Origin of the sequence: Kitasatospora sp. MAP12-44 (assembly GCF_029892095.1) — a bacterium.
Classification (GTDB): domain Bacteria; phylum Actinomycetota; class Actinomycetes; order Streptomycetales; family Streptomycetaceae; genus Kitasatospora.
In genome coordinates this window covers 7708128-7763453 of sequence record NZ_JARZAE010000004.1, presented here as the reverse complement: position 1 = coordinate 7763453, position 55326 = coordinate 7708128, and the positions used below count along the sequence as shown (strand labels likewise).

General features: G+C 72.2%; 55 protein-coding genes and 2 riboswitches (2 of these 57 running past the window's edge). Of the genes, 27 read left to right on the top strand and 28 right to left on the bottom strand.

Features of this window, described 5'->3' with window-relative positions; genetic code table 11:
• Nucleotides 1–76: riboswitch (M-box (ykoK) riboswitch) on the bottom strand; it reaches 101 nt to the left of the window's first position.
• Nucleotides 77–179: 103 nt separating this feature from the next.
• Both P3T34_RS35390 and P3T34_RS35385 read right to left on the bottom strand, forming a co-directional pair.
• Nucleotides 180–710: a GNAT family N-acetyltransferase gene (locus tag P3T34_RS35390; protein ID WP_280670256.1), complete on the bottom strand. Its 531-nt coding sequence runs from the start codon at nt 708–710 to the stop codon at nt 180–182.
• 76 nt (nt 711–786) lie between these two features.
• The gene (locus tag P3T34_RS35385) at nt 787–1989 is read right to left on the bottom strand and encodes an ATP-grasp domain-containing protein (RefSeq protein ID WP_280670254.1); all 1203 of its coding nucleotides are present in this window, start codon (nt 1987–1989) and stop codon (nt 787–789) included.
• A gap of 206 nt (nt 1990–2195) precedes the next feature.
• On the opposite strand from P3T34_RS35385, the gene P3T34_RS35380 reads away from it, so the two are divergent.
• Together P3T34_RS35380 and P3T34_RS35375 are read left to right on the top strand one after the other, a co-directional pair.
• Nucleotides 2196–3470 carry an MFS transporter gene (locus P3T34_RS35380; protein WP_280670252.1) on the top strand — a complete coding sequence of 425 codons (1275 nt, stop codon included), beginning with the start codon at nt 2196–2198 and terminating at the stop codon, nt 3468–3470.
• A gap of 89 nt (nt 3471–3559) precedes the next feature.
• Nucleotides 3560–4351 carry a maleylpyruvate isomerase family mycothiol-dependent enzyme gene (locus P3T34_RS35375; RefSeq protein ID WP_280670250.1) on the top strand — a complete coding sequence of 264 codons (792 nt, stop codon included), beginning with the start codon at nt 3560–3562 and terminating at the stop codon, nt 4349–4351.
• A 26-nt stretch (nt 4352–4377) separates the two neighbouring features.
• Here P3T34_RS35375 and P3T34_RS35370 read toward each other — a convergent pair whose 3' ends face one another.
• Nucleotides 4378–5214, bottom strand: coding sequence for an SDR family NAD(P)-dependent oxidoreductase (locus tag P3T34_RS35370; protein WP_280670248.1), 837 nt, complete (start codon nt 5212–5214; stop codon nt 4378–4380).
• A gap of 118 nt (nt 5215–5332) precedes the next feature.
• Between P3T34_RS35370 and P3T34_RS35365 the strand changes: the two genes are divergently transcribed.
• Nucleotides 5333–5782 (top strand): MarR family transcriptional regulator, encoded by a 450-nt coding sequence (locus tag P3T34_RS35365; RefSeq protein ID WP_280670246.1) that lies wholly within the window; start codon nt 5333–5335, stop codon nt 5780–5782.
• A 13-nt stretch (nt 5783–5795) separates the two neighbouring features.
• Here P3T34_RS35365 and lepB read toward each other — a convergent pair whose 3' ends face one another.
• Nucleotides 5796–6668 carry a signal peptidase I gene (gene lepB / locus P3T34_RS35360; RefSeq protein WP_280670244.1) on the bottom strand — a complete coding sequence of 291 codons (873 nt, stop codon included), beginning with the start codon at nt 6666–6668 and terminating at the stop codon, nt 5796–5798.
• Nucleotides 6669–7138: 470 nt separating this feature from the next.
• On the opposite strand from lepB, the gene P3T34_RS35355 reads away from it, so the two are divergent.
• From P3T34_RS35355 to P3T34_RS35345, 3 genes are all read left to right on the top strand, one after another.
• Nucleotides 7139–7282, top strand: a complete 144-nt coding sequence (locus tag P3T34_RS35355) for a hypothetical protein (protein WP_280670242.1) — start codon at nt 7139–7141, stop codon at nt 7280–7282.
• A 77-nt stretch (nt 7283–7359) separates the two neighbouring features.
• Nucleotides 7360–10470 (top strand): lantibiotic dehydratase, encoded by a 3111-nt coding sequence (locus tag P3T34_RS35350; RefSeq protein WP_280670240.1) that lies wholly within the window; start codon nt 7360–7362, stop codon nt 10468–10470.
• Nucleotides 10464–11807 carry a lanthionine synthetase C family protein gene (locus P3T34_RS35345; protein WP_280670238.1) on the top strand — a complete coding sequence of 448 codons (1344 nt, stop codon included), beginning with the start codon at nt 10464–10466 and terminating at the stop codon, nt 11805–11807. Before P3T34_RS35350 ends, P3T34_RS35345 begins: the two co-directional genes overlap by 7 nt.
• Nucleotides 11808–11853: 46 nt before the next feature.
• Here the strand turns inward: P3T34_RS35345 and P3T34_RS35340 are convergent, their stop codons facing one another.
• Both P3T34_RS35340 and P3T34_RS35335 read right to left on the bottom strand, forming a co-directional pair.
• Nucleotides 11854–12282 carry a DUF6299 family protein gene (locus P3T34_RS35340; protein ID WP_280670236.1) on the bottom strand — a complete coding sequence of 143 codons (429 nt, stop codon included), beginning with the start codon at nt 12280–12282 and terminating at the stop codon, nt 11854–11856.
• A 93-nt stretch (nt 12283–12375) separates the two neighbouring features.
• Complete coding sequence (locus P3T34_RS35335; RefSeq protein ID WP_280672584.1) at nt 12376–12864, bottom strand: GNAT family N-acetyltransferase; 489 nt, start codon at nt 12862–12864, stop codon at nt 12376–12378.
• A 123-nt stretch (nt 12865–12987) separates the two neighbouring features.
• On the opposite strand from P3T34_RS35335, the gene P3T34_RS35330 reads away from it, so the two are divergent.
• Nucleotides 12988–13173, top strand: a complete 186-nt coding sequence (locus P3T34_RS35330) for a hypothetical protein (protein ID WP_280670234.1) — start codon at nt 12988–12990, stop codon at nt 13171–13173.
• Between the two features lie 153 nt (nt 13174–13326).
• On the top strand, nt 13327–13542 hold the full coding sequence (locus P3T34_RS35325) for a hypothetical protein (protein WP_280670232.1): 216 nt from the start codon (nt 13327–13329) through the stop codon (nt 13540–13542).
• Nucleotides 13543–13558: 16 nt separating this feature from the next.
• Here P3T34_RS35325 and P3T34_RS35320 read toward each other — a convergent pair whose 3' ends face one another.
• The 3 genes from P3T34_RS35320 to P3T34_RS35310 all read right to left on the bottom strand — a co-directional run bounded on the left by P3T34_RS35320 (nt 13559) and on the right by P3T34_RS35310 (nt 17748).
• Nucleotides 13559–16432: a BTAD domain-containing putative transcriptional regulator gene (locus P3T34_RS35320; protein ID WP_280670231.1), complete on the bottom strand. Its 2874-nt coding sequence runs from the start codon at nt 16430–16432 to the stop codon at nt 13559–13561.
• 143 nt (nt 16433–16575) lie between these two features.
• On the bottom strand, nt 16576–17253 hold the full coding sequence (locus P3T34_RS35315) for a DUF4232 domain-containing protein (protein WP_280670230.1): 678 nt from the start codon (nt 17251–17253) through the stop codon (nt 16576–16578).
• A 267-nt stretch (nt 17254–17520) separates the two neighbouring features.
• Complete coding sequence (locus P3T34_RS35310) at nt 17521–17748, bottom strand: hypothetical protein (RefSeq protein ID WP_280670229.1); 228 nt, start codon at nt 17746–17748, stop codon at nt 17521–17523.
• 395 nt (nt 17749–18143) lie between these two features.
• Between P3T34_RS35310 and P3T34_RS35305 the strand changes: the two genes are divergently transcribed.
• The 6 genes from P3T34_RS35305 to P3T34_RS35280 all read left to right on the top strand — a co-directional run bounded on the left by P3T34_RS35305 (nt 18144) and on the right by P3T34_RS35280 (nt 23609).
• Nucleotides 18144–18347 (top strand): cold-shock protein, encoded by a 204-nt coding sequence (locus tag P3T34_RS35305; RefSeq protein WP_035802959.1) that lies wholly within the window; start codon nt 18144–18146, stop codon nt 18345–18347.
• A gap of 198 nt (nt 18348–18545) precedes the next feature.
• Nucleotides 18546–19925 (top strand): serine hydrolase domain-containing protein, encoded by a 1380-nt coding sequence (locus P3T34_RS35300; protein ID WP_280670228.1) that lies wholly within the window; start codon nt 18546–18548, stop codon nt 19923–19925.
• A gap of 187 nt (nt 19926–20112) precedes the next feature.
• On the top strand, nt 20113–21108 hold the full coding sequence (locus P3T34_RS35295; RefSeq protein WP_280670226.1) for a heavy metal-binding domain-containing protein: 996 nt from the start codon (nt 20113–20115) through the stop codon (nt 21106–21108).
• Nucleotides 21109–21122: 14 nt separating this feature from the next.
• The gene (locus tag P3T34_RS35290; RefSeq protein WP_280670224.1) at nt 21123–21953 is read left to right on the top strand and encodes a heavy metal-binding domain-containing protein; all 831 of its coding nucleotides are present in this window, start codon (nt 21123–21125) and stop codon (nt 21951–21953) included.
• 61 nt (nt 21954–22014) lie between these two features.
• Nucleotides 22015–22449, top strand: coding sequence for a hypothetical protein (locus P3T34_RS35285; RefSeq protein WP_280670222.1), 435 nt, complete (start codon nt 22015–22017; stop codon nt 22447–22449).
• A gap of 137 nt (nt 22450–22586) precedes the next feature.
• Nucleotides 22587–22786: riboswitch (cyclic di-AMP (ydaO/yuaA leader) on the top strand.
• A 7-nt stretch (nt 22787–22793) separates the two neighbouring features.
• Nucleotides 22794–23609, top strand: coding sequence for a LysM peptidoglycan-binding domain-containing protein (locus P3T34_RS35280; RefSeq protein ID WP_280670220.1), 816 nt, complete (start codon nt 22794–22796; stop codon nt 23607–23609).
• Between the two features lie 181 nt (nt 23610–23790).
• Here the strand turns inward: P3T34_RS35280 and P3T34_RS35275 are convergent, their stop codons facing one another.
• Both P3T34_RS35275 and P3T34_RS35270 read right to left on the bottom strand, forming a co-directional pair.
• Entirely contained in the window at nt 23791–24306 is a 516-nt protein-coding gene (locus P3T34_RS35275; RefSeq protein ID WP_280670218.1) for a methylated-DNA--[protein]-cysteine S-methyltransferase, read from the bottom strand.
• A gap of 85 nt (nt 24307–24391) precedes the next feature.
• A complete protein-coding gene (locus P3T34_RS35270; protein ID WP_280670217.1) occupies nt 24392–25375 on the bottom strand; it encodes an adenosine deaminase in 984 nt (327 codons plus the stop codon).
• A 65-nt stretch (nt 25376–25440) separates the two neighbouring features.
• On the opposite strand from P3T34_RS35270, the gene P3T34_RS35265 reads away from it, so the two are divergent.
• Complete coding sequence (locus P3T34_RS35265) at nt 25441–25767, top strand: hypothetical protein (protein WP_280670215.1); 327 nt, start codon at nt 25441–25443, stop codon at nt 25765–25767.
• A gap of 13 nt (nt 25768–25780) precedes the next feature.
• Here the strand turns inward: P3T34_RS35265 and P3T34_RS35260 are convergent, their stop codons facing one another.
• The 3 genes from P3T34_RS35260 to P3T34_RS35250 all read right to left on the bottom strand — a co-directional run bounded on the left by P3T34_RS35260 (nt 25781) and on the right by P3T34_RS35250 (nt 28300).
• Nucleotides 25781–26830, bottom strand: a complete 1050-nt coding sequence (locus P3T34_RS35260) for an aldo/keto reductase (RefSeq protein ID WP_280670213.1) — start codon at nt 26828–26830, stop codon at nt 25781–25783.
• A gap of 67 nt (nt 26831–26897) precedes the next feature.
• A complete protein-coding gene (locus tag P3T34_RS35255) occupies nt 26898–27350 on the bottom strand; it encodes a TIGR03618 family F420-dependent PPOX class oxidoreductase (RefSeq protein WP_280670211.1) in 453 nt (150 codons plus the stop codon).
• A 65-nt stretch (nt 27351–27415) separates the two neighbouring features.
• Nucleotides 27416–28300 carry an amidohydrolase family protein gene (locus tag P3T34_RS35250; protein ID WP_280670209.1) on the bottom strand — a complete coding sequence of 295 codons (885 nt, stop codon included), beginning with the start codon at nt 28298–28300 and terminating at the stop codon, nt 27416–27418.
• Nucleotides 28301–28402: 102 nt separating this feature from the next.
• On the opposite strand from P3T34_RS35250, the gene P3T34_RS35245 reads away from it, so the two are divergent.
• Entirely contained in the window at nt 28403–29422 is a 1020-nt protein-coding gene (locus tag P3T34_RS35245) for a hypothetical protein (protein WP_280670207.1), read from the top strand.
• Nucleotides 29423–29529: 107 nt separating this feature from the next.
• The gene (locus P3T34_RS35240) at nt 29530–29670 is read left to right on the top strand and encodes a hypothetical protein (RefSeq protein WP_280670205.1); all 141 of its coding nucleotides are present in this window, start codon (nt 29530–29532) and stop codon (nt 29668–29670) included.
• 82 nt (nt 29671–29752) lie between these two features.
• On the opposite strand, the gene P3T34_RS35235 is transcribed toward P3T34_RS35240, so the two are convergent.
• Nucleotides 29753–30268: a GNAT family protein gene (locus P3T34_RS35235; RefSeq protein ID WP_280672582.1), complete on the bottom strand. Its 516-nt coding sequence runs from the start codon at nt 30266–30268 to the stop codon at nt 29753–29755.
• 264 nt (nt 30269–30532) lie between these two features.
• On the opposite strand from P3T34_RS35235, the gene P3T34_RS35230 reads away from it, so the two are divergent.
• From P3T34_RS35230 to P3T34_RS35220, 3 genes are all read left to right on the top strand, one after another.
• Entirely contained in the window at nt 30533–31600 is a 1068-nt protein-coding gene (locus P3T34_RS35230; protein ID WP_280670203.1) for a hypothetical protein, read from the top strand.
• 53 nt (nt 31601–31653) lie between these two features.
• Entirely contained in the window at nt 31654–32115 is a 462-nt protein-coding gene (locus tag P3T34_RS35225) for a MarR family transcriptional regulator (RefSeq protein ID WP_280670201.1), read from the top strand.
• A gap of 92 nt (nt 32116–32207) precedes the next feature.
• On the top strand, nt 32208–33173 hold the full coding sequence (locus P3T34_RS35220) for a DUF4331 family protein (RefSeq protein ID WP_280670199.1): 966 nt from the start codon (nt 32208–32210) through the stop codon (nt 33171–33173).
• Here the strand turns inward: P3T34_RS35220 and P3T34_RS35215 are convergent, their stop codons facing one another.
• A complete protein-coding gene (locus P3T34_RS35215) occupies nt 33174–34292 on the bottom strand; it encodes a cation diffusion facilitator family transporter (protein WP_280670197.1) in 1119 nt (372 codons plus the stop codon). It lies immediately after the preceding gene.
• Between the two features lie 80 nt (nt 34293–34372).
• Between P3T34_RS35215 and P3T34_RS35210 the strand changes: the two genes are divergently transcribed.
• Entirely contained in the window at nt 34373–34729 is a 357-nt protein-coding gene (locus P3T34_RS35210; RefSeq protein ID WP_280670195.1) for a metalloregulator ArsR/SmtB family transcription factor, read from the top strand.
• 109 nt (nt 34730–34838) lie between these two features.
• Here the strand turns inward: P3T34_RS35210 and P3T34_RS35205 are convergent, their stop codons facing one another.
• From P3T34_RS35205 to P3T34_RS35195, 3 genes are all read right to left on the bottom strand, one after another.
• The gene (locus P3T34_RS35205; RefSeq protein WP_280670193.1) at nt 34839–35459 is read right to left on the bottom strand and encodes a class F sortase; all 621 of its coding nucleotides are present in this window, start codon (nt 35457–35459) and stop codon (nt 34839–34841) included.
• Between the two features lie 215 nt (nt 35460–35674).
• Nucleotides 35675–36268 carry a hypothetical protein gene (locus P3T34_RS35200; protein WP_280670191.1) on the bottom strand — a complete coding sequence of 198 codons (594 nt, stop codon included), beginning with the start codon at nt 36266–36268 and terminating at the stop codon, nt 35675–35677.
• 251 nt (nt 36269–36519) lie between these two features.
• A complete protein-coding gene (locus P3T34_RS35195) occupies nt 36520–37740 on the bottom strand; it encodes an MFS transporter (protein WP_280672580.1) in 1221 nt (406 codons plus the stop codon).
• A 346-nt stretch (nt 37741–38086) separates the two neighbouring features.
• On the opposite strand from P3T34_RS35195, the gene P3T34_RS35190 reads away from it, so the two are divergent.
• From P3T34_RS35190 to P3T34_RS35180, 3 genes are all read left to right on the top strand, one after another.
• Entirely contained in the window at nt 38087–39193 is a 1107-nt protein-coding gene (locus tag P3T34_RS35190; protein ID WP_280670189.1) for a hypothetical protein, read from the top strand.
• 71 nt (nt 39194–39264) lie between these two features.
• Nucleotides 39265–40392: a hypothetical protein gene (locus P3T34_RS35185; protein WP_280670187.1), complete on the top strand. Its 1128-nt coding sequence runs from the start codon at nt 39265–39267 to the stop codon at nt 40390–40392.
• Between the two features lie 334 nt (nt 40393–40726).
• The gene (locus P3T34_RS35180; protein ID WP_280670185.1) at nt 40727–41986 is read left to right on the top strand and encodes an ammonium transporter; all 1260 of its coding nucleotides are present in this window, start codon (nt 40727–40729) and stop codon (nt 41984–41986) included.
• Between the two features lie 94 nt (nt 41987–42080).
• On the opposite strand, the gene P3T34_RS35175 is transcribed toward P3T34_RS35180, so the two are convergent.
• On the bottom strand, nt 42081–43439 hold the full coding sequence (locus tag P3T34_RS35175) for a GH1 family beta-glucosidase (protein WP_280670183.1): 1359 nt from the start codon (nt 43437–43439) through the stop codon (nt 42081–42083).
• 430 nt (nt 43440–43869) lie between these two features.
• On the opposite strand from P3T34_RS35175, the gene P3T34_RS35170 reads away from it, so the two are divergent.
• Nucleotides 43870–45045: a cytochrome P450 gene (locus P3T34_RS35170; RefSeq protein WP_280672578.1), complete on the top strand. Its 1176-nt coding sequence runs from the start codon at nt 43870–43872 to the stop codon at nt 45043–45045.
• Nucleotides 45046–45476: 431 nt separating this feature from the next.
• Nucleotides 45477–46646 (top strand): N(5)-(carboxyethyl)ornithine synthase, encoded by a 1170-nt coding sequence (locus tag P3T34_RS35165; protein WP_280670181.1) that lies wholly within the window; start codon nt 45477–45479, stop codon nt 46644–46646.
• 21 nt (nt 46647–46667) lie between these two features.
• Here P3T34_RS35165 and P3T34_RS35160 read toward each other — a convergent pair whose 3' ends face one another.
• The 8 genes from P3T34_RS35160 to map form a co-directional block, all read right to left on the bottom strand.
• Nucleotides 46668–48992 (bottom strand): penicillin acylase family protein, encoded by a 2325-nt coding sequence (locus P3T34_RS35160; protein ID WP_280670179.1) that lies wholly within the window; start codon nt 48990–48992, stop codon nt 46668–46670.
• Nucleotides 48941–49711: a response regulator transcription factor gene (locus P3T34_RS35155; RefSeq protein WP_280672576.1), complete on the bottom strand. Its 771-nt coding sequence runs from the start codon at nt 49709–49711 to the stop codon at nt 48941–48943. Before P3T34_RS35155 ends, P3T34_RS35160 begins: the two co-directional genes overlap by 52 nt.
• A gap of 8 nt (nt 49712–49719) precedes the next feature.
• Nucleotides 49720–50907 carry a sensor histidine kinase gene (locus P3T34_RS35150; RefSeq protein WP_280670177.1) on the bottom strand — a complete coding sequence of 396 codons (1188 nt, stop codon included), beginning with the start codon at nt 50905–50907 and terminating at the stop codon, nt 49720–49722.
• Nucleotides 50908–50932: 25 nt separating this feature from the next.
• The gene (locus P3T34_RS35145) at nt 50933–51733 is read right to left on the bottom strand and encodes an ABC transporter permease (protein WP_280670175.1); all 801 of its coding nucleotides are present in this window, start codon (nt 51731–51733) and stop codon (nt 50933–50935) included.
• Nucleotides 51733–52551 (bottom strand): ABC transporter permease, encoded by an 819-nt coding sequence (locus tag P3T34_RS35140; RefSeq protein ID WP_280670173.1) that lies wholly within the window; start codon nt 52549–52551, stop codon nt 51733–51735. The genes P3T34_RS35145 and P3T34_RS35140 overlap by 1 nt, the downstream gene beginning before the upstream one ends.
• Entirely contained in the window at nt 52548–53459 is a 912-nt protein-coding gene (locus tag P3T34_RS35135; RefSeq protein WP_280670171.1) for an ATP-binding cassette domain-containing protein, read from the bottom strand. The genes P3T34_RS35140 and P3T34_RS35135 overlap by 4 nt, the downstream gene beginning before the upstream one ends.
• Nucleotides 53460–53595: 136 nt before the next feature.
• The gene (locus P3T34_RS35130; protein WP_280670169.1) at nt 53596–53871 is read right to left on the bottom strand and encodes a helix-turn-helix transcriptional regulator; all 276 of its coding nucleotides are present in this window, start codon (nt 53869–53871) and stop codon (nt 53596–53598) included.
• Between the two features lie 80 nt (nt 53872–53951).
• A complete protein-coding gene (gene map, locus P3T34_RS35125; protein ID WP_280670167.1) occupies nt 53952–54734 on the bottom strand; it encodes a type I methionyl aminopeptidase in 783 nt (260 codons plus the stop codon).
• A 191-nt stretch (nt 54735–54925) separates the two neighbouring features.
• Between map and P3T34_RS35120 the strand changes: the two genes are divergently transcribed.
• Nucleotides 54926–55326 carry the 5' portion of a TetR family transcriptional regulator gene (locus P3T34_RS35120; protein ID WP_280670165.1) on the top strand. 247 nt of this gene lie beyond the right edge of the window, so only the first 401 of its 648 coding nucleotides appear in the window; its start codon is at nt 54926–54928; the stop codon falls past the right edge of the window.

Below are 55326 nucleotides of genomic sequence, written 5' to 3'. Positions count from 1 at the left end.
CTGATCCGGAGCGTCTCTCGACGGGTGGGATCAGTGGCCTGTGTCCGTGAAGACGCCTCACCGAACGAGGTGCCTTGCAAAACCTCGACCAGCTTAAACCCTCCCCGCCCATACACTTGCCATATTTACCTATCCTTGACCTTTCTCTTGGGTGGCGCCGACGCCGCCCCCCGAGCCGCCTACGCCTCCCGATGACGCTCGAACAGCAGCTCACGGCCGTCCAGTTCGTCCCACTGCTCGCCGGCATCGACAAAGCCGAAGCCCGCGATCGTGGCCAGCGAGGCGGTGTTGTCGGGACTGATCGAGGCCCGCACCGTGCGCACCCCCGACTCGGCGGCCGCCCAGCGCAGCAGCTCGGCGAGGATCGCGCGGGCATAGCCCCGGCGGCGGTGGTCGGGCGCCACCGAGTAGCCGACCTCCACCATGCCCGCCGGGTCCGGCGGTCCGTGGAACCCGGCGTAGCCCACCACGACGCCGTCCGGCTCGGCCACCGCCGCCCGGGCGACCCAGCGGGCACTGCCCGGGTCACCGGCGATCTGGTCGAGCCTCAGCTGCCAGAGCCAGCGGGCGTCCTCGGTCAGGAAGAAGTCGGTGAGCGTCAGGCCGGCCCGGGCGCTCGCCTGCGCGAGATCGCCGTCCAGCAGCGCGGTCAGGACAGTGGGCGCGAGCTGGACGAGGCGCACGCACTTGGAGTCGCTCTGTTCTGTCACAGGCGGATGGTGCATCCAGCCACGCGGAGCTGTCCACCGGATTTCCGGGGCCACTCAGGCGAGACTCGGACGACGCTCAGACCAGGTCGACCCTGATCAGCCGCACCGCGGCCGCGGCCCGCTCGGCAGCCTCCTCCGCGCTGGCGCCCACCGCCAGGACGTAGCCCTGCCGGTCGTGCGACATCCGCAGCGGCGGGACGTCCTTGCCCACCGCGAGGCCGCTCTCCACCCGCAGCACGCCGGGGCTGCGCTCGGCCTGCGCCAGGCCGTGCACCGCACCGACCGTCCCGGCGCCGACGTCGAAGTACCGGATGGCGGCGCCGCCCTGGGCACCGCGCGGCGGCGGGCCGGCGAGCACGTGGTCGGGGAAGGCCCCGGCGAAGCCGGCCAGCACGGCGGCGAACATGTCCACCCCGGTGACCAGTTCGACCAGTTCGAAGATCCGGTCCCCGCCCGTCCTGGTGTGCGACTCGACGATGACCGGGCCGTCCGCGGTGACGATCACCTCGGTGTGCGAGGGGCCGTAGCGGTGCCCGATCGAGTCCAGGAAGTCGACGGTGGCCTGCTCGGCCGCCGCGATCCGCTCCCCCGGCAACCGGGACGGCATGGTGTGCCCGGTCTCGACATAGTGCGGCGCGCCGGTGGTGAGCTTGTCCGTGACGGCCAGCACCCGGTGGCGTCCCTCCCAGCTGACCGCCTCGACGCTCACCTCCGGGCCCACCGCGAACGCCTCGACGATCACCGGCAGCCCGGGATTGACCGCCAGGTTGTCCGCGAGAGCCGCCGTCACCTCCCCCGGCCCGCCCAGCCGGTGCACCTGCCGGCTCGCCGAACCGCCGATCGGCTTGAGGATCACCGGCCAGCCGACCTTCTCCCCGAAGGCGCGGACCTCGTCCGCCGAGGTGGTGGTCAGATGCTCGACGGTGGCCAGTCCGCGCTCCCGCAGGTGCTCGCGCATCCGGCCCTTGTCCCGGGTCAGCTCGACCGGTCGCAGCGGGTTGCCGGGCACCCCCAGGCGCTGCTGGATCAGCGCGGCGTTCAGCACACCGTGCTCCTGGAAGGAGACCACCGCCGCGAACGGCTCGGCGCGGTGCAGGGTTTCGGCGAGGTCGACCACGATCGGGGCGTTGATCGGGGAGGTGATCAGCCGGTCCAGCAGCGCGATGTCCTCCGGCGTCAGGTCGGTCCTGTTCTGCACCACGGTCAGCTCGAACCCGCAGGCCACCGCCGCGCGGTAGGCCTCGGCGAACCCCCCGACCATCATCAGCCTGGGCCGCACGGCGATCTCCTCCTTCTGGGGCCGGTCCGGGAGGCCAGCATGGCAGCCGCCGCCGAGGCGGACCAGCCCGTTCCGCTCACCATCGACCGGAGCAGACGATCCGTCAGATCACTTTCTTCGAAGCCGAGTCGAACCCGAGTCGGGCCGATCGGCCGTACAGTCGAAACAGTCGCGCCGCCCGCCACCCCGTCCCCCGGAGGCGCCGTATGGACTCCCCGCTGGCCCTTCGGACCAGGCTGGCCCGCTTACCCGGCCCGGCCTGGATCATCTTCGCCGGCATGTTCGCCAATAAGTTCGGCAACTTCCTCAGCGTCTTCCTGGTGCTCTACCTGACGGGCCAGCGCTACTCCGCGTTCCAGGCGGGCATGGCGGTCGGCGTCGCGGGCCTGGGCGGCTTCGTCGGCAACGCCGTCGGCGGGGCGGTCGCGGACGGCTACGGGCGGCGGGCGGCCATCGTGGTGTCGATGGCCGGCAGCGGTCTGGCCACCCTGGCCGTGCCGCTGGTGCACGGGATCTGGGCGACCACCGCGCTGGTCGCCGTGGTCGGGGTGTTCGCCCAGCTCTACCGGCCGGCCGCGGGCGCCCTGCTGGTGGACGTGGTGCCCGAGCAGCAGCGCGTCACCGCGTTCGCCGTCCTGCGGCTGGCGATCAACCTCGGCATGGCGGTCGGCCCGCTGGTGGGCGGCCTGCTCAGCGCGCGCTCCTACCCGCTGCTCTTCGTCGGGGACGCGCTCACCTCCTTCGCCTTCGGGGCGCTGGCGCTGCTGCTGCCCGCCGGCACCCGGCCGGCCAAGCCGGCGCCGTCGACGGTGCCCCGCGCCACCGGCGGCTACCGCGACGTCTTCCGGGACGGCCGCTACTGCCTGCTGCTGGCGACCATGGTCGCGGGGACGGTCGTCTACGGGCAGTCCACCGTGACGCTGCCGCTGCACGTGGCCCGGCACGGCTTCGGCAACGGCTTCTACGGGCTGCTGCTGGGCCTGAACGCAGCCGTCTGCGTGCTGGTCGAGCTGCCGCTGACCCGCTGGACCGAGCGCCGCGGACCCCGCCGGGTGATCGCGGTCGGCATGCTGCTGATGGGCGCCGGGATGGCCGGCACCGGGCTGGCGGACAGCCGGGCCCTGCTGATCCTGACCGTGCTGCTGTGGACCTTCGGGGAGATCGTCTACTCCCCCATCTGCTCCGCCTACCCGGCCGCCTTCTCGCCGCCCCACCTGCGCGGCCGCTACCAGGCCGCCGACGGGCTGGCGCACACCCTCGGCCAAGCGGTCGGGCCGGTGCTCGGCGGCTTCCTCTACGCCCGCTCGGCGCCGCTGCTGTGGGCGGTGACGGCGGCGATCGCACTCCTCGGGGCGCTGACCGTGCTGCCGGCCGTCCCGCGCGCCGGGCGGGACCAGGCGGCGCGGGGCCAGGCGGCGCGGGAGGCGGACGGACGGGCCGTCGACGTAGGTGGCGGCGTGGGTGGCGGCGTAGGTGGCTGACGCCCGGCCGCGGCCGTGTGGCAGGCTGCCAACCGGTGCCGCGACCCGGCACCGACGCCAGGCCGGACACCCTCAGGAGGCACCCCACCGTGAACGCATCGCCGCAGGCAGAGCCCACCGCCGACCCGATCGACCACCGCGCGGCCGTCGCGGCGCAGGCCGAGCACTTCGTGGCCCTGCTCAAGGACGCCGACCTCACGACGACCGTCCCCAGCTGCCCCGGCTGGACGCTGACCGACCTGGTCCGCCACACCGGCAGCGTGCACCGCTGGTTCTCCACCCTGCTGAGCAAGCTGCCGCAGCAGCCGCCGACCAGCCGCGAGGTGGACCTGCAGCTGCCCGCCGAGGACGCCGGCTACCCCGACTGGCTGGCTGCGAGCGCCGCGCTGGCCGCCGAGACCTTCGCGGCCACCGACCTGGCGGCGCCGATGTGGGCCTGGGGCGTGGACCAGCACGCGCGCTTCTGGGTGCGCCGGATGCTGTTCGAGACCCTGGTGCACCGCGTCGACGCGGAGACCGCGCTGGGCTTGACCCCGGCGATCGACCGCGCGCTCGCGGTCGATGGCGTGGACGAGTTCCTGGTCAACCTGCCGAACGCGGGGCTGTTCGCGCCGAAGGTGGCGCAGCTGCGCGGCACGGACCAGACCATCCGGTTCCGCTGCACCGACGGGGACGGCGACTGGCTGGTCCGGCTGCGTCCGGACGGCTTCGGCCTGGTCGCGGACCCGGCCGAGGTGGCGGTGGCCGACGCCACCGTCCAGGGCACGGCGGCGGACCTGCTGCTGCTCGCGTACGGCCGGCTGGAGCGCACCGCGGGCTCGCTGACGGCCGACGGGGACCAGCAGCTGCTCGACCTCTGGTTCGCCAACTCGGAGTTCTGAGCGCGACCGATCGGTCTCAGCTCAACTCAAGCGATCCAGCCGCTGGTGAGGGCCTGGACGGCCGAACCGTCCAGGTCGGCGAGCTTGGCGCCGACGAAGCCGCGCGCGGCGTCCGAGGTCTGCAGCCGGAAGGCCGGCCGGTCGGCCGTCAGGACCTCCAGGATGGTCTCCGCGGCCCCGGCCGGCGGCTGGGCGAAGGACGCGAACTGCGCCTGGGTCCGGGCCAGGTAGGCCTCCATCGCGGGCGCGTACGGACCGGCCGCGACGAGAGCCGCCGGGAGGTCGACGCCGACGTTGCTGACGAACTCGCTGGCCACCGCGCCCGGTTCGACCACACTGACCGTCACGCCGACCGAGGCCGCCACCGGGGCGAGACTCTCCATGAAGCCCTCGACGGCGAACTTGGCCGCGCAGTAGGCCTCGTTGAAGGGCTGCCCGATCACGCCGCCGACGCTGCTGACGGTGATCAGGCGGCCCCCGGTGGCCCGCAGGTGTGGCAGGGCGGCCTTGGAGACCTGGACCACGCCGAAGAAGTTGACCTCCATCACCGCGCGGACGTCGTCCAGGCTCTCGCCCTCCAGCGTCCCGAGGTGCCCGGCACCGGCGTTGTTCACCACGGCGTCGAGCCGGCCGTGGTCGGCGACAACCCCGGCGACGCAGTCGGCGACCGAGGCGGCGTCGGTGACGTCCAGCGGGCGGATGTCCAGCTCGACCCCGGCCTCCTCGGCGGCCTTGCGCAGCGCGTCGGCGCGCTGCGGGTTGCGCAGGGTGGCGACGGTGGTGAAGCCGGCCCGGGCGGCGGCCACCGCGGCGGCGAGGCCGATGCCGGACGACGTGCCGGTGATCAGGACGACCTTGGACATGGTGGTGGCCTTTCGCGAGATGATTATCGAACCCGGTAGTTATTGTTCATAACTACTTGGCTCGATAACTATGCGCTGGAATCTTTGCCAGTGTCAAGCATCTCGGTAGAGTGTCCTCATGCCCACGACTCCCGACAGACCGGCCGGCCCGGACGACGTCTCGGCCCGTGTGCTCGGCCTGTTCGTGGCGATCACCCGCCGCTACAACGCCGAGTCCGAGGCCGCCGCCGCCCACCACGAGCTGACCCCGCTCCAGGCCAAGGCCCTGCTGGCGGCGGCGCAGCCGGTGCCGATGCGCGCCGTCGCCGACAAGCTGCACGCCGAGCCGTCCAATGTCACCGCGGTGGTCGACCGCCTGGAGGAGCGCGGCCTGGTCGAGCGCCGGCCGGCCCCCGGCGACCGGCGGGTCAAGCTGGTCGCGGCCACCGACGCCGGGCACGCGGCGATCGCCGGGCTGCGCGCGGCGATGCCGTTCGCCGCCGACCCGTTGGGCGCCCTGGACCACCACCAGCGCGAGGTGCTCGCAGACCTGCTCGCGCTGGTGGTCGGCCAGGAGCCCGCCCCCTAGCCGCTGGCAGGGCTCAGCGGCGACGCCTGCGGTACCAGAGCGTCAGCGGGAGCGCCCCGGCCACCGCGCCCAGGGCGCTCGGCGCGGCCGCGAGCGCCGGGCCCGCGGCCAGCCCGTGCTGGCTGAAGGTGGCCGGCTCCGGCAGCGTCGACCAGCGGTCCAGTGGCCAGGCCACCACGAACGCCCGGCCGATCACGTTGCCCACCGGCACGAAGCCGCCCTCGTTGCCCACGATCCGCTGGTGGCGGGAGTCCCAGGAGTCGTCGCGGTGGTCGCCCATCACCCAGAGCTTGCCCTTCGGCACGGTCACCGTGCCGACCGGGTCGTTGTCGCAGGGCGTCGCGCCCGGGTAGATGTAGGGCTCGTTGAGCGCTACGCCGTTCACCTTGACCGGCTCACCCGCGGTGCACTGCACGGTGTCGCCGCCGACCGCGATGACCCGCTTGATCAGGTCCTTCTCATTGGCGGACGGCATCAGCCCGACCGTGCTCAGCGCCGACTGCAGGTCGCGGACCACCCCGTTGCTGCTCTGCGGGGGCATGTCCGAGGAGTTCAGCCAGCCGCCCGGGTCGTGGAAGACCACCACGTCGCCGCGCGCGGGGGTGCTGCCGAACCAGGGGGTCAGCTTGTCCACGAGGACCCGGTCGCCCTGCTGCAGGGTGTTCTGCATCGAGTCCGAGGGGATCGAGAAGGCCTGCACCAGGAAGGTCTTGATCAGCAGCGCCAGCACCAGGGCGATCACCACCAGGATCGGCAGCTCCTTCCAGAGCGGCCGCCGCGGCCTCTCGGCGGGTGCCGGCTGAGCCGCCTCCGCGAGCTCTTCGGGCTCTTCGGGCTCTTGGGGCCCTGACTGCTCCAGGGCAGCACCCTCTGCCGGGCTCTCCATCACTGTCTCCTTCTCCACGCCGACCAACCAGCACGCCCAACGAACCACCACGCCCAACGAACGGGAGTTCCCGAGCGCTTCCCGAGCGCTTTCCGGGCTGACGACCGAGCAGACAGTGGTGGGCGAGGGCGGGCCGTCCCGGCTTCTGCACGGGAGCTGGGCGAACGGGCCATACGGCACAAAAGGAAACGCATGGTGCGGCTGAGATGAACGAGTTCCCCGCCCCATTCATCTCAGCCGCCACCCAGCGTGGCTGACCACCTGACAGCCTGTCAACCATGCGTCCCTCCACAGTCACTCCCCGCCCCCACCGAGAGACCGGCTGTCAGCTGCGAAATGCCCCCGCCAGACCGTGTAAACACCCCGTTGACCTGCCCGTTGATTCCGCGTTGATCACTCTCTCCCTACCTTGGCACTCGTCGGCCTCACCCGAGCCGACAAGAACCATCTCGCCCCCACAAGGAGCTCCCATGGATGACATGTTCAACCTCGATGTCGAAGAGCTGTCCGCCCCCACCTTCGAGGAGACCGGCGCTGCGGACGCCGTCAACGGAGTGACCTTCCACTCCTTCACCGGCCGCGTCTGCAACCCCGACACCGGCTGCATCTGCTGAGAGCTGCCCTGAGCGCGGGTGGGGCGATCACGCCCCACCCGCGTTGTCGTTTTCTCCAGGCCTTGAAGGAAGACGTGATGGTACGACAGGGACAGCCCGGCCCCCGGCGCTACGGCTGCGCCGATCCGCTGCTGCTGCGGGCTGCCGTGCGGCCCGTCGACTCCTCGGGCATGACGCCCGGGCTCGACGACCTCGCACGGGTGCGGGAGGCGGCGGCCGACCCGCTGTTCGCCGAGGCGATAGCCCTGGCCAGCCCCTCCCTGTCGCACACGCTGGACAGCGTCGCCGCCGAACGGTCGCTGCCGGCCAAGGACCTGCGCCGCGCCGCCCGCGCGGTGGCCCGCTACCGGCTGCGGATGAGCGGGCGGGCCACGCCCTTCGGGCTGATGGCCGGCGTGGCGGCCGCCGGATTCGCCGCCGACCCCGAGCTCCGCTGGGGCACCGAGCACGCCAAAGCCGTACGGGTGGACATGGGTTGGCTCTCCGGGGTGGTCGGTCGCCTGGAGCTGGACCCGGCCGTCCTGGCCGTGCTGCGGGTCACCGCCAACGACCTGTGCACCGTGCGCGGCGACCGACTCGTCCTGCCGTTCGTCCCGGCGCAGGGCGAGCAGACGCAGTCGGGCCTCCAGGAGGTCTCGCTGCGCCACACCGAGGCCGTGCGTCTCGCCCTGCGCCTCGCCGCCACCCCGCTCGGCTGGGTCGATCTGCTCAAGCAGCTGGGCGCGGCCTACCCCGGCGCCGAGACCGCCGCGATCGAGCGGATGCTGGCCGAACTGGTCCGCCGCGACGTGCTGCTGACCGAACTGCGGCCCCCGATGGACGACCGCGATCCGCTCGCCCATGTGCTGGCCCTGCTCGCCGGGTACGCCGCCGAGCTGCCCCCGGAGAGCGGCCACCTCGTCACCGAACTCATCGCGATCCAAGGCGAGTTGGCCGACTACCAGGCCACCGCTCCGGGCCGCGGCAGGGCAGCGCTCAGCGCGGTCACCACCCGGATGCGCGCCCTCTACCCGGCCGAGCAGCTGATCCAGCTGGACCTGGGGCTTGACGTGGCGGCCCGGCTGCCCGAATCGGTCCGCGAGGAGGTGGAACGGACCGCCGAGGTGCTCGCGACACTCACCGAGCACCGCCCGGGACCGCGTCATCTGCGGGACTACCACGCGGAGTTCCTGGAGCGGTACGGCGAGGGCCGGGCCGTACCGCTACTGGAGCTGCTCAATCCCGAGCAGGGCCTGGGCGCCCCGGCGGGCTACCGGACGCCACTGTCGGCGCGCCGCGCCGCGAGCGAGGCCATGGACGACCGGGACCGGCTGCTGCTGGCCCTGGCCCAGCAGGCCGCCGTCGCCGGGGAGCGCGAACTGGTGCTGGACGCCGAGCTGGTGGCGGCCCTGGGTGCCGCCGGCCAGACGCCTGCGGAGGAGGCCGGGCCGCCGCCCTCCTTCGATCTGCTGGCCGAGGTGCTGGCCGACTCCGTCGAGGCCATGGCGGGCGGCGAGTTCCGGTTGGTGCTCGCGGGCAGCTCGGGGGTGGCCGGCGCCACCGCCGGCCGGTTCGGGCACCTGCTGGGCGCGGCCGCCGAGCGCTTCGGCGCCGTGCTGCGCAGCGTCCCGACCCGCAACCCGCAGGCCGTGCGAGCACAGTTGAGCTTCCAGGCAGTGCGGGGCAAGGTCGCCAACGTGGCCAAGGTCCCCCGCTGGCTCGATCACACCATCACCGTGTCCGCCTTCACCGACCGGGCCGGCGAGCACGCGCTGGGCCTGGCCGACCTCGCTGTGGTGGCCGATCCGCAGCGGCTCGCGCTGATCTCGACCGCGCTGGGCGGCGAGGTCGTCCCGACCATGCCGAGCATGCTCCTCACCCAGCGAACCGCCCCCAACCTGGCGCGCTTCCTGGACGAGATCCACCGCAGCGGCGAACCGCAGTGGCCGGGTTGGGACTGGGGCGCGGCGTCCGAGCTGCCCTTCCTGCCCCGGGTGCGGCACGGCCGGTCGGTGCTGGCCGCCGCCCGCTGGCGTCCGACGGACCCGGCGCTGCGCGACCCAGCGACCCAACCGGCCGACTGGCAGCGGCGGTTCACCGCATGGCGGGATCGGATGGGGGTGCCCGAGCAGGTCGCCTCGGTGCACAGCGACCATCGCATCACGCTGGATCTGCGCGATCCCGAGCACCTCGACCTGCTGCGCCACGAGTGGCGCAACCGTCCCGACGCCGTCCTCCAGGAGCTGCCGTCCGGCGGGGAGTTGGGCTACGGCTGGTCCGGCGGGCAGCCCACCGAAGTCGCCTTCGCCCTGGTCCGCAAGGCGCCGGGCACCGCTGCCCTGCGACCGGTCGCCCCGGCCCGCGCGCGCACCGTCCACGCCCCCGGCTCCTCCTGGCTGCACGCCAAGCTGTACTGCTCCACAGACCGGCACAACGAGCTGCTCAGCAGGCAACTGCCCTTCCTGCTCGGCGAGTTGCCACAGGACGTCACCCGCTGGTTCTTTCTGCGCTACGCGGACCCGGACCCGCACCTGCGGTTGCGTTTCCACGGCCCGGCGGCGGTCCTCGGTGGCGAGCTGCTGCCCCGGCTGGCCGCCTGGGCGCAGCGGCTCGGCGCGCAGGGGCACTGCGGCCGCCTGGTACTGGACAGCTACGAGCCGGAGTTGGAGCGCTACGGCGGCCCGGCGGTGATGGCGCAGGCCGAAGCCGCGTTCCAGGCCGACAGCCAGGCCTGCCTGGAGCAGCTGGCGCTGATCCGCGACGGCGGCCTGCCGATGGACCGGCGCCTGCTGGTCGCGGCGAACTACGCCGACCTGCTGCACCGCCTCTACGGCGACCCCGGTGGGGCGGGTCTGCTACTGGCGGAGGAGAGCCGGGAGTCGCACCGGGCCGCCCCCGTCGCCCTGCGGCGCGAGGCGCGACAGCTGATCGACCCGCTCGGCGGCTGGCACCGACTCGCCGAACAACCGGGCGGAGAAGCCCTGTTGACGATCTGGGAGCGACGCGCGGCGGCCGTCTCGGCCTACGGCGACGAACTGCGCCTGCTCGGGGCCACCGCCTGGAACGGCGAGCGCGACATCGCCCACTCGCTCCTCCATCTGCACCACAACCGGCTGGTGGGAACCGACCGCAAGGCCGAGCGGGAGTCGCTGGCACTGCTGTCCCTGGCCGTCCGAGCCCACGCCGACCGGGAGCGCGCGCAGTGCTGAGCCTTCGAGACCGAGCGGCCGCACTGGCCACTGACATCGCCGAGCGGCTGGCCGACCCGCAGGCTCTGCCGACCCCGCAAACCCCTTGGCACCGGGTGACCTTGAGCGAGGGCATGCCAGGCGTCGCACTGCTGCACCTGGAGCGCGGGGGCGAGGACGCGCTGCGCACCGCGCAGCGGTGGCTGAGCGCGAGCGTGGCGGCGGCCAAGGAGGTGCCGACCGACCCGGCGGCGCACGCCCCGGGCCTCTACCGGGGGATCCCGGCGCTCTCCTTCACCGTCTGCCGGACCGCGGCCGCCACCGGCAGCACCGGCGGGCCGGGTCGGGCCGCCGCCCATCTCGGCGCCCAGGTCCAGGTGTTCGCCCAGGCACTGGCCGCCTGGGAGGCGCGGCGGGACCCGCGGCGCGGCGAGTGCACGACGGTGGGGACGTATGACGTCATCTCCGGACTGGCCGGCCTGGGCGCCCAGTTGCTCGACGGCCTGCAGTACGGCGTGGCGGGCAGCCGCGAGGCACTGACCGAGGTGCTCGGCGCCCTGGTCGGCGTGACCCGGCCGCTGAACCTCGGCGGTCGCGAGCTGCCGGGCTGGTGGACCGCGCAGAGCACCTACGACTACGCACCGGCGACGCCCGAGACCGGCCACGCCAACGCCGGTCTGGCGCACGGCGTTCCCGGCCCGCTGGCGCTGCTCGCGCTGGCCTGGCAGCACGGCGTCACCGTCCCCGGGCAGCAGCAGGCCATCCACGTCTTCGCCGAGTGGCTGCTGGAGATCGGCCAGGAGGGCGAACACGGGCCCTGGTGGCCGCGCACGCTCTATCTGGCCGAGGACGGGACCCTCGCACCCAGCCTGGGCGTGGCGGGGCGGGAGTCCTGGTGCTACGGCAGCATCGGTATCGCCCGGGCGCTGGAGCTGGCCGGGCAGGCGCTGGACGTCCCGCTCTGGCGGGACACCGCGCTGCGCGCCTGGCGAGGAGCCCTGGCGCGCGAGCGGCGCGCGTACGAGGGGCGTGCCCAGGCCGGGTCCGAGCCCATGGGCCTCGCGGACGCCGGACTGTGCCACGGCTGGAGCGGGCTGCTGCAGGCCACCTGGCGGATGGCGGACGACTGCGCGGACCCGCAACTGCGGGCGGAACTGCCCTGGTTGGCCGAGCGCGTGCTCGAACTGGCAGCACCGGACGAACCGTTCGGCCTGCTGCCGCCCGCCCCCTTCGGCGGTCTGCTGAGCGACCCGGCGGGCTTCCTCACCGGCGCCGCGGGCGCCGCTCTGGCGCTGCACACCTTCGCCACCGACGCCGCCCCGGTGACGCGTTGGGACCGCGCCCTGCTCCTGGCGTAAGACGAGCCGGGCGGTGCGATGGCCCGCACCGCCCGGCGGCAGGGCCTCAGGAGCTCGCCGGCACCGGGGAGAGCATGACGTCCTGCGAGGGGAACGTCAGGTAGTCGACCTCCGGCACGAGCGAGCCGTTCCACGTCAACTGCACCAGCGACGCCCGCACCTGCGCCGTCCCGGCCGCCACCGGCATGTACGGCTTCCCGGACGTGGTCCAGCTGTGCACAGCGCCGTCGCAGGTGGCCAGCACGCTGTTACCGATGTTGCTGCTGTCGCCCCCCGAGGTGAGCGAGGTGGTGACATACGTCCGCGGCGTCGAGCAGTGGTAGGTACCCGAGAGCGTGACCGTCCCGTCCTGGGCGACCGTGCCCGTAGCAGCGACGGCAACCGCGTCCCCGGCACTGGGCGCACCTACCGCCGGCCCGGCAACTGAAAGGGCCAGAGCACCAACGGCTCCGACCACAGCAAGACGACCTCGCATGACAACCTCCAGCTCGACGGTGTACGCGGATACAACTACCGCGCGCCGAACGGCGGACCCGACATCCTCACCCGCATGGCGGCGAGTCGCCGCTCACAGGGCGCGATACATGATGTGCAGGCCGACGTAACCCTCGGTCGGGTGGTGGAAACCCTCGGGGAGGGTGCCCAGGATCTCGAAACCCAGGGACTGGTAGAGCTTTACCGCGTGCACATTGGTCTCCACGACGGCGTTGAACTGCATGGCCCGGAAGCCGGCCGCCCTCGCCCACGCGATGCTGTACTCGCACAGCGCCCGGCCGACGCCCCGGTGGGAGTGGGCGGGGTCGACCAGGTAGCTGGCGCTGGCGATGTGGGAGCCGTTGCCCGGCTGGTTGGCGTTCATCTTCGCCGTGCCCAGGACCGTGCCGGACTCGTCGAGGGCGACGACCGTGCGGTTCGGGGCGGGCAGCAGCCACAGGTCGCGGCCCTGCCGCTCGGTCAGGTCGACCGGGTAGGTGAAGGTTTCACCGGCGGCGATGACCGTGTGGAAGAAGGGCCAGATGGCGGGCCAGTCGTTCGCGTCGGCTTCCCTGATCGTGATCGGCATATCCCCAGGATGCCGGTGCCACTGCTCCCCCGCCAACTCCTTTCCGCAGCTCCGCAGTGATCGTAAGCTGCCGCTGTGCGGGCATCGCACAACTGCACGGATCAAGGAGCAGCACCCATGAAGAAGCGCACTGAGCAGCGGATCACCCGGACACGCGCCGTCGTTGTGGCCGTCGGGGTGGCAGCGGCGCTGATAGGAGGCGTCGGCGCGGCCGCCGCCGTCGGCACGCCCACCGCGATCGCGTTGGGCAGCGGACCCGACCACACCAAGAGCACGGTCGGCTGGAACACCACCGGCGCCTGAGACCGGTCGCTCTGAGCGCCGGCCGACGGCGGCCGGCCCCGCGGGTCAGTCGCCGTCGGCCGATAAACCGGGCGTTGATTCATCGTTGATCGGCCGCTGCGACAGTGGCGTCGGCGCCGTAGCGCTGTCGATACCAGGACCCGAGGAGCACCCATGACGCACCGCAACGCCGGCCAGCTTCCCCGCCTGCGAGCGGCCGGCGCGGCCCTCGCGATGACCGCCGCGCTGGTCGGAACGCTCGGCGTGGCCGGCGCGAGCGCGACCCCGGTGCGGCACGCCAGCACCGCCAAGACGCCGCCGACGCGCCAGGACAGCTGGAACACCACGGGGGCGTGCAAGGCCCCGTGCGGCCGGATCCCCCACCCCTGAGCCTCGGAGTGCGTGCTCAGCCGCCGGTCGCCATTCCCAGCTCGGCGAAGAGCTCCCTGGCCTCACCTCGGCAGAGCTCGGCCCGCCCCGAGTCGCCGAGCAGCGCCAGCGCCTCCCCCAGCACCCGGGTCGCGATCGCCAGGCTGAGGCTGTTCCCGGTCTCCCGGCAGCGCAGCTGCGCCTCCTCGGCGTACGCGGCGGCGGCACCGGCGTCGCCGCCGCCGAGCTGGTCCTCGGCGAGCCGGGCGAGCGCGGCGCCCTCCCAGCGCACATCGCCCCGGACCCTGGCCAGCTCCCGGGCGACCAGGTGGTCGGCCAACGCCTCGCGGTAGCGGCCCAGTTGGTTGAGGGCGATGCCCCTGGCATAGGTCGCCCACATCTCCCAGCGCGGGGTGCCAAGACGCACGGCGAGGTCCCGCGCGCGGGTCGCGGACTCCAGTGCCTGCGCCGAGTGCCCCTGCTGCAGGCACCCGCGGGCGACGCCGACCAGCAGCGCCGCCTCCAGCACCGGATCCCGCAGGAGGTCCTGGTTGATCCGCAGCCCGACCTGGTAGCAGTCGGCGGCCCCCGCGTGGTCGCCCGCCCAGCTCAGCCGCATGCCCAGCACGGTGCGCGAGATGACGGCGGTGTAGTGGTCGCCGTGCGCCAGGCTCGACTCGGCCGCGCTGCGCAGGCTCTGCTCCGCCTCCTCGAACTGGAAGCGGTCCAGCAGGACATGGCCGAGCGCGCAGCGCACCCGCGCGCGCGACCAGTCGTCGCCATCCCGTTCGACGGCCGCCGCCAGGGCCCGTCCGACCGTCTCCGGCAGCGCCGGATGCTGGACGTCGGCGTCGGGGCTGTACCGCACGGCGAGGAAGTACAGGTCCACGACCGGGCGCAGCGGCACACCGGGCAGCGCGGCCAGTGTCCGCAGCACGCTCAGCACCCCCACCCGCTCGACCGCCACCCAGACCCGCGCGGCCTCGGCGTCCGGCCAACTCAGGCCCTGCGCCTGGGTCAGGGCGAGGGTCAGCAGCAGTCCGGACTCCGGGTCGGTCAGCCGATGCGCGTTCTTCAGCGACGCCAGGGTGAAGTCGACCAGCCGGCAGAGCGCCGCGACCCGCTCGCGCGGCTGGTCCTCCCGGCCGGCGCAGCCGCGGGCGAACAGCCGCCACAGGTCGTGGTAGCGGTAGCGGCCCGGCGCCCGGGTGTCCAGCAGGCTCAGGTCGACCAGGCCCTCCAGCAGGCCCCCGGCGGTGGCTTCGTCCATATCCAGCAGCGCGGCGGCCGCGGCGAGTGAGATGTCCGGCATGTCGTGCAGCGCGAGCAGCCGAAAGGCCCGGGCCCGCTGGGCGTCCAACTGCCGGTAGCTGAGCTCGAAGACGGCCGCCACCGCCGGATCGGCCGCCGCCAGTTCGGCCAACCGCCGCTCCTCGTCCAGCAGTCGGGCCGCCACATGCTCGATCGTCCAGCCGGGCCGGACCGCCAGGCGCGCTCCGGCCGCTCGAACGGCCAGCGGCAGCAGCCCGCAGGCGTGCACGAGTTGGGCGGCCGCCAGCGGTTCCGCGGCGACCCGGTGGGCACCGACCACGCCTGCCAGCAGCTCGATCGCCTCAGCAGGATCGAGTTCCTCCACCGGCACGCACTCGCCCTGCGGCAGATGGAGCGCGCCGCGGGCGGTCACCAGCACGGCGCAGCCCGGGCCGCCTGGCAGCAGTGGCTCCACCTGCGCGGCGTCCCGCGCGTTGTCGAGGACGACGAGCAGTCGGCGTCGCGCCACCGTCGAGCGGAAGAGGGCGGCGCGCTCGGCGGTGTCCTGCGGGATCGAGGCGTCGGGCAGCCCGAGTCCACGCAGGAATCCGGCCAGTACCGCAGCCGGGTCGGCGGGTTGCTCACCCGCGCCGTTCAGGTCGGTGTACAGCTGGCCGTCCGGGAAGAGTTCGCTGAGCAGCTGCCCGAGGTGGACCGCCAGCGTGGTCTTGCCGACGCCGCCGCGCCCGGTGATCAGCGAGACGGTGAGCGTGCGGTTCGCCGCGCCGCGCACCACGCGGTCGAGGAGTCGGCGCAGCAGGTCGCCGCGCCCTGCGAAGTTGGCCACGTCGGGCGGCAGTTGAGCGGGGACGTGCTGCTGGGCAGCGGCGGCCGGCACCGGGTCGGCGCGGGTCTCGCCACTCAGCAGGACCTGGTGCAACTCGCGCATCCGGCCGCTGGGGTCGAGACCGAGCTCGGCCGCCAGCCGCTCGGTGAACTGCCGGTAGACCTCCAGCGCGTCACCGCGGCGCCCGCTGTGGTGCAGGGCGCGGGCCAGGTTGTCGACAAAGAGGTCGTGCAGCGGATCCCGGACGACCTGGGCCCGCAGTTCGGCGAGCGCCTCGGCCTGCCGCCCCAACTGCTGCACCAGGCCCAGCCAGCGCTCCAGCGCGCGCAGCCGCTCGGCCTCCAGCTCCGTCCCCGCGAGCAGGACCTCGTTGCCGACGTCCGGCAGCAGCGGACCGCGCCACAGGGCGAGCGCCGACCGCAGCAGCCCCGCCGCTTTCTCCAGGTCGTCGCGCTCGGCCGCTCGGCAGCCCTGTTCGACCCTGGCGGTGAAGGCCAGCGCGTCGACCAGCTGTTCGTCGGCCACCAGCCGGTAGCCGGGCCCGGCGGTGAGGATCCGGGGCACCGGCCGGGCGGCCGGCGCGGGCCCGGCGATCAGCTTGCGGCTCAGCGAGGCCGCCGCGCGGCGCACCTGGTGGGTGGCCGTCTCGGGCGGCCGGCCGTCCCACAGCGCCTCGACCAGCCGGGGCAGCGGCACCACCCGGTTGGCGTTCAGCGCCAGCGAGGCGAGCAGCCGCTCCTCGTGCGGGCCGGCGAGCCGCACGCGCCGCTCCTGGTGCCAGACCTCCAGCGGTCCCAGGATTCTGATCTCCACAAGCCTCGCCTCCGCTGTCCACGACGCTCTCCACGACGCTGCTTACGACGCTGTTTGCGACCGAGCGCCGACCGTCCGGGGCCGAGCGTAGCCGGAGAACCGCGACGCGGCGCCAGTGATCAGGGCCCGTCCGATCAGGCCCGTCAGGGGAGCAGGACGCCCTCGTTGGAGGGCTGCAGCGAGCCCACCGTGAAACCGGCGGAGGAGACCAGCAGCTGCGGCACCGGCTTGCCGTCCAGACCGAGCACCTGGGCGGTGAGCTGGGTGGTCTCGTCCGGCGGGGTCACCACGACGCCGGCCAGTACCTTGCAGCTCGTGTCCGACTTGTCACAGAGCGACCACTTCAGACCGGAGAAGGCCGTAGTGCCGGGCTTGAGGGTGACCCGGACCGGCGGGCCGGGGTACGGGGTGCGGGCGGTCGACACGGCGAGCCGGCTGTTGTCGGCCAGCAGTCCGCCGTAGCCGAGATAGCCGTCGACCGTGCAGGTCCGCGCGCCCTTGTTCACCAGCATGACCATCGCCGTCCCCGCACCGGAGGGCTGGAGTTGGACGTCGGCCCGCAGATCGGCAGTGTGGCAGCGGTCGGAAGCCTTGGCGGCAGCGCCGGAAGCGGTCGAACCAGCGCCGCCCTTCGCGCCGCCGGCGGCCGTCGAGGCCGCACCGGCGGTCGCCGAACTGCCTGAACCGCCCGCTGCTGCGGACGTGGCGGGGCTGCTGGTCGAGGAGTTGTCGTCGTTGCAGGCGACAGCGCCGAGAGTGAGCGCCACGCCGGTGATCGCCACGGCGACGCCTCGGGTCAGCCTGGCCGATCGCGGGGTCATGAGTCCTCCTGGGGGTGCCCGGCAGCGGTCCCAGAGGGATCCGCATGCCGTACGTGATCTTCGAGCGCTATCACGCACCCGCCAGGGCGGTCAGTTCTTGGAAAAACGCATCAGAGACGTAACAAGCGTCACGAAACAGTCACCGGGCGGCGGCCGAGGACCGCCCACACCGCTATCACCCGAGACCACCGCAGCCCGAACTCGTGTCGGCTGGGCTGGAGTTGACGGCAGTCTCAGGAGTGAGAAACCTGCTGGCCGATGGCCAGGTCAGAGCTTGAAGAGCTTGGCGAACGGCTTGGTGATCCGCACCTGCCGCGAACCGAAGTCAACGAGCACCGCGATGTCACCGTCACCCTCGACGGCGATGGCACGGCCGAGGCCGTACTGGTCGTGCGAAACCCGGTCACCCACGGCGAAAACCTTGATGGGTGGCGGGACTGGAGCAGCGAAGGGGCTGGTGGGCAGTGGACGCCGGACCGCGGCTGATTTCGTCATCTCCACCAGTATGCGCCCCACAGGGGTCGATCGGACCATCCCGGCAGGCATCGAAATGGTGTAGCTACTCGTCCACCCCTGCCTGCGCCATCCATGCGACCCCGATCGGGCAACCCGCCGACCCGATCCGCACCGCGCGCGTCGACCACCACGCTGGCTCCGTCCGAGCGACCCGTCCGGACCGTGACACCGGCAATTCCCCCGTTTCGCTCCGCACCCTGCTACAGTCGAAGAAGTTGCAGTTGTGGTTCCCATGAACTTTTGTGTGCGCCTGCTGATTGTGATGATCAACAGGCGCATTTTTGTTTCCCGGATTTTTTCGGGCGGGCCTCATCGCGGCGACGCGGAACTCGTGAATCGCGAGTTCCGGACAGCCCCCTTAAGGAGATATCTCTATGGCTACTGGCACCGTGAAGTGGTTCAACGCGGAAAAGGGCTTCGGCTTCATCGAGCAGGACGGTGGCGGCGCTGACGTGTTCGCCCACTACTCGAACATCCAGGCCAACGGCTTCCGCGAGCTGCTCGAGGGCCAGAAGGTCGAGTTCGACGTCACGCAGGGCCAGAAGGGCCCGCAGGCCGAGAACATTCGCCCGCTCTGATTGAGTCATAAGCTCGGCGTTTTCTGCCCAGCTGCGCCAGGGGCCGGTTCCGTGCGAAAGCACGGGACCGGCCCCTGGTCGTTTCTCCGCCGGTGCCGGCACCCGGCAACGGGCACCGAACGGGCGGGCGGGAATCCGGATGACCCGACTGACCTGCACGGGTAGGGTCGGTCCGGCCCGTTTGGAACGTCCAGCGAAATGAGAGCTCAGTTGGCTGTCCAGCCCGAGGAGTTGCTGCCCACCACCCGTCGCGCCCTGCTGCACCGCTTGGCCGTCGGCCAGGTCGAGGGGCGGCTGCCCTCCGTGGTCGGCGCCGTGGTGCGGGGCGGGCAGACGGTGTGGACCGGCGCCCGCAGCATGATCGAGGGGCACGCCCCCGACGAGAACGTGCAGTACCGGATCGGATCGATCACCAAGACCTTCGCGGCCGTCCTGGTGCTGCGACTGCGCGACGAGGGACTGCTGGACCTGGCCGATCCGGTCGTCCGGCACCTCCCGGGAGTCGTCAAACCCGAGTTGACGATCCGTCAACTGCTGACGCACACCTCGGGGTTGGCCGCCGAGACGCCCGGTCCCTGGTGGGAGCGGACCGAGGGGACGCTGCGCCCGGAGCTGGCCGACGTGCTCGGCGAGCAGCCGGCCAAGCACCCGGCGGGCGAGTGCTTCCACTACTCCAACCCCGGTTACGCGCTGCTCGGCGCCCTGGTGGAGCGGCTGCGCAAGGAGCCGTGGGGCGACGTGCTGCGGCGCGAGGTGCTGGCGCCGCTGGGGATGACCAGGACCGCCCTGCTGCCCGAGATGCCGCACGCCGGGGGCTTCGCCGTGCACCCGTGGGCGGACGTTCTGCTGCGCGAGCCGCTCACCGACACCGGCCTGATGGCCCCGGCCGGCCAACTCTGGTCCACCGCCGCCGACCTGGGCCGCTGGGCGGCCTTCCTGGCCGACGGAAACGCCAAGGTGCTCAGCGCGGACACCGTCGCCGAGATGCGCCGGCCGGTGGCCGACCGGGCCGACGAGGGCGGCGCGCACGGTCTTGGCCTGCAAGTCCTCCGGCGCGGCGGGCGGGTGCTGTACGGGCACGGGGGTTCGATGCCCGGCTTCGTGGCCGGCCTCTGGACGAGCGAGGCGGACGACGTCACGGTGATCCTGCTGGCCAACGCGACCTCGGCCCCCACCGCGGTGCTGGCCGACGACCTGATCCGGATCGTCGCCGAGCAGGAGCCGCGGATGCCCGCGCCGTGGCGCCCGTCCTCGTCGGCCGATCCGGAGCTGCTGGCGCTGACCGGCCCCTGGTACTGGGGTGCGGCCCCGCAGGCGCTGCGGCTGCGGGCGGACCGCGACCTGGAGCTGACCCCGCTCGGCAACCCGACCCGCGGATCGCGGTTCCGCCCGGAGCCGGACGGCAGTTGGACCGGCCTGGACGGCTACTACGCGGGCGAGACGCTGCGGGTGGTCCGGACGCAGGCGGGCGCGGTGAGCCACCTGGACGTCGGCAGCTTCGTGCTGACCCGCGAGCCCTACGGGCCGCAGGCGGCGATCCCCGGCGGCGTCCACCCGCAGGGCTGGCAGGCCGGCTGAGCACCCGTCCCCCGGTCGGCGGCCACCCCGCCGACCACCCACCCGCCGGGGTGCCGGACCGGATGGCGCGTTACGGTTCCGTGCTGGTTCGGCCCGTACCGTCAGGTCGGCTGGGCAAGGCTGGATCTTCGGCTTAGGGTGCCTTGTCGGACCTCGTCGGGGGCCCCGGACAGGAATGGGTGGACGCATGACGGAGTCGTGGAGCGGCGCCGGGCTGCCGCCCGCCGCTGCGGCGCGAGTCGCCGAGGTGCGGGCGAGCGGGACGTGGTCCTCGGCGCTGACGACCGGTGAGTTCGCCGCGATCAGATCGGTCGGCTTCGAACCGGTCGGCCAGGTGATGGGCTCGGCGGTCTACCACGTCGGGCGCAGCGGCCGGTACTGGGGCTACCACGCGTGCCTCTACCCGGGCGCGGGCCTGGGGATCGGGTTCGGCGGCGCCTTCGGTGGCGGCTACGGCCCCGCCGGGATCGCCCTGTCGGGCGACGGCGCGCCGTCGGCCGCACTGGTCGACGTGCTGGACTCGGCCCGGCGCACCGCGCTGGGCCGGATGACCGCCGAGTGCGCGGCGCTCGGCGGCGACGGCGTGGTGGCGGCGCAGCTGACGATGGCTCCCTTCCCGGCGGCCCCGGGCTGCCTGGAGTTCAAGGTGATCGGGACGGCGGTGCGGGCGGCCGGTACGGTCCGCCCCCGCCGCCCGTTCACCTCGCACCTGGACGGCCAGGGCTTCGCGAAGCTGATCACGGCCGGCTGGGTGCCGGTGGACCTGCTGGTGGGGATGTCCGTCGGGGTCCGGCACGACGACTACACGACCCGGCGGCAGAACTTCTCCTGGAACAACCAGGAGGTGGAGGGCTGGTCGGCGCTGGTCCACCACGTCCGCTCCGACGCCCGCAGGCAGCTGCGCAAGCAGGGCGCCCGGCAGGGCGGCGACGGCATCGTGCTGGACAGCGGAAGCCTGCGGATCTGGGAGGAGCCCTGCATTCAGGCGGGCAACTCCGAGCAGCGCGACCATGTCGCGGAGTCGACCCTGGTCGGCACCGCGATCGCCCGCTTCGCCGCCAAGCCCACCGCCCCCACGACGCTGACGGTGGTGCCGCTGAACAACAGCGGTGACCGGCTGCGTCGCCGGCTCGCCCAGGCGAGCCGCACCGGCCGCCAGTCCTTCCGCACCACACAGTCATAGGGGAGAGCGACACCATGACCACCTTCGATCCGAACGCCCAGGGCGTCCCCGCCGACGCGATGCGACGACTGGCCGAGCTGGAGCCGGGCAAGCCCGGCTCGATCTTCACCAGCGACCTGTCGGTGAACGAGTTCCTACTGGTCCGGGAGGCCGGGTTCAAGCCGATCGGCCTGGTGCTGGGCAGCTCGATCTACCACGTCGGGATCCAGCTGGGCCGCTGGGGCAAGAACCAGGAGCTCGAGACGCTCAGCCAGGCCATGTACCACGCACGCGAGTTGGCGATGACCCGGATGGAGGCGGAGGCCGCCCAGCTGGGCGCCGACGGCATCGTGGGCGTGCGACTCACCGTCGAGGCACGGGAGTTCGGCTCGGACATCGCCGAGTTCATCGCGATCGGCACCGCCGTCAAGGCGGACCACCCGGCTCCCGGTGGCACCAGCTGGCGCAACAACAAGGGCCAGCCGTTCACCTCCGACCTGTCCGGGCAGGACTTCTGGACACTGATCCGGGCCGGCTACGCCCCGCTGGGCATGACCATGGGGACCTGCGTCTACCACATCGCGCACCAGAAGATGGGCTCGGTCTTCAGCAACATCGGCAAGAACGTCGAGATCGAGCAGTACACCCAGGCGCTGTACGACGCACGGGAGTTGGCGATGGCCCGGATGCAGCACGAGGCCGAGGAGCTGGACGCGGAGGGCATCGTGGGCGTCCAGCTGAACGCCCACAACCACCGCTGGGGCGGCCACACCACCGAGTTCTTCGCGATCGGTACGGCGGTGCGCCCGCTGCGCGAGGAGCACGAGATCGAGCGGCCGACCATGGTGCTCAGCCTGGACCAGTAGGACAGCTTTCCGTACCACCGACCCACCGACCGGTCGCCAACCGACCGCAGCTAGGAGCGACATGACCGACCATGGCCAGATCGAGCCGGCCCCGGAGGACCCCGCCGACTCGATCGACCTGATCGCGGCCGCCCTCAGGCGCGACGCCGGCGACCTGGAGGTGTACGCGCAGGTGCTGACCGGCTCGCTGGCGGAGGCGCTGCCGGCGGACGCGGTCGCGGTCGAGCGCCGGCGCAGCATGAGCGACCGGCTGGCCGGGCGGCCCGGACGGATCGAGAAGCTCGAAGTCGACATGAGCGAACGGCGGTTGGTGCTGAGCCTGGCTCAGGGCCGACCGGCCTGCGAGATCTGCACGGTGGTCCGCGGCGTGGTGCTCTCACGCAAGCCGGTCCCGCTCGACGAGTGGACCCGCGAGCTGGCGGCGGCCGTGACCGCCCGCGCGCAGTCGGACGCCAGGGCGCGGGCGGCACTGGAGCGGCTGGTGCTCGGCGACTGAGGCCTTCGGGGCGGCTGCGGGGCGCTGCGGGGCCTGCGGGGGGCTTGCAGCCGAAACATGAGACACCTCACATCGGCTTGTGATTGCGCCGATGACCTGCGTACGGTGCATCTCGTTCGTCTCCATACGAACCCCGCTCTCCGGAACGCCGAATCCTGCCACCGGTCCGAGTGGGCACGTGCATCGAACCGCACCACGGCAGGAGCGGGGGACCCACAGGTAAGTCGCCCCACCCGGATCTGGTCCGGGCGGGGCTTGGGGTGAAGCCGCGCTCAGCGCGGCCGGGCAACTCCAGCCCGAACCCGACAGCTCACCTCGTAGGCGTAGGAGAGGAACCCCACTTCATGAAGTCTGTGAACCGCACCTTCAGCCTGCCCAGCCGCATCACCATCCAGCGCGCCATCGCCGCCACCGTGGTGGCCGGCGTCGGTGCGGGCCTGACCATCGCCGCCGCCGGTGGCGCCAGCGCGCAGCCGCTGCACCACCACTACTACCCGCACTACGCGGGCAAGCCGGCCGCGATCTCCATCGCCGCCGCCCCGGCCGCCGCGCCCGTCGCCCCGGCTGCTCCGGCCGCCGCGCACAGCGCGCCGCAGGCCCAGCCGGCCGGCTACACCGTGGTCAGCGGCGACTCGCTCTCCCTGATCGCCGACACGCACAGCGTGCAGGGCGGCTGGCAGGAGCTGTACAGCATCAACAAGTCCGTGCTGACGCACGGCCCGGACGCGATCTTCCCCGGTCAGCACCTGTCGCTGGGTGACGGCGCCGCCGCTGCCCCGGCCGCCGGCACCTCGGCCCCGGCTGCCCCCGCCGCCCCGGCGCCGGCCCGGACCGCTGCCCCGGCCGTCGCCGCCGCGCCCGTGTCCAACACCCCCGCCGGGCTGCAGGCGCTGGCCGCCTCGATCGTTCCGGCCGACCAGCTGGCCTCGTTCGACCAGATCATCACCCACGAGAGCGGCTGGAACGTCACCGCGACCAACCCGTCCTCCGGCGCCTACGGCCTGCCGCAGGCCCTGCCCGGCAACAAGATGGCCTCGGCCGGTTCCGACTGGCAGACCAACCCCGCCACCCAGCTCAAGTGGGCGCTCTCCTACATGGATGCCACCTACGGCAGCCCGAACCAGGCCTGGGCCTTCTGGCAGACCCACAGCGCCTACTGATCGGCGCTGGACAGCGGCCTGCGGGCCACTGCCGCTGATCCGGGTCGTGTGATGGCGACCCGCTGATCAACGCCGATCCACCGTGCAGGGCCCGGTTCGCCTCTCGCGAACCGGGCCCTGCGGCATGCCCTCTGACGGGTCGTCAACTGCCACTCTGCCAGGGCGCCGAGGACGCGAGAAGTCAGCCGAGCAGCGTGGCCGGGCGGGCGCCCTCAAGGGAGAGCAGATACTCCTTGCGCTCCAGGCCGCCCGCGTAGCCGGTCAGCGAGCCGTTGGCGCCGATCACCCTGTGACATGGGCGCAGGATCAGCAGCGGGTTGGCACCGATCGCGGAGCCGACCGCGCGAACCGCCGCACGGGGGGCGCCGATCTGCTCGGCGAGCTGGCCGTAGCTGGTCGTGGTGCCGTACGCGATGGTGTCGATCGCGTGCCAGACCCGTTCCTGGAAGTCGGAGCCGTGCGTGCTGAGCCGCACATCGAAGTCCTTCAGCTCACCGGCGAAGTACGCGCGCAGCTGGTCGGCGACCGCCTCGAACGCCGCCGGGTCGCGGCGCCAGCCGTCCCGGAGCTGGACGGCGCCCTTCTGGCCGGTCATCGAGAGCGAGGTCAGCGCGAGCGGACCGCCGGCGGTCGGCGGCTCCTCGCCGACCAGGAGCAGCTCGCCCAGCGGACTGTCGATCGTGGTGTGGACGGTCATCGGTGGTCCCTCTCCTTCACGCTTCTGTACACCGTCCACTCTGCCCCCTGCGGCCGTGGCGGACTGGCGGATTTCGGACGTGGAACTACGCGAAGTAGGCGTCGACCTCGGCCAGGTAGCGGGCGCGGGTGGGCTCGTCGAGGAAGGCGGCCTCGAAGGAGTTGCGGGCCAGCGTGCGCAAGTGACGGTCCGTCAGATCGAGTGCCCGGGCGACGCCGACCAGGTTGTCGTGCACGTGGCCGCCGAAGTACGCCGGGTCGTCGGAGTTGACGGTGGCCACCAGGCCCGCGTCCAGCATCCGGCGCAGCGGGTGCTCGGCCAGCGTGTCGACGCAGCGCAGCCGGACATTGGAGAACGGGCAGACCGTGAGCGGGATGCGCTCGGCGACCAGGCGGGCGACCAGGGCCGGATCCTCCAGCGAGCGGATGCCATGGTCGATCCGCTCGACCCGCAGCAGGTCCAGCGCCTCCCAGACGTAGGAGGCGGGCCCCTCCTCGCCGGCATGCGCCACCGCGCGCAGGCCCAGTTCGCGGGCGCGCTCGAAGACGGCGGTGAACTTGGCGGGCGGGTGGCCGACTTCGGCGGAGTCCAGGCCGACGGCGGTGATCCGGTCCAGGTAGGGCCCGGCCGCTTCGAGGGTGGCCAGCGCGGACATCGCCGGCTCGTCGCGCAGGAAGCAGAGGATCAGCCGGGTGGTGATGCCGAACCGCTCCTCGGCGCGGGCCAGCGAGGCGCTGAGGCCCTCGATGACCGAGCCGATCGGCACCCCGCGCGCGGTGTGCGCCTGCGGGTCGAAGAAGATCTCGGCGTGCCGCACGCCCTGTTCGCTCGCCCGCGCCAGGTAGGCGTCGGCCAGGTCCGTGAAGTCCCGCTCGGTGCGCAGTACGTCCATCAGCCGGTAGTACAGGGTGAGGAAGGACTGCAGATCCTCGAAGCGGTAGGCGGCTCGCAACTCCTCCACGGTGGCGAAGGGCAGCTCGACGGCGTTGCGGGCGGCGAGCTCGAATGCGAGCTCGGGCTCAAGCGTGCCTTCGATATGCAGGTGCAGCTCAGCCTTGGGGATGGACATCATGCAATCGTACCGGCCTGCACGACTGAACAGCGGGTGTCAGTGGCGGGTCGTACGGTGCCTCTGTGTCCACCACTCTCGCCCTGGCGCTCCCAGACGACCTGATCGCGCTGCAGCGCGCCGTGCTCACCGCCGACCGGGCGCTGGGCGACCACGCGCTCGCCGTGCGCGATCGCCGCCAGGCGGCGTTCCCGCACCCGGAGCAGGCCGTCGAGCGCTGCACCTGGGCGGCGGGCGAGCAGGCCGAGTTCGACCGCCGCTGGGAGGCCTACGTACGGGCGGGCGAGGCCGTGCGCAACCACCCGGTGCTGGTGCGCGCCCGGATCCTGCGCGTCGAGCCAGCCGTCCTGCACGCCCTGCGCGAGACGGCCGCCCGCCCGTACTGGCCCTGACAGACAGCAGCCCCTACCCGGCGGCGCGCTCGGTCAGCGGGCGGCGACGGCGGGTGCTGTCGGTGAGTACCGCCGGGCGCCAGACGCCGTCCGCCTGGTAGCAGTCGATGCCGGGCGGCACGATCTCGTCGATCCGGTCGAGGGTGGCGTCGTCGAGGGTGAGCGAGGCGCCCTTCAGCAGGTCCTCCAACTGCTCCATGGTGCGCGGCCCGGTGATCACCGAGGTCACGCCGGGGTGCGCCGCGACGAAGGCCACCGCGAGCTCGGGCAGGGAGCAGCCGATCTCCGCCGCGAGCGCGATGAGCTGCTCGGCGATCTCCAGCTTGGCCGCGTTCACCGGGAGCGCGGGGTCGAAGCGGAAGGGCACCAGTGCCGGGCGGCCCGTGGTGAGGTCGATGGGCCGGCCCTTGCGGTACTTGCCGGTCAGGAAACCCGAGGCCAGCGGGCTCCAGGTCAGCATGCCCATCCCGTAGCGCTGGCAGACCGGCAGTACGGCGCTCTCGATCCCGCGGGCCAGGATCGAGTACGGCGACTGCTCGGTCCTGAACCGCTGCAGGCCGCGCCGCTCGGCGACGTGCTGCGCCTCGACGATGTCCTCCACCGGGAAGGTGGAGCTGCCGAAGGCCCGGATCTTGCCCGCCCGGACGAGGTCGCCCAGCACACCGAGGGTCTCCTCGATGTCGGTCGTGTGGTCGGGGCGGTGCACCTGGTAGAGGTCGATCCAGTCGGTCTGCAGGCGCTTGAGGCTGTCCTCCACCGCCCTGGTGATCCAGCGCCGCGAGTTGCCGCTGCGGTTGCGGCCCTCGCCCATCTGGAAGTGCACCTTGGTCGCCAGCACGACCTCGTCGCGCCGCCCCCGCAGCGCCTTGGCGACGATCTCCTCGGACTCGCCGGCGGAGTACATGTCCGCCGTGTCGATGAAGTTGATCCCCTGGTCAAGGGCAGTGTGGATGATCCTGACGCAGTCCTCGTGGTCGGGGTTGCCGACCGCGCCGAACATCATGGTGCCCAGGCAGTGGGCACTCACTTCTATACCGGTGCCGCCGAGGATGCGGTAGCGCATGCCATAACTCCTTTGCCGGGCCCACTGGATAGTGGGCCCGACTCTATAAGTTGGAGTTGACTCTCAGTCAACCAGCCGTCCGGGGAGCCGGACTGGTGGCAGCCGGACTGGTGGCTCGGCCCAGCTTGCGGGTCACCCTGATCTCGATCACCACGCGCTCGGGGTTCGGCCGCGGGGTCCGGTAGCGGCGGGCGTACCTGGCCTCGGCGTCGGCGACCTGCTCGGGTGCGCGGCGGATCACGGCCAGCCCCTCCAGGGTCGACCAGCGGCCGCCGTCCACCTGGCAGAGCGCCACCGGAGCGCCGGCCGCACCCGCCGCCTCGACGTTGCGCGCCTTGCGACTGCCGGCCGAGGTGATCACCCGGGCGATCCCGCTCGCCGCGTCATAGGTGGCACCGACCGGGACGACGTGCGGCGTGCCGTCGGGGCGCAGGGTGGTCAGGGTGCAGAGGTGGCGCTCGGTCCAGAAGGCAAGGGTGGCCTCGTCCAGGACGGGCGCCTCAGCAGAGGCAGCGGTCATCAGGTCAGCGTACGGGCCCGCTCGGCGCTGCGCTGCTGCGCCCAGAGCACTGAGCGCTCGCGAGGCTAGAGCCGGAACAGCGCGGCCGCGTTGTGGTGGCAGACCGCCCGCAGCCAGTCGTCGCCGAGGTCCAGGCGGGCCAGCGCCTCCAGGGCATGGACGTACGGGTAGGGGATGTTGGGGAAGTCGGTGCCCAGCAGGATCCGCTCCTGGAGGTCGACCAGGCGTGGGCGCAGCTCGCGCGGGAACGGCGCCGACTGCTCGGTGAAGTCGGTGAAGGCCATCGTGGTGTCGAGCTGCACGAAGGGGTACGCGGCGGCCAGGTCAAGGAACTCCGCGTACTCCGGCAGCCCCAGGTGGGCGACGATCAGCTTCAACCGCGGGTGCCGGGCGAGGACGGCTGCCATCGGCTCCGGACCGGTGTGCTTGCCCGTCATCGGACCGGAGCCGCAGTGCGTGACCACCGGAACGCCGCGCTCCGCGAGCAATCCCCAAACGCCGTCGAGCAGCGGGTCGTTGGGGTCGTAGGCGCCCACCTGGAGGTGGGCCTTGAAGACCCGGGCACCCGCGTCCAGGGCCTGCGCCACATAGCGGTCGACCCCGGGCTCGGGGAAGAAGGTCGCGGTGTGCAGGCAGTCCGGCGTACGGGCGGCGAAGGCGGCCGCCCAGTCGTTCAGCCAGGCGGCCATCCCGGGCTTGTGCGGGTAGAGCATCGCGGTGAACGCCCGGACGCCGAACTCCCGCAGGGTGGCCAGCCGTTCGGCCTCGCCGTCGCGGTAGCTGATGCCCCACTCGCGACCGGTGAGCGGGCCGGCGGCGTCGAAGTACGCCCAGACCTTGGCCAGCACGTTCTCCGGCATGAAGTGCGTGTGGACGTCGATCAGGCCGGGCAGGCCGAGTTCCCGCCAGAACGCCGTGACCTGCTCGGATTCCGCTCGTACGTTCGACATGGCGCCAGCCTACCGGGCGGCGCGCGCGGGCCACCGGGCTGATCCGGGGTCAGCGGCGTGGTGACCGGGGAGCGCGGGAGGCCGGTGCGCATAGTTGAAGCCATGGCGGACGAACAGCCCACAGGGCCGGGCCGGCGGGGCGTGCTCGGCGGGGCACTGGGCGCACTGCTCCTCACGGGGTGCGGCGGGGGCACCTCCTCGCCGCCGGCGGCGACGCGTACGAGCCCGCCGAACTCCAGCCCCAGTGCGAGCCCCAGCCCAGTTCCCAACTCGCCAAGCGCTGCGGCGCTGCCCGCGACCTCGCCATGGCTGCCCGGCCCCGGCGAGATCCAACCGGACGTGAAGCTGCGCGCCGTCCAACTCGTCGAGGCGCTCGGCGCCTGGCCCGACGGCGGGCAGGGCACGGCCGCCGCCCAGGCCCGGATCACGCCGCTCGGCCTCGATCCGGCCCTCGCCGCCCAGGCTGGCCCGCTGCTCCCCGCCGCCGACCGGGCCGCGCTGCAGGTGATCGACGCCCAGTACGGCGGCATCCTGACCGACTCGGCCAGCGTCCTGGTGGTCTGCGACCAGTGGACGCAGAACGCCGCCAGCCCGGTGAGCGCCGGCGGCACCACGGTGGACGTCCGGCTCAGCGCCGCCACCCCCCGCTGGACGGTCACCGCGCTGCACCCCGCCGCACCGGGCCCGGCCGCCGCCACCCTCTCCCCCGACGCCGCCCGACTGCTCGCCGACCCGCGGCTCCAGCTGCCGCCGGCGGCCGCGGCCGACCTGCGCAGCGGATCCGTCCACGAGAGCGTGCTGCAGGCGATGCTGACGCTGGCCCGGACGTACACCTTCAAGGTCAGCGTGGTCCGCTCGGGCCACCCGCTGGACGTCTTCGGCACCACTCGACCCAGCGACCACCCGCTCGGCCGGGCGTTCGACGTCTGGGAGATCAACGGCCGGGCCGTCGTGGACCCGACCACGCCGCACGACCTGGTGGACGGCTTCATGCGCGCGGCGGCCGCCGCCGGCTCGTACAACGTCGGCGGTCCGCGCCAGCTGTCCGGCGGCACGACACCCGACCAGTTCTTCACCGACGCGACCCACCACGACCACGTGCACGTGGGATTCGACAGCTGAAGCTCCACCGGCGGGCCCCCGCGCGGCGGTAGGTTCGTACAAATGCTCCATGTACATGCCCGGTAACGGAAGGTAGTGTCAGTCTCTGTCAAACCAGGAGGGGAATCATGGAACAGCACCCGACGGTCATCGCCGGGACGGACACCTACGTCACGGATCCGGACGACGACCAGCCGCCGTGCACGCAGCCCTGCTGCCGCGCGACGGACGTGCCCACCCACTGGGGACAGTGGCTGCGGCCGAGTTGACGGAGCCGGGTCGGGGCCGGGCCACCCTACGGGGAGGACCCGGCCCCGACCCCCTGGCCCTGTCGCATCACGGACCGCCGCGTCAAGGAGCGGCGGTCAGCTCGTCGGCCAGCAGGTCCATCAGCAGGGCGTCGTGCCAACTGCCGTCCGCCGCGCGCTCGTAGCGGCGCATGACGCCCACCGGGCGGAAGCCCACCTTGCGGTAGCAGCGGATGGCCGGCTCATTGTCGGCGGCGGGGTCGATCACCAGGCGGTGGTGGCCGCGCTCGGCGACCAGGTACCCGGCCAGCGTGCGGACCGCGTCCGTGCCCAACCCGCCGCCGTGCAGCGCGGGGTCGAGGTAGATGTCGATATTCGCGTGCCGGTAGTCGGGCTCGCTCTCCTCGGCCCACTGGATCGCGCCGACCACCCGGTCGGCGTACTCGATCGCCAGGGTGGTGCTGCCGGGTTCGGCCAGGTCCTCGGCGACCGCCGCCGCCAAGTCCGAGCCGCCGCGCCAGCGTTCACGCACCTGCGGGGTCGCGCGGATCACCGCCAGCGCCGGGATGTCCTCCGGCGTGGCCGGGCGCAGCAGCACGCGGGCGCCGCGCAGCGTCATCGGTTCCATGAGCGTCAGCCGATCTCGTTCGGTGGGCGATGGGCGGTGGGCGGTGGGCGATGGACAGTGGACAGTGGACGGGTGCTCGTCGACCGGGGCCAGTCTGGCCGAACGGACGGGATGACGGCGGACGGACGCGCCAGCGGGGCGTGAACGGGTGGGCTCGCGCTGGCGCTCTGCTCCCGATGCTCCCGCTGTGCATCGAGCGCACGTATACGCACCAGGGGTGCCGGGCAATCAACAGGAAGGCACAGGAGGTACCCCATGGCACAGGTGACACAGGACCAGCTCCTCGCAATCCCCTCGGACTCCGGCACGGAGTTCTCGGTCGTCCTGACGGTCCACGCCGAGGTCGCCCTACTCGTCGACGTCCTGACGGTGGCCGTCCGCGACGCCCTCGGGGCGGTGCTGGACTTCCCCGGTGTGTACGGCGTCGTCATCCCGCCGACCGGCTACACCCTGCGCACCGACCAGCAGGCCTTCGCCCCCGGCAGGTACACGATCTTCGGCGCCTACCAGCTGGACGACCAGTGGTTCGACCTGCCGTCGGCGGAGCTGGTGGTCGGTGCGGGCGGCACGGGCGCGCCGATCGGCCCGGCGGGCCCGGCCATCCCCGTCGGCACCGTCTCGACCGCGCCCACCGGCCCCACCGCGCGGCGCACCCTGGCCTGGGCCGAGGACTTCAACGCTCCGATCTCCGCCCGGCGCTGGAACAGCTCCACCACCAGCGCCTACCAGTACGGCACCCACAATCCGGCCGACGACAAGCTCGACTGGCTGCACCCCGGCAACGTCACGGCCGCCGGCGGGGTCGTGACGTTCACCGCACGTCCCGGCAGCGAGCTGCTGGAGAACGGTCGGCGGGCCTGGGACACCGGGCTGCTGACCACCGAGGGCACCGCCGAGGGGTTCCAGGTGCAGGCCCGCGACTACCTGGAGACGGTGGTCCAGCTGCCGGCCGGCCTCGGCGCCTGGCCGGCGCTGTGGACTTGGCGCGACGGCGGCCAGGAGATCGACACCTTCGAGTACCACCCGGACCACCCCGCGCGGCTGGAGTTCACCAACCACGTCCGGCTGCGGCAGTCCGCCTACACCAACACGGCGGTGCTGGCGCCGCTGCAGTGGATCACCATCGGGACGTTCTACGGCACCAGTTCGGTGGACTGGTACGTGAACGGCACCAAGGTGTACAGCGACCACAGCGGCGTCCCCACATCCTGGCGAGCCTTCCTGATCCTCAACCTGTCCGTGGATGCGGGCCGCTACCACCCCGCCCCGACCCTCTCCACGCCGCTGACCTTCCGCGCCGGCTACCTACGGGTCTGGCGGTAGGGCGTGTCCCGGGGCCCGCCGGGTGCGTGCGCTGAGCACGCTATCCTTGGCGCATGGAGGCTCAGCAGAACCAGGTCGGGCACGAGGTCGCCGACGCGCTCGGCGCCCTGTTCAAGCGCAGTGTGCGGACCACGCTCTACCAGGAGTTGACCCGGGAGCTCGGCGAGGCCGTGGACGAGGTCAGCTACCCCGTGCTCAGCGGGCTGGCCAGGACCGGACCGCGCAGTGCGGCCGAGTTGGCAGCCGAGGTGGGCCTGGACCGCTCCGGGGTGAGCCGCCGCGCCTCCCGGCTGGAGGCGGCCGGGCTGGTGCGCCGCGAGCCGGACCCCGACGACGGGCGCTCGGTGCTGCTCACCCTCACCGAGCGCGGCGAGCAGACCGTGGAGGTGATGCGCGAGCGGCTGGCCGCCCGGATCAGCGCCTCGCTCAGCTCCTGGCCGCCGGACGAGGCCCGCGCGTTCGCCCGCGCCCTGCGGCGCTTCACCGAGGACGGGCCGTTCGGCGAGCACACATAGGGCGTATCAGGCGCCGCTCCGCCGGGGTGATCCCGGGCCGCGGGCGGCCCCGCCTGCGCGCCCGGCACAGGCGGGGCGCCGATGCTGAGCGCATGTCTCACCACCTCAGCGGCCCCAATCTCCGCTCTCCCCTGGACGACGCCCGACTCGACCTGACGGACGTGTTCGCCTTCACCGTGCCCGGCGACCGCACCGTCCTGATCATGAACGTGTACCCGATCGCGCCCTCCGTCGGCGCGGAGTTCCACCCTGACGCGGTCTACCGGATCAACATCGACACCGACGGCGACCACCGCGCCGACGTGGCGTTCAGCTTCATCTTCACTCCGCCGCAGGACGGACGCCAGACCGTCACCGTCCACCAGGCCACCGGCGACCAAGCCCGGACCCACGACGCGGCCGGCCATGAGCTCTTCATCGACGCACCGGTCAGTCTCGGCCCCGAGCCGGCCGTGGTCGAGTCGATGACCGAGTCCGGCCCGTGCCGGTTCTCGGCGGGCCTGCGCAGCGATCCGTTCTTCGCCGACCTGGACGGGATCGTCAAGGACTTCCAGTGGACCGGAGTGGACTGGGGTGCCGACAAGAACATCCTCGGCCTGGTGCTGGAACTCCCGAGCGACGAACTGGGCGAGCAGCCGGCCATCGGCGTGTGGGCGCGGGTGAGCCTGCGGCAGGAGGGGCGGCTCAGGTCCGTCGACCGCGGCGCCCACCCCTCCCTGACGGCGTACTTCAACGCCGAGGACGTCAAGGACTCCTACAACGCGGGCGAGCCCGCCGACGACTGGGAGACCTACCGCGAGCCGTGGGCCGCGGTACTCCAGCACACCGGGAACTACCAGCCGCAGGACGCCGAGCAGGCCCTGCGCACCGTCCTGCCGGACATCCTGCGCTACGACCGCAGCCGGCCCGCCGGCTACCCGAACGGGCGGCGACTCACCGACGACGTCACCTCCGCCCGGCTGGCCATGGTCTCCGGCGGAAAGGTCGCCGGCGACCACATCGGGCCGCACACCGACCTGCTGTCCGACTTCCCCTACCTGGGCACCCCGCATCCGTAGTCACGCATAGGCGTGGTGGTGGTGGTGGGCCAGCGGGGCGTGCGGGTCGGCCTCGCCCTGACGGGCGGCCGGGTCGGCGTGGACCAGGGCCGCCGTCAGCCGGGGGACGGCGTGCAGCAGGGCGTGTTCGGCGGCGACCGCGACGCTGTGGGCCGCGCGGACACTGAGGTCGCCGTCGACCACGATGGCGACCTCGGCCCGCAGCCGGTGGCCGATCCAGCGCAGTCGCAGCTCGCCGACCCCGGCCACGCCCTCCACTGCGCGCAGCGCGTGCTCGGCGGCGTCCACCAGCTCGGGGTCGACGGCGTCCATCAGCCGCCGGAAGACCTCGCGCACCGCGTCCTTGAGGACGAGCAGGATGGCGACGGTGATCAGCAGGCCGACGATCGGGTCGGCGAGCCGCCAGCCCAGCGCCGCGCCACCGGCGCCCAGCAGCACCGCGAGCGAGGTGAAGCCGTCGGTGCGGGCGTGCAGGCCGTCGGCGACCAGCGCGGCCGAGCCGATCCGACGGCCGGTGCGGATGCGGTAGCGGGCCACCGCCTCGTTGCCCAGGAAGCCGATGAAGGCGGCGGCGGCGACAGCGGGCAGGTAGGCGAGCGAGCGCGGGTTGAGCAGCCGATCGACGGCGATCCAGCCTGCCAGTGCGGAGGAGGCGGCGATGGTGAGCACGATGACGACGCCGGCCAGGTCCTCGGCGCGACCGAAGCCGTAGGTGAAGCGGCGGGTGGCGGCCCGCCGACCGAGCAGGAAGGCGACCCCCAGCGGCAGCGCGGTCAGCGCGTCGGCGGCGTTGTGGACGGTGTCGCCGAGCAGCGAGACCGAGCCGGACAGCACCACGACGACGGCCTGCAGTGCGGCGGTCAGGGTCAGTGCGCCGAGCGAGATCCACAGCGTGCGGATGCCCTCGGCGGAGGCCTCCAGCTCCGGGTCCACTTTGTCCGCCGCCTCGTGACTGTGCGGCTTGAGCAGGTGCGCCAGCCGGTGCCTCCACTGCGCTCGGCGGCTCGGATGGTCGTGCTGGTGGCCGTGCTCGTGGCCATGGCCGTGCTCGTGCTGGTGGCCGTGGCCCTGCTCGTGCTGGTGGCCATGCGGCTGGTGGGTGCTGGTGTGGTCGCTCACGGCAGCTCACGCCTCCGAATCCGGGGTCGACAAGGAGGACCGGATGGACATCCGGCCGCTCACTCCCCCATTATGTGCGTATGAGTGCACGCATGCACCTATCAGGTGCACAGAGCTCGCAGGAGCGACCCGACGGCGAACGTCTGGCGATGGCGGCCGAGATCCTCGGACTGCTCGCCGACCGCACCCGGCTGACCCTGCTGCGCCGGCTGGCCGAGGGCGAAGCGGACGTCACCACGCTGACCGAGGCCTCCGGGGTGGCCCGCCCGTCGGCCAGCCAGCACCTGGCGCGACTGCGGCTGGCGGGCCTGGTGACCACGCGCAAGGAGGGCCGCCGGGTGGTCTACGCGCTACGGCACGGACACCTGCGGCGACTGGTGGACGAGGCGCTGAACGTCGCCGACCACCAACTGCGCCACCTGCCGCCGCACGACTGACCCCGGCGGGCAATGGCGCCGGTTCGCGCAGACCGGACCCTCAGCCAGTCCACGCGAACCAGTTGCAACATTATTAAACTGTTTCCAACAAGAGTCAACAGTCAGGTTCCTACTGCTCCGGACCTGCGGAGGAGGTGAGGTGGGCGAAGACGACGACATTGTCGAGGTAGTCCTTCTTGGCCTTGTCATAGGTACCACCGCAGGTGATCAGGCGCAGCTGGGCGTCCGTGGTGTCGCCGTACACCTGCTGGTCGGGGAAGTGGTCCTTGGCGAAGGCCTGGACGGAGTCGACGGAGAACTTCGCCGTCACGCCGTCCGCCCGGGTGACGTCGACCGTGTCCCCCGGCTTGAGCGTCCTGAGCATCAGGAAGACCGCGGGCCCGGTCCTGGTGTCGACATGGCCGACGACGATGGCGGCGCCGGCCTCTCCCGGCGAGGCTCCGCCCTGGTACCAGCCGACCAGGTTCTTGTTGTCCACGGGCGGAGCGTTGAGAGCTCCCGAACCGTCCAGGTCGAGGTTGGTGAAGGGCGCGTCGACGCCGATCCTGGGGATGCTCAGTCGGGTCGGGGGCGAGAAACCGAGCGCCGTCACGGGCTGGGCCGAGGACTCGGGGGCGGGCGCGGCGGTGCCGGCGACCGTGCCGGCAGCGGCCGGCGCCGGGGGCAGCGGGGCCGCGGCCGGCGAACCGGTCAGGGCGCCGGAGATCATCAGCAGGCTGACGCCCACCATGGTGACTCCCGGCAGCAGGAACCATCGGCGATCGGGACGGGCCGCCTTCGGTGAAGGTGACGGTGACGGGTCGGCGCCGGGCCCGGACGCCTCGGGACGGGACTTCATTCGGTGCTGCCTTCCGTGTTGATCGGACGTCACCTGTCGGCCTGGGGACGCCGGTGCGGCCACCGTCGGAGAGCGGTGGCCGCACCGGATCCTCGTCCGCAGTCGACTCAGATCGCGCGGCGGTCAGCCGGGCGGCGACGCAGGGCAAACGCGGTCACGCCGACGCCGCCGAGGAGCAGCGCGGTGCCGCCGAGCAGGTCGGAGCCGGAGAGCGCGAGGAAGCCGCCGCCGGCGTGCACGCCACCCTTCGGGGCCTCGTGGCTCTTCGGGTCATCGTGGCTCTTCGGGTCGTCGTGACTCTTCGGGTCGTCAGCGCGACCCTTGTCCGCGCCCCGGTCGTCGGCCACACCGGACAGCGCAAGAGCACCGCCGCCCGCGTGCACGCCACCCTTCGGCGCCTCGTGAGCCTTCGGGTCATCGTGGCTCTTCGGGTCGTCGTGGCTCTTCGGGTCGTCAGCGCGACCCTTGTCCCCACCCCGGTCATCGGCCACACCGGACAGCGCAACAGCACCGCCACCCGCGTGCACGCCACCCTTCGGCTGCTCCCGCCCGTCGTCGTGCCGGTCGCCGCCCTTCTCGGGTGCGGAGCTGGCCTTCGCCTCGGGCTTGCCGGCGTCCGCCGCGAAGGCGGAGGCGGGGGCCGCCAGGACGAGAGAGGCGGCGACAGCCGCTCCGACCACGAGAGTGCGAGTTGAACGCATGACTTGGAGTCCTTCCAGGACCACTGCGCGATGGTCGGCGGATTGCCGACTCCACTACTCGCCGTGGCTCTTGTTTGACTGTCAGTCATGGCGACGGATCCCGCGACCTGAGGACGCATCACGCCACCTCATCGCTCGGCCGGATGAGGTAGCGCCCCGAACTGGAGCCGCGCCGCACCCCGGGCAGCTGTTCCGGCCACGCGACGGACGGCCGTCGGGGTGCGTGCGGGATGCGGTCAGGCGACGCCCGGTCAGGCGACGCCGCGGATGCGGTGGACCAGGACGGCGGCGAGGAGCGTGACCAGGGCGGTGGCCAGGTAGAGGCCGAAGTAGCCGCCGAGGTCGGCGACGATCGGAGCAGCGAGCGCGGGGGCGAGCACCTGGGGCCCGGAGTTGGCGATGTTGATGACGCCCAGGTCCTTGGCGCGGTCGGCGGCGGCGGGCAGGACCTGGGTGACCAGGGCCTGATCGACGGCGAGGTAGACGCCGTAGCCCGCACCGAGGACGGCGGCGGCCAGGATGGTGGCCGGCCAGCTGTGGACCAGGGCCAGCAGCAGGGCGGCGGCGGCCATCACCACGCAGGAGACGACGACCAGGGCGCGGCGGCGGCCGGTGCGGTCGGAGACCATGCCGGACGGGATGGCGGTGGCCAGCGCGGCGAGAGTGTAGACCGCGGTGAGGATCAGCACGCCGGTGTCGGGTGAGCGGTAGTGCACGGCGTCGGTGAGGTAGTAGAGCAGGTAGAGGGTGCCGATCGCGTTGCCGAGATTGATCAGGAACCTGGTCAGCCAGGCCCAGCCGAAGTCGGGGTACCGGCGCGGGCTGACCCAGTAACCGGCCACCAGAGTACGGAGGTTGAGAGGCGCCCGCAGTTCGCGGGGCAGCACGGGGTCGCGGAAGCAGAGGACGAACGGCAGCGCCAGGGCCACCGTCATGGCCGCGGTCACCGCGTAGCCGGCCAGGATGCCGCCGACCAGCACCGTCACCAGCAGGGCGCCGACCACCAGCCCCAGCGACTGGCTGATCCCGGTCCAGCCGGAGACGACGGCCCGCTGCCCGATCGGCACCTGGTCGGCCACCGGCGCGGTGACGCCGGCCAGCATGACGTTCAGTCCCGCCTGCGCGACCACCCATCCGGCCATGATGCCGAGCAGCCCGTGCTGGTCGGCTGTGAGCAGCAGCCCGCCGGCGCCGAGCAGCGCGCCGGCCAGGATCCACGGACGGCGGCGCCCGAACCGCGAGGTGGTGCGGTCCGAGAGCGCCCCGGCCAACGGGTTGACCAGCATGGCGACCAGGGCTCCGACGCCCGTCACCCAGGAGAGCAGGCCGGCCTTGTGCGCGGCGTCCAGGCGTTCGAGCTGCAGAGGCAGCAGGATCTGGATCGGCGTGAAGAAGCCCAGGAAGACGCCGAGGTTCGCCACACTGAGCGCACCGGTCCACCAGCCACTGACCCTGCTCTGCGGCTCGGCCAGCGCAGCGGGCGGCCGACCCTCCCGGCCACCCGAGTCGACGACAACCTGAGGATCCCTCACCTCAGCCGCGCTCGTCCACGTGTGGCCATCGAGACGTAACTCCGCACAAAAAGCTGAATCCCACAGGGCCCCCTACGCGGAAAATGAGTTGACCTCATGTTAGTGACCTGCCGCCAGAACACCAGATGCGTGACAGTGATCACTGATCAGTGATCCAGTCTCCGCTCCACTGTTCGATCGCCCAGTCACGGGCACTTCGCACTATGCCGCGCACCAGTAGTCCGCGTGCCCGGGCCGGGAGTTCAATCGGGTCCGACCTCGATCAGCCCGATACGGAGGATGCGGAATGAGTTTTCACACATCGACGAAGCAGGCAAGGGCTGTTGAGCCTCGACGGCATGCCGCCGCAGGGAAGGCGCTGGCCATCGGCGCCCTCCTGGTCCTGGCGGCGCCGGGCGCCGCGTACGCCAACACCGTGAGCGTCACGGTGCGGACCCCCGGGGCCACCCTCGGCCCCACCGCCATCGACTCCTCCGTCTCGGCCGGCGCCCAGTGCACCAGCGGGCTCGTCTCCGGCGGCGGGATCGACCAGGCCATCGGGACGGGCACGGGGGTGAACGGCAACCACGTGCTGGGCACCGAGCCCAGTTCCGACGGCAGCACCGAGTACACCGGCTCGACCGGGGTCGTCGGCACCGACGTGGCGTACTGGATCGCGAAGGGCGGCAGCGGAGGCCAGATCAACTCCTCGTTCTCCACCACCCCTTACGCGATGTGCCTGACCAGCAACCTGATCAACCACACCCAGGTCGTCATGAACAAGGTCAACGCGCCCACCACCGCGACGACGGTGGGCCTCGTGACGGCGACCTGCCCGGCCAACACCGCTCTGCTCGGCGGCGGCGCCCTCGTCACACCGGGCAACACCGGCAACTTCAAGGCGATCGCCAGCTTCCCGACCTTCAACAACTCCGCCCACGACTTCGGCAAGAAGGCCGCGGCCGACGGGGAGACCAACCCCGACTCCTGGACCGCCGTGGGCTGGGACAACAGCACCAACAGCAGTAACGAGACCTACGCCTATGCGATCTGCAGCGGCAACGGCATCAACGTCAGCGGCGTCACCGTGAAGGTCCGCTTCGGTGAGGCGAGCGGCCCGAGCACCGGGAGCACCGGCCAGAACACCACCGTCAGTTGTGGAAGCGGGGACGGGAAGCTGGTCAGTGGGGGCGCCGCCGTCAGCGGCGGCAACGTGACCACCACCGACTTCACCGGACCGGGCTCGGGCGGCGACCACCTCAACGGGAGCTTCCCCAGCGACTCCAGCGGCAACCCCGTCAGCAACGGGACCACCACGGCGGCGTCCTGGACGGCTTTCGCGCACACCGGCGGTACCGGGTCGACGAGCACCCACTCCGACGTCTGGGCGCTCTGCGCCGACGACGGCGTCTGAGACCCACCGCCGCTACCACTTGCTCCACCGCTACCACCGCTACCACCGCTCCATCAGAAAGGCAGAAGTCGTTGACGAAGAGGTTCCTTCGCGCCGCCATCCTGGGCAGGGCGCTCGTGCCGGGCTCCCTGGTCGTGCTGGCGGTGCCGTCGCTCGCGTACGCCGACACCGCGACCGTCACCGTCGTGTCCCCCGGAGCCACCATGGGCCCCGCCACCCCCTTCACGGGTGTCTCGTCCCACGCGGACTGCGCGCGCGGCCTCGTCTCCGGCGGCGGGGTCGACCAGACCACCGGCGACGACCGGTCGGGGAACGGCAACCACGCGATGGGCATCGCGCCCAGCGCGGACGGCGTCACCGAGCTCACCGGCTCGCCCGGGGTCGTCGGACACGACGTCACGCACTGGCTGGCGTTCGGCGGAAGCGGGAGCAACTCCAGTCTCGCCTTCTCCACCACGCCCTACGCCATCTGCCTCTCCAGCCACCAGATCAGGCACACCCAGGTCGTCATGAACAAGGCCACCGGCCCCTCCGCCTCGCTGTCGGCGAAGCTCGTCGTGGCGACCTGCCCCAAGGGCACGGTCCTGATCGGCGGGGGTGCCCGCACCACCCCCGCCAGCGTCGGAAGCCTCAAGCCGGTCGCCAGCTTCCCCACCTTCGACGACGCCGCCCACGACTTCGGCCAGAAGGCGGCAGCCGACGGCGAGACCAACCCCGACTCCTGGACCGCCGTCGGGGGCATCGGCGGCGGACGCGACAGCGGCAACACCACCTACGCCTACGCGATCTGCACCGGAGACCACGTCAAGGCCGAGGACCTCACCACGAAGGTCCGTTTCAGCGAGGTGAGCGGCCCGACCACGGCCGGCACGCTCCAGACGGCCACGGCCGACTGCGCCTCCCCCGCCGGGGACCGCCGCCATGGGAACGGGCGCGACGCGTGGCAACTGGTCAGCGGGGGCGCCGCCGCCAGCGGCGGCAAGGTGACGACGACCGACTTCACCAAGGCCGGGTCCGGCGGAACCCACCTCACCGGCAGCTTCCCCAGCGACTCCGCCGGCACGCCGGTCGCTGACGGTACCCCCGCACCTGCCTCCTGGACGGCCACCGTCCACGCCGGGGGGTCGCCCTCCCCGAACACCTACACCGACGTCTGGGCACTCTGCCTGAACACCCGCCACGGGAACGGTGAGCAGTAGCGCGATGCCTTCCGGGCCATCGCCCTCGACACTCCGCAGGATCCCCCGCCGTCCGCTGCGGCGGGCCGGGCAGGCGGGGGTGATTCGGGCCGGCCAGAATCTGCCGTCAGGCGCGGTGACCTGCCGCAATTCCCCAACAGGCGGCCGCAGCAACGGCGCTGAGCACTTTTTTGCCATCCCGTGACTGAGCGAACGCGACGGCTGGGCCTATCTTTCCATCCGGCGCCCGCTCGCCCCCTGCGGAGACCCCGAGGACGGTTCGGCCGGGCTCCAGCCCGTCGGCGCGCGTCGAACCCCTGATCCGCGCCATCCGCATCCGGCCTCGGAAGGCCTCATGACATTTGACTTCGCACGGGTCGACTCCGGTTCGACCGCCTGGGTACTGGTCAGCGCAGCACTCGTCCTCTTCATGACGCCGGGCGTCGCGTTCTTCTACGGCGGCATGGTCCGCGCGAAGCACGTCATGAGTATGTTGATGCAGAACTTCATGGCCATCGCGCTGGTGAGCGTGGCGTGGGTACTGGTCGGCTACACCCTCGCCTTCGGAAAGGGCGACGGATTCATCGGCGATCTGCATTTCGCCGGTCTCGCCCATCTGGACCAGGTGGTTCCCGGCTTCACCGGCAGCAGTGCAATGGCCATTCCGCCGCTGGTCTTCGTCGTCTACCAGATGATGTTCGCCGTGATCACCCCGTCGCTCATCACCGGGGCCACGGCGGACCGCTGGCGGTTCAGCACGTTCGTGCCGTTCGTCGTCCTGTGGTCACTGCTGGTCTACAGCCCGGTCGCCCACTGGATATTCTCACCGACCGGATGGGCCGCCCGACTCGGCGTGCTCGACTTCGCCGGAGGGATCGTCGTGCACACCACTGCGGGCGCCGCCGCGCTTGTCATGGCGGTCGTCCTGGGCAAGCGCAACGGCTGGCCGAGCCGGCAGATGCCGCAGAGCAACCTGCCCCTGATGCTGGTCGGCGCGGGGATCCTGTGGTTCGGCTGGTTCGGCTTCAATGGCGGCTCCGCCCTCGGCGCCAACGAGCTGGCCGCCAGCGCGTTCCTCAACACGAACACCGCGGGCGCCGCGGCGCTGCTCGGCTGGCTGGCCGTGGAGAGGCTCCGACACGGCAGGACCAGCACGGTCGGCGCGGCCGGGGGTGCCGTCGCCGGCCTGGCCGCGATCACGCCGTGCGCCGGGTTCGTCAGTCCGCTCGGCGCGCTCGCGATCGGGGCGGCGGCCGGCGTGCTGTGCGAGTTCGCCGTCGACTGGAAGCACCGCCTCGGCTACGACGACGCCCTGGACGTGGTGGGCGTGCACCTGGTGGGCGGCGTGTTCGGCGCCCTCGCGGTCGGGCTGTTCGCCACCAGGTCGATCAACCCGGCCGGGGCAAACGGCCTGTTCTACGGCGGCGGCCTGACACAGCTGGGCAAGCAGGCGATCGGCGTCGGCGCGGCCTTCGGTTACACCGTGGCGGTGACGCTCGTCATCGCCCTGGTTCTCAAGAGGCTGATCGGCGACCGGGTCTCCGAGGAGGAGGAAGAGCGCGGGCTCGACCTCAGCCACCACGGCGAGACCGCGTACGTACTGACCGAGCCGTAACGCACGTCAGTCCGGCGGGGCCCGGGGTACTACCCCGGGCCCCGCCGAATCAGCATCGCGCCTGACGGCTGCTACCTCCGGCCCCCGTGCCCAACTACTGTCCATTCCTAACTCGGTGAGCGGTAATCAGGTCGCGGTACCAGCCATATGAGGCCTTCGGCGTACGGACCTGCGTCTCGAAGTCGACGTGGACCAGGCCGAAGCGCTGTTGATAGCCCTCCGCCCATTCGAAGTTGTCGAGCAGGGACCAGGTGAAGTAGCCGCGGACGTCCACGCCTTGGGCGACGGCTGCGGCGAGGGCTTCGAGGTGGCCAGCCATGAAGTCGATGCGCGGTTGGTCGTGGACGGTGCCGTCGGGGCCGATCTCGTCGGCGACGGAGCAGCCGTTCTCGGTGATGGTGATGGATGGGAGGGCGGTGCCGTAGCGGTCCCGCAAGCTGAGGAGGAGTTCGCGCAGGCTGTCGGGAACGACCGGCCAGCCGAAGGCGGTTCGGGGTACGCCTTCGATCTCGGCCTCGGCGAACGGGAGCCCGCCGGGCTCGGTGGGGGCGGCGATGCGGGTGGGGTTGTAGAAGTTGAGGCCCAGCCCGTCCAGCCCGGGACCTGAAATGAGCTTGAGGTCCCCGGGCCGGACGCACCCGCCGAGGTCCTCGCCGACGCCGTACGCGCTCAGGTCTGGGTAACTCCCCAGCAGCAGCGGGTCGGTGAACAGCCGGTTGTGCAGCGCGTCGTACGCCGCGGCCGCCGCCACGTCCGCCTCCGCCCCGCTCGCAGGCCACACGGGCGTGAGGTTGTTGGAGATCATCACCTCCCCGCCGCGCTCGCGCAGCACCCCGGCCGCCAACCCGTGGCCGAGCAGCTGGTGGTGGGCGACGGGGAGCGCGTCCAGCATCAGGGTCCGGCCGGGCGCGTGGGTGCCCAGCGCGTAGCCGAACACCATGTGCACGAAAGGCTCGTTGAGCGTGATCCAGGCCGGGACGCGGTCGCCGAGCCGGTCCGCGACGATCTCCGCGTACTCCGCGAAGCGGTACGCGGTGTCCCGGGCCAGCCAGCCGCCGCCGTCCTCCAGGGCCTGCGGCAGGTCCCAGTGGAACAGCGTCGGCAGCGGGGTGATCCCCTCGGCGAGCAGGGCGTCCACCAGCCGGTCGTAGAAGTCGAGCCCGCCGACGTTCACCGCACCCGCCCCGGCGGGCAACACCCGCGACCAGGCGATCGAGAACCGGTACCCGTCCAGCCCCAACCCCCGCATCAACGCGATGTCCTCGGCATACCGGTGGTAGTGGTCGCAGGCCACCCGCCCGCTGGACCCGTCCCGCACAGCGCCGGGCCGGGCGGCGAACACGTCCCACACCGAGGGCCCACGCCCGTCCTCCTCCACCGCCCCCTCGATCTGGTAGGCGGCGGTCGCAGCACCCCAGCGGAAGCCCGCGGGCAGGTCGAGACGGTTCAGCATGTCCTGATCCCTTCCAAAACACGAGGAGACCTCATGTTAGTGGACGGGCGCCCAAACACCAGACACAGCACGGTGATTCAGGGAGCGGTTGCGCACCGGAGCCCTCGGGCAGAACGCCACACACACGGTTCAGCAGGGACCGCAGGCGCTGCGGGGAGGCGACGGAGGTTCCCGCGTCGCGGAGAACTCCCGATGAGCACAATCCCGCCTCGGTCGATGCGACGCCACTGCGCGGGCGACCCCGCTCCCCGACAGGTAACACGGCACCTCCTTGGACAAGGTGGCCAAGGAGATCGGCGTCGACACGAAGCTCAATGTTCCGCGCCGAGACAAGCTGGCTACGCTCAGTCGCACGGGCGTATGTCGCAAGCGACATCGTCCAGACGGCCTCCCACGAGGCGCCGATGCTTGAGACAGCCCAGGGATGAGCATGAACAACCCGCTGCAGGACCCAGGCTTCTTCCAGGATCCGTACCCCACCTTCGCGGCCCTCCGAAGCACCTCGCCGGTCCTGAAGGTGCCCAGCGGAGGAGGCCGGTCGAGCTATCTCGTGACCGGTTACGCCGAAGCCCGCGAGGCGTTCGCCGACCCCAGGCTCTCCAAGGACACGGCGGCCTTCTTTGCCGGCAAGGACACCGGACGTAACCTGCACCCCGCCGTGTCCCAAAGCATGCTGGCCACCGATCCGCCGCAGCACACGCGGCTGCGAAGCCTGGTGACGAAGGCGTTCACCTCCGGAGCAGTTGCGCGGCTCCGCCCGTACATCGCCCGCGTGACGGACGAGTTGCTCGACGAGTGGGTGCCCGGCGAGCAGGTCGATGTCATCGAGAGCCTCGCCGTCCCGCTGCCCGTCACCGTCATCTGCGAGCTGTTGGGAGTCCCCGACGCTGACCGCGAAGCGGTGCGCGGATGGTCGAACGAACTCTTCGCGGCCGGGCAGAACGAGCGGATCGACTCTGCGTCTCACGCTGTCGCCGGCTACATGGCCGACCTCATTGAGGCCAAGCGGCACACACCCGACGACAGCCTGGTCCACGAGCTGATCCGCGCCCGCGGCGGCGAGGACCGGCTGAGCGAGGACGAACTCGTCTCCCTCGCGGTTCTCCTTCTCGTGGCCGGGCACGAGACCACCACCAACTTGATCGGCAACGGCCTCCTGGCCCTACTTCAGGCTCCGGACTCACTGCACCGCCTACGCGAGGAGCCCGACCTGGTCGACTCGGCCGTCGACGAGCTGCTGCGGTTCGACTCCCCGGTGAGCATGGCCACCTTCCGGTTCGCCACCGAGGCCATCAGCATCGGCGGCACGGAGATTCCCGCCGGCGCCCCCGTGCTCATCGCGCCCGGCGCAGCGAACCGCGACCCGGGCCGCTTCCCCGAGCCGGACCGACTCGACCTCGACCGGGACGCCAAGGGGCACCTCGCCTTCGGCCACGGCATCCACCGCTGCCTCGGGGCACCTCTTGCTCGGGCCGAGGGCGAGATCGCGATTCGGGCCGTCGCTACTCGCTACCCCAGGCTTCGCCTCGCTGTGCCCGGTACGGAGCTTCGTTGGCGGCCGACGCGACTCATGCGGGGCCTTGAGTCCCTGCCCGTCGTGCCTTGATCATCGCCTTTCCAATGAGCCGCCCCGGCCTTGGCGATCAAGCAGCGCCCCTGGGAACTGTCGGCTGAGGCAGAGAGGCAGCCCACTCCACTGCAGCCACGATGTCGGGACAAAGTCACCGGCATTGAGGCTGAGCGCTCTGCCGGGATGCCCCCTATCCGGCGCGGTGAGGGTGGTCAGGCCGCGGGGAGCGGCCATACGCTCGGCGGGAGAGCATGTGCTGGCTCCCTTCCAAAACACGAGGGTTCCTCATGTTAGTGGAATGCCGCCCAAATACCAGACACAGCACGGTGATTCGCGCGGCGACAGTGGCCTGAGGACGGCGCGATCTCCGCACAAGGGGACAGATTGAGATAAATCTCCCCAAACAGGGCGAACAACCTCGGTCACGGTGCCGGCGTGCTAGACATGGGGTAACCAAAGGGGCCCACGTGCACCAGTTCAACCTCGGAGTCATGGCCCGGTCACGCAAAGAGAACGAGCGTCGACTGCCGATCCATCCCGCACACTTCGAGCGGATCGACCCCGACCTCCAGGGGCGCATCTTCCTTGAGCACGGCTACGCAGAGCATTTCGGCATCCCGGACGAGCAGCTGAGACCCTGGGTCGCCGGCTTCCGCTCGCACGACGAACTCCTCGCGCAGTGCGACGTGATCCTGCTGGCCAAGCCACTCGCCGCGGACGTCGCGGAGCTGCGCGAAGGCCAGGTCCTCTGGGGCTGGCCGCACTGCGTGCAGGACGAGAAGCTGACCCAGCTGGCCATCGACCGGAGGGCGACCCTGATCGCCTTCGAAGCGATGAACCACTGGACCAACGACGGCTCGTTCAACCTGCACGTCTTCCACAAGAACAACGAGCTGGCCGGGTACTCCTCGGTGCTGCACGCCCTGCAGCTGCACGGCTCGACCGGCGACTACGGCCGCCGCCTGCGCGCGGCCGTGCTCGGTTTCGGAGCGACGGCCCGTGGCGCGGTGACGGCGCTCAGCGCGCTGGGCGTGCACGATGTGGACGTCCTCACCCAGCGTGGCGTCACCGCCGTCAGCTCGCCGATCCACTCCGCGCGGATCGTGCAGTTCGACCGCGACGAGGAGGACGTCCGCTTCAGCTACGCGCTCTCCGAGGAGGGCCGGGTTCCGCTGGCGGGCTTCCTCGCCGAGCACGACATCATCGTCAACTGCGTGCTGCAGGACCCCAACGCACCGTTGACGTTCCTCGGCGAGGACGACCTCGCGCTGCTCGCGCCGGGAACCCTGATCATCGACGTCTCCTGCGACGAGGGCATGGGCTTCACCTGGGCGCGGCCCACGTCGTTCACCGAGCCGACGTTCATCGTCGGGGACAACGTGCGCTACTACGGCGTGGACCACAGCCCGTCGTACCTCTGGAACGCCGCGACCTGGGAGAACAGCGAGGCGCTGCTCCCGTTCCTGCCCGCGGTCCTCGACGGGCCCGACGCGTGGAAGGCCAACGAGACCCTCCGGCGGGCCATCGAGATCCGCGACGGGGTCATCCAGAACCCCAACGTGCTCTCCTTCCAGCACCGCGACGCGCCGTACCCCCACCCGCAGACCGCACCGCACATTGCACCGTCGGCCGCCTGATCCTGATTCGACTGCCGGCTGCTACGAGCCGCCACCGGTCAGGTAGGTGATCCGCAGGGCGGGGTCGGCGGCGATCTGGGCCTCGGTGTAGCGCTCGGGGATCCAGATCTTGCGGGCGTAGAGCCGGGTCTGATCGGTGTGGTGGGGCGAGGACGGGTCGGCCGACTCCGAGTAGGTCATGATCGTGGCGGCCTGGGGCCCGGTCGGGGTGAACTGGACGGCCATGATGAACGACGATCCCTGCGACACCGCGGGGTAGGCCCCGGTGGGTTGCAGGTCGTCCTCGCCCAGGGCCTCGGCGGCGTTGTAGCAGCCTTCGACCTCGGTCGTGCAGCCCGGGACGGGGATGCCGCCGGGGGCTTGCTGCACCGCGCCGAGCGGGACGTCGAGCGGCAGGTGCAGGTGCTGCATCCGCTGGACGGCGTCAGCCAGGGCTCTGCCGACGGCCGGGTCCGACGTGTCGAGGTCCCGGGGTGTGGTGAGCGGACGCGCGGGGTCGAAGGGGACTGCGAACGGCTGCCCGGCGCCGCGCATGAACTCGCGCCACAGCACCGCCCCCCGGCTGTCCGGATCACCGCGCAGGTCCCAGCGGGCCAGCGTGTCGCAGGCGGCCCGTACGTCCACGGCGGTGCCGTCCGAGGCGGTGAGCGTGCTGCTCGCGCGGCAGAACCGTACGAGTTGGTCGCGCAGCAGCTCGGCGCTGTAGTCGCGGTCGCCCAGCATCAGCTGCTCCAGGCTGGGCAGGTCGAATCCGGCCGGCCCGTAGCCGTCCGTGCCCGCCACGCGCTGCGCGATCATGCTCAGGCCGAGCCTGCCGCGCATCGACAGCTCGGTACCCGCCGCTCCGTACATCGCCGGATAGCCGGTCAGCGGCTCGGACGGGTCGGCCAGCCAGGGCGTGGTGTTGGAGTCGGCCACATTCCCGGTGGTGGTGAGCGTGGGCGCGCGGCCGGGACCGAAGATCCCCGGGACGACCGCGTCCGGGTCGCTACCCCAGTCGCAGCGGGTCGTGCTGCCGTCGAGCAGGACGGTTGCGCTCCCGGTCGGGATGGCGCAGTGGGTGAGCTGGTCGTCGGTGACGTGCGGCACCACGGAGGACTCGGCGTAGAGCGTGTGCCCGGTCGAGTCGGCGGCGACGGTGTCGACGAAGCCGAGTCCCTGGGTGCCGGCCAGCGCCGTCTTGAGATCGGCGACCGAGCGGGACCGGTCGTAGTCAAGCCAGGTCTCCAGGCCGCGCAGATTACCGGAGTTGGCGTCGCGGATGGCGTAGGCGGTGCTGGTCGTCCACCCGTCGGCGAGCAGCGGCCCGTACCGGGTGGAGTAGAGGATCCTGGTGACCTTGCCGGTGCCGTCGCCCGCGTTCACGGTGACGCTGCGCCGGGTCATCGCGATCTTCTTCCCGTCGACCAGGTAGGCGGTCGGATCGCCGGGCGCCAGCGTCAGCCGGTAGAGGGTGTAGGTCTGGGCGGTGGAGACCGGATGGCTCCAGGCCACGTTCTCGTTGTGGTCGCCGTCCTCGACCAGCGGCGTGCCGGCGAGGGCCGCCCCGGTCACGTCGAGCTGTCCGGGGATGGTGAGTTGGATCTGGTGGTAGCGCAGGTAACCGGTCCAGGGGAAGTGCGAGTTGGAGAGCAGGGTGGCGCCCCGGGCGCGGGTCGTCGTGCTGCCGCTGGCCATGGCGTTGCTGCCGTACGCGGGAAGCCGGGGCGCGCGGGGTGGCCCGGCGGCGGGTGTGTCGGTGGTGGGCGGTGCGGTGGTGGGCGGTGCGGCGGTGGCGATGAGACCGGTGTACTGGGTTTCGCCGCCTAGCTGAATGATATTCAGAAAGTGGCGGTAGACGTCGAGTTGGGTCATCGGGCGGACCCAGGCGGTGCCCCGGCAGGTGGGGTCCGGCAGCTGGGCGGTCCCGGTGTCCGCGAGGTAGCGGTTGTATCCGTCGACGTAGCCCCCCACGAGGGATCGGACGGTGGAGGAGAGCCCGGCAACCAGCTTCGGGACGTCGCCGGAGGTCCGGTCGGCGGTGAAGTAGACGTCGCTGGCGAGGTTGGTGGTGCCGGGCGAGAACGGGTCTCCGGTCTGGTTGCCGGCACCGAAGTAGCGGGACCGCCGGCCGTCGAGGGTCACCAGCCGCTGCGCCATGAGGCAGAAGTCGTCCTGGGCGAAGGCGTATCCCTCGCCGTAGCCGAGGCTCGCGTAGTCGGCGGCCTCGATGTGCGGGATGCCGTAGGCGGTGCGGCGGATCTCCGCCTGGTAGCGGGCCCCCGCGTGGGCGGGTACGGCCGGGAGGAAGGGCGTCAGCGCGAGGATCGCGGCGGCGGCGATCCTGGCCGTTCCGGTTGATCGCATCGGGTGCTCCGTGGAGTTGACGGGGGCTGGTGGGCGCGGGGGTGGGCGAGGCCTGCGTCGTAGGCGGCGACCGCGGCTTGGAGGCGGTCGCGGGCACCGAGCTTGCTGAGGATGCTCTGGACGTGGCTCTTGACGGTGGTCTCGGCGAGGCGGAGCGCGCCGGCGATCTCCGCGTTCGACAGGCCCCGGGCCAGCAAGAGCAGGACGTCGGTCTCGCGGCGGGAGAGCAGCGCCCGCAGCTCGCTGCCGTCCGCGCGACCGTCCGCGCCGCCGTCCCCGCCGCCGGAGGGCGCGGCGGCCATCCGCTCCAGCAGCCGCCGGGTGACCGTGGGGGCCAGGATCGCCTCACCGGCGGCTACCACCCTGATGGCGTCGACGAGTTGGTCGGCGGTGGAGTCCTTCAGCAGGAAGCCGGAGGCGCCCGCGCGCAGGGCTTCGGCGACGTAGCCATCGAGGTGGAAGGTGGTGAGGACGAGGACCCGGGTCGGGGTGGGGGCGGCGGCGGCGAGCAGGGCGCGGGTGGCTGCGACGCCGTCCAGGCGCGGCATCCGGATGTCCATGAGGACGACGTCGGGGCGCAGGCGCCGGGCCGCTTCGACCGCGGCGGCGCCGTCGGCGGCCTCGCCGATGACGGACAGGCCGGGCTCGGAGTCGATGATGGCGCGCAGGCCGGATCGGACCAGCGCCTGATCGTCGGCGATGAGCACCGTGATGGTCACCGGGTCGGTCATTCGGTCGCCTCCGAGCGCGGGATCGTGGCATGGACCTGGAAGCCGCCGCCCGGTACGGGCCCGGCGTGCAGCGTCCCGCCGTAGAGGGCGACCCGCTCGCGCATGCCGAGCAGGCCGTGGGCCGGGGCACGGAGGCCGTCACCGGTGCCGTCGTCGCGCACCGACACGTGCAGGGGCCCGTCGGCCGGGTCGAGCACGACGGTGACGGTGACCGAGGTGACGTGCGGCCCGGCGTGCTTGAGGACGTTGGTGAGTGCCTCCTGGGCGATCCGGTACACCGTCAGGCCGACGGCCGCCGGCAGCGCCGGCGGCCGGGCGTCGAGTCGGACCGGCAGGCCGGCGGCCGTCAAGCGGGCGACCAGGTCCGGCAGGTCGGCCAGACCGGGCTGCGGGCTGAGCTCGTCCTCCTCGTCCGGGCGCAACAGGGCCAGGGCATGGCGCAGTTGGGCGAGGGCCTGCCGGCTGGTGGCGGAGATCGTGGTGAGGAAGTCCGGGACGGCGCCGGGGTCGGCCCGCAGGGACCGCGCGGCGGCCTCGGACTGGATCGAGATCAGGCTGAGCGAGTGGCCGACGATGTCGTGCAGCTCGCGGGCGATCCGCAGGCGCTCCTCGGCCACCGCTCGAACGGCGCGCTCGCCCTCCTCCCGCTCCAGGCGGGCGGCGCGGTCCTCCAGGTCGCGGATGTGCGCCCGGCGGGTGCGGACGGCGTGGCCGGAGAGCCAGGCCACCGCGACGGCGAGGCCGAGCGTGAGCTGCGGCCAGGCGCCCGCGTCCCGGGTCCGTGAACCGGGCAGGCCCATCGCCGCCGTCAGCGCGGCCGCCGCCGCGAGTACGGCGACCGGGCCCCTGCCCCAGGCGCCGTTCCCCGTCCACGGCGGGTCGGCGTGGACCGCGACGGCGTAGGCGGCGGCCAGCACCGCCGCGCCGGACGACCCGGCCGGGTACCCGACGGCGACCATGAACGCGGCGACGGCGGTGGTGCCGGCCAGCCCGGCCAGCGGCGCCCGGCGGCGGGACAGCAGCAGGGCCGCCTGCGCCGCGCCGAGCGGCAGCACAGCGAAGGGCGGCAGCCAGCCGGCGACCTGGTCACCGGACCCCGCGACGGCCGCGGCCAGCACCAGGAGCGCGACCAGCCCGTCGATCGCGGCGGGCCGAAACCGTGCCCGAAACCGTGCCCGAAGCATGCCCGGCAGGCTGTCTGACGCCTCGTCAGGCATCTCGACCGCGCAGCGCCAGCAGCCCGGCCACCGCGAGCACCAGGACGTACGCCGCGAGCCCCAGCGCGGCGATGCCCGGCGCGGTCAGACCGGCGGTGTGGGTGTGCCAGAGCGCCGCGCCCAGGTTCGACGGCAGATACGGGACGGTGGCGCGCCAGAGTGCGTCGTGCGGCAGGCTGTCCACCATGGTCGGCAGGACGAGGAAGATGCCGAACAGCGCCGAGAGGGCGACCGCCGCGCTGCGCACCAGTGCCCCGAGGAAGAGCCCGAGCAGCGCCGCCAGCGCCAGGTAGAGTGCGCCGCCCAGCACCGACCGCAGCACACCGGGATCCCCGAGTCCCGCGTGCGGCACAGGTGTTGAGAGTCGGCTCTGACCGGCCAGGAAGGCCGTGGCGCAGATCGTCGTCGCCGCGACCAGGGACACCGCGCCGACCAGGACGGTCTTCGCGGCCAGCACCTGGCCGCGCTGCGGGGTGGCGGCGAGGGTGCTGCGGATCAGGCCGCTGCCGTACTCGCTGGTGACCGCCAGTGCGCCGAGTGCGCCGAAGAACAGCACGGCGATCTGGAGGTATCCGAGGCCGGTGTCGGCCGGCTGGAACGCGGCTTGCCGTCGCGCGTCGTAATCCGCCCAGCGGGCTTGGTAGTTGGAGCAGACCAGCACCGCCAGCCCGACGCTGAAGACCGCCGCACCCAGCAGGACCGCCGACAGCGACCGCAACGAGCGCAACTTGATCCACTCACCGGCCAGGGCGGCAGACACCCGGTCGCGGGAGCGTACGGTACGGACCGGCATCAGACGTCCCTCCTTCGCACCGCGACCAGCGCCATCGCCGCGGTGCCCGCCACGTACAGGACGAACACCCCGGCTCCCTGCCAGGGCCCCGGCGCGTGGCCCGCGCCGCGCACCACCGTCCACAGCTGCGAGCCGGCCGCGGCGGGCAGGTAGGGCGCGATCCGGTCGGCGGCGCCGCCCGGAAGCATCCCGACGACCAGCGGCAGCACGAGCAGGACGCCGAACAGGGCGGCCAGCGCGGCCGCCGTCCGGCGGACCAGCGCGCCCAGCGCGAGCCCCAGCAGCCCGACCAGCAGCAGGTACAGCCCGCCGCCGGCCACCGCCCGCGACACCCCGGGATCCCCCAGCCCGGCGTGCCGCGCCGGACTGGCGAGCAGGCTCTGGCCGAGGAGGAACGCCGCGAAGCACGCCGCCGTCGACAGCCCCCACACCACCGCGCCGAGGACCAGCGCTTTGGCGGCCAGCACCTGTCCGCGCTGTGGAGTGGCGGCGAAGGTGGTGCGGATCAGGCCGCAGGCGTACTCGCCGGTCACCGCCAGCACGCCGAGTCCGCCGACGAGCAGCTGCGCCGGCTCGATGCCCCGCAGGCTCGTGTACGTGGGGTCGAAGGCGGCCCGGTCCCCGGCCGTCATCGTCGACCAGCCGGACCGGTACCCGGCGCTGACGAGCCCCGCGCCGAGCAGCAGCACCACGGCGGTGGCCAGCAGGACCGCGGGGACCGACCGGAGCGAGCGGAACTTGATCCACTCGGCGCCGGCGGCGGCCAGCAGCCTCGGCCCGGTGCGCACAGTGCGCGCCGGGCGGACGGCGGGGTTCATGCCGCCACCGCCGCGCGGTAGCTGACGGCGTCCTGGGTGAGCCGGAAGTAGGCCTCCTCCAACGACGCCGTCCGGTCACGCAACTGGTGCAGCACGCTGCCCTGCGCGGCGGCCAGCTCGCCGATCCGCGCCGATCCGAGCCCGGCGACCGTCAGCGTCCCGTCCGCCGCGACCGCGACCTCGCCGCCGTGCGCCCGCAAGGCGGCGGTCAGCTCGACGGCGTCCGGCGAGCGCACCTCGACGCGGTCGGCGGAGTGCCGCGTGATCAGGTCGGCCAGCGAGGTGTCCGCCAGCAGCCGCCCCTGGCCGATCACCAGCAGGTGATCCGCCGTCAGCGCCATCTCACTCATCAGGTGGCTGGAGACCAGCACGGTCCGTCCCTCGGCGGCCAGCGACCGCATCAGCGTCCTGACCCACCGAATGCCGTCCGGGTCAAGCCCGTTGACCGGCTCGTCGAGGAGCAGCACTCCGGGGTCGCCCAGCAGCGCGGCCGCGATCCCGAGCCGCTGCGCCATGCCGAGCGAGTAGCCGCCCACCCTGCGGCGCGCGGCGGCGGTGAGTCCCACCTGGTCGAGCACCTCGTCGACCCGCCCGCGCGCGATCCCGTTCGCGGCAGCCAGGCTGTGCAGGTGGCTGTAGCCGGACCGGCCCGGGTGCACGGCCCGCGCGTCCAGCAGCGCACCCACCTCGTGCAGTGGCCACACCTTGCCCCGGTACCCGGTGCCGTTGACCGTCACCGAACCGGAGGTCGGCCGGTCCAGACCCAGGATCATCCGCATGGTGGTCGACTTCCCGGCCCCGTTCGGGCCGAGGAACCCCGTCACCCGGCCCGGCTCGACCCGGAAGTCCAGCCCGTCGACCGCGATCGCGCCCCCGTAGGCCTTGGACAGCCCGTACGCCTCGATCATCTGCCGCTCCTCTCCCCTAGGGAAGCGACGTTACGAACCCGGCCCAGGACCGCGCCTCGGCCGCGATGAGGAGAAGGGCCGCCGCCGGGGCCGAACCCTCCTCCTCAAGGAGGGGTACCCGGCGAACCGGCGACTGTCAGGCGGACAGCGGTTGGTCCTGGTAGCCGTCGTCCTGCGCGCAGGCGGCGGCCAGTTCGTCGAGCGAGATGGAGAGCACTGCGGCCAGGGCTGCCACGGTGAAGTACGAGGGGGTCGGCGCCCGGCCCGTCTCGATCTTGCGCAGCGTCTCCGGCGAGAGCCCCGCCGCGGCGGCGACGTCGACCATGCTGCGCTTGCCGCGCGCCTCGCGCAGCAGCGCTCCCAGTCGCTCACCGCGTTGCCGCTCCAACAACGTCAAGGGGGTTCTCACCATGCCCGAATCCTAGTGCAGCGGGCACGATCCAGGAGGGCGGTTGGGAATCGGGCCTGTCCCCACCGCTGCTACCGCTGCGGTCAGGCCTCGCCCTGCTGAGGGCGGCGGGTGAGGACGAGGGGGCCGGTCTCGGTGATGGCGACCGTGTGCTCGGAGTGGGCGGTGCGGGAGCCGTCGGCCGAGCGGATCGTCCAGCCGTCCGGGTCGAAGACGATCTCGTCGGTGCCGCGGGCGAACCAGGGCTCGATCGCGAGCGTCAGGCCGGGGCGCAGCTTCAGGCCGCGGCCCGCTCGGCCGTTGTTGGGCACGTGCGGGCCCTCGTGCATGGTGCGGCCGAGGCCGTGACCGCCGAACTCCAGGTTGACCGGGTAGCCGTAGTCGGCGGCGACCGCGCCGATGGCCGCGGAGATGTCCCCGAGCCGGTTGCCCACCTGGGCGACCTCGATCGCGGCCTCCAGGGCGACCTCGGTGGCCTCGATCAGCCGCAGATCCTCCGCGGACGGGGTGCCGACGATGACGGAGTAGGCCGAGTCCGCGACCCAGCCGTCGATGCTCACCGCCATGTCCATCGTCAGCAGGTCCCCGTCGCGCAGCTTGTAGCTGTGCGGCAGCCCGTGCAGCACGGCGTCGTTGACCGAGAGGCAGACCACGTTGCGGAAGGGGCCGTTGCCGAACGTGGGCGCGTAGTCCCAGTAGCAGGACGTGGCGCCGCGCTCCTTGATGAGGCGACGAGCGTGGTGCTCAAGATCCAGCAGGTTGAGCCCCACCGCGGCGAGCTCGCCGAGCTCCGCGAGCACCTGGCCGAGGAACTGGCCAGTGGTGCGCATACGTTCGATATTGGCTGGAGACTTCAGCTCGATCACAGCGGTCCTCGATTCCACGGGTCACTATTCCGGTATAGTTATACCAGATGAGGCAACTGCCGGGCCGGGAGCGCGGGCTGAGTGGGGCTCATATTTCTGACTGCTGAGCCGGGCTGACTTTGCAGGAAACATGAGCTGGTCTCGCAGCGATGATTGGCCTGCGGAACGCCGGATGCGGCACAGTGGCTCCCATGAGTGAGCAGACAGAGGTGCTGCGCCCAGGGGTTCTGCGTCGGCAGCCCGTGCAGCAGCGCAGCCAGGAGCGCCTGGAGCGGATCCTGGACGCCTGCGCGCAGCTGCTGGACACCGGCGGCGCGGCGGCGCTCACCACCAAGGAGATCGCCGCTCGCGCCCAGGTCCCGATCGGCACGCTCTACCAGTTCTTCTCCGGCAAGGAGAGCCTGCTGGCGGCGCTCGCCCGCCGCAATCTGCAGCGCTATCTGGACCGGTTGGCCCGCCGCCTGGAGGCGGAGTCCCCGCAGGACATCGGCGGCTTCGTCGATCTCGCGGTCGAGGAGTTCGTCGCCATGAAGCGGGCCGTGGCCGGTTTCGGCGCACTGGACTTCGGGCTGACCGGCCCGACGCCGCCGGC

What these genes read in the sequence shown, in the direction of transcription:
- P3T34_RS35380 (WP_280670252.1), top strand. Translation starts at nt 2,196, where the DNA reads ATGGACTCCCCGCTGGCCCTTCGGACCAGGCTGGCCCGCTTACCCGGC.
- P3T34_RS35370 (WP_280670248.1), bottom strand. Translation starts at nt 5,214, where the DNA reads ATGTCCAAGGTCGTCCTGATCACCGGCACGTCGTCCGGCATCGGCCTC.
- P3T34_RS35365 (WP_280670246.1), top strand. Translation starts at nt 5,333, where the DNA reads ATGCCCACGACTCCCGACAGACCGGCCGGCCCGGACGACGTCTCGGCC.
- lepB (WP_280670244.1), bottom strand. Translation starts at nt 6,668, where the DNA reads ATGGAGAGCCCGGCAGAGGGTGCTGCCCTGGAGCAGTCAGGGCCCCAA.
- P3T34_RS35355 (WP_280670242.1), top strand. Translation starts at nt 7,139, where the DNA reads ATGGATGACATGTTCAACCTCGATGTCGAAGAGCTGTCCGCCCCCACC.
- P3T34_RS35350 (WP_280670240.1), top strand. Translation starts at nt 7,360, where the DNA reads ATGGTACGACAGGGACAGCCCGGCCCCCGGCGCTACGGCTGCGCCGAT.
- P3T34_RS35340 (WP_280670236.1), bottom strand. Translation starts at nt 12,282, where the DNA reads ATGCGAGGTCGTCTTGCTGTGGTCGGAGCCGTTGGTGCTCTGGCCCTT.
- P3T34_RS35330 (WP_280670234.1), top strand. Translation starts at nt 12,988, where the DNA reads ATGAAGAAGCGCACTGAGCAGCGGATCACCCGGACACGCGCCGTCGTT.
- P3T34_RS35325 (WP_280670232.1), top strand. Translation starts at nt 13,327, where the DNA reads ATGACGCACCGCAACGCCGGCCAGCTTCCCCGCCTGCGAGCGGCCGGC.
- P3T34_RS35315 (WP_280670230.1), bottom strand. Translation starts at nt 17,253, where the DNA reads ATGACCCCGCGATCGGCCAGGCTGACCCGAGGCGTCGCCGTGGCGATC.
- P3T34_RS35310 (WP_280670229.1), bottom strand. Translation starts at nt 17,748, where the DNA reads ATGACGAAATCAGCCGCGGTCCGGCGTCCACTGCCCACCAGCCCCTTC.
- P3T34_RS35305 (WP_035802959.1), top strand. Translation starts at nt 18,144, where the DNA reads ATGGCTACTGGCACCGTGAAGTGGTTCAACGCGGAAAAGGGCTTCGGC.
- P3T34_RS35300 (WP_280670228.1), top strand. Translation starts at nt 18,546, where the DNA reads ATGAGAGCTCAGTTGGCTGTCCAGCCCGAGGAGTTGCTGCCCACCACC.
- P3T34_RS35295 (WP_280670226.1), top strand. Translation starts at nt 20,113, where the DNA reads ATGACGGAGTCGTGGAGCGGCGCCGGGCTGCCGCCCGCCGCTGCGGCG.
- P3T34_RS35290 (WP_280670224.1), top strand. Translation starts at nt 21,123, where the DNA reads ATGACCACCTTCGATCCGAACGCCCAGGGCGTCCCCGCCGACGCGATG.
- P3T34_RS35285 (WP_280670222.1), top strand. Translation starts at nt 22,015, where the DNA reads ATGACCGACCATGGCCAGATCGAGCCGGCCCCGGAGGACCCCGCCGAC.
- P3T34_RS35280 (WP_280670220.1), top strand. Translation starts at nt 22,794, where the DNA reads ATGAAGTCTGTGAACCGCACCTTCAGCCTGCCCAGCCGCATCACCATC.
- P3T34_RS35275 (WP_280670218.1), bottom strand. Translation starts at nt 24,306, where the DNA reads ATGACCGTCCACACCACGATCGACAGTCCGCTGGGCGAGCTGCTCCTG.
- P3T34_RS35270 (WP_280670217.1), bottom strand. Translation starts at nt 25,375, where the DNA reads ATGTCCATCCCCAAGGCTGAGCTGCACCTGCATATCGAAGGCACGCTT.
- P3T34_RS35260 (WP_280670213.1), bottom strand. Translation starts at nt 26,830, where the DNA reads ATGCGCTACCGCATCCTCGGCGGCACCGGTATAGAAGTGAGTGCCCAC.
- P3T34_RS35255 (WP_280670211.1), bottom strand. Translation starts at nt 27,350, where the DNA reads ATGACCGCTGCCTCTGCTGAGGCGCCCGTCCTGGACGAGGCCACCCTT.
- P3T34_RS35250 (WP_280670209.1), bottom strand. Translation starts at nt 28,300, where the DNA reads ATGTCGAACGTACGAGCGGAATCCGAGCAGGTCACGGCGTTCTGGCGG.
- P3T34_RS35245 (WP_280670207.1), top strand. Translation starts at nt 28,403, where the DNA reads ATGGCGGACGAACAGCCCACAGGGCCGGGCCGGCGGGGCGTGCTCGGC.
- P3T34_RS35240 (WP_280670205.1), top strand. Translation starts at nt 29,530, where the DNA reads ATGGAACAGCACCCGACGGTCATCGCCGGGACGGACACCTACGTCACG.
- P3T34_RS35235 (WP_280672582.1), bottom strand. Translation starts at nt 30,268, where the DNA reads ATGACGCTGCGCGGCGCCCGCGTGCTGCTGCGCCCGGCCACGCCGGAG.
- P3T34_RS35230 (WP_280670203.1), top strand. Translation starts at nt 30,533, where the DNA reads ATGGCACAGGTGACACAGGACCAGCTCCTCGCAATCCCCTCGGACTCC.
- P3T34_RS35225 (WP_280670201.1), top strand. Translation starts at nt 31,654, where the DNA reads ATGGAGGCTCAGCAGAACCAGGTCGGGCACGAGGTCGCCGACGCGCTC.
- P3T34_RS35220 (WP_280670199.1), top strand. Translation starts at nt 32,208, where the DNA reads ATGTCTCACCACCTCAGCGGCCCCAATCTCCGCTCTCCCCTGGACGAC.
- P3T34_RS35210 (WP_280670195.1), top strand. Translation starts at nt 34,373, where the DNA reads ATGAGTGCACGCATGCACCTATCAGGTGCACAGAGCTCGCAGGAGCGA.
- P3T34_RS35205 (WP_280670193.1), bottom strand. Translation starts at nt 35,459, where the DNA reads ATGGTGGGCGTCAGCCTGCTGATGATCTCCGGCGCCCTGACCGGTTCG.
- P3T34_RS35200 (WP_280670191.1), bottom strand. Translation starts at nt 36,268, where the DNA reads ATGCGTTCAACTCGCACTCTCGTGGTCGGAGCGGCTGTCGCCGCCTCT.
- P3T34_RS35190 (WP_280670189.1), top strand. Translation starts at nt 38,087, where the DNA reads ATGAGTTTTCACACATCGACGAAGCAGGCAAGGGCTGTTGAGCCTCGA.
- P3T34_RS35180 (WP_280670185.1), top strand. Translation starts at nt 40,727, where the DNA reads ATGACATTTGACTTCGCACGGGTCGACTCCGGTTCGACCGCCTGGGTA.
- P3T34_RS35175 (WP_280670183.1), bottom strand. Translation starts at nt 43,439, where the DNA reads ATGCTGAACCGTCTCGACCTGCCCGCGGGCTTCCGCTGGGGTGCTGCG.
- P3T34_RS35170 (WP_280672578.1), top strand. Translation starts at nt 43,870, where the DNA reads ATGAACAACCCGCTGCAGGACCCAGGCTTCTTCCAGGATCCGTACCCC.
- P3T34_RS35160 (WP_280670179.1), bottom strand. Translation starts at nt 48,992, where the DNA reads ATGCGATCAACCGGAACGGCCAGGATCGCCGCCGCCGCGATCCTCGCG.
- P3T34_RS35150 (WP_280670177.1), bottom strand. Translation starts at nt 50,907, where the DNA reads ATGCTTCGGGCACGGTTTCGGGCACGGTTTCGGCCCGCCGCGATCGAC.
- P3T34_RS35145 (WP_280670175.1), bottom strand. Translation starts at nt 51,733, where the DNA reads ATGCCGGTCCGTACCGTACGCTCCCGCGACCGGGTGTCTGCCGCCCTG.
- P3T34_RS35140 (WP_280670173.1), bottom strand. Translation starts at nt 52,551, where the DNA reads ATGAACCCCGCCGTCCGCCCGGCGCGCACTGTGCGCACCGGGCCGAGG.
- P3T34_RS35135 (WP_280670171.1), bottom strand. Translation starts at nt 53,459, where the DNA reads ATGATCGAGGCGTACGGGCTGTCCAAGGCCTACGGGGGCGCGATCGCG.
- P3T34_RS35130 (WP_280670169.1), bottom strand. Translation starts at nt 53,871, where the DNA reads ATGGTGAGAACCCCCTTGACGTTGTTGGAGCGGCAACGCGGTGAGCGA.